At 71.9% G+C, this 56,386-nt stretch carries 53 protein-coding genes (2 of these 53 cut by a window edge); 38 read left to right on the forward strand and 15 right to left on the reverse strand.

Features of this window, described 5'->3' with window-relative positions:
• On the reverse strand, positions 1–617 hold the 5' portion of the coding sequence (locus tag ACZ4O3_RS35565; RefSeq protein WP_384992369.1) for a LacI family DNA-binding transcriptional regulator. 400 nt of this gene lie to the left of the window's left edge; the window shows 617 of its 1,017 coding nt (coding positions 1–617); the start codon lies at positions 615–617; the stop codon falls past the left edge of the window.
• An 88-nt stretch (positions 618–705) separates the two neighbouring features.
• Here ACZ4O3_RS35565 and ACZ4O3_RS35570 point away from each other — a divergent pair, with 88 nt between their 5' ends.
• The 11 genes from ACZ4O3_RS35570 (at position 706) to ACZ4O3_RS35620 (ending at position 12,142) form a co-directional block, all read left to right on the forward strand.
• Positions 706–1,965, forward strand: a complete 1,260-nt coding sequence (locus ACZ4O3_RS35570) for an MFS transporter (RefSeq protein ID WP_467726288.1) — start codon at positions 706–708, stop codon at positions 1,963–1,965.
• Positions 1,966–1,974: 9 nt separating this feature from the next.
• Positions 1,975–3,336, forward strand: coding sequence for a Pup--protein ligase (gene pafA, locus ACZ4O3_RS35575; RefSeq protein WP_030795508.1), 1,362 nt, complete (start codon positions 1,975–1,977; stop codon positions 3,334–3,336).
• A 104-nt stretch (positions 3,337–3,440) separates the two neighbouring features.
• The gene (locus tag ACZ4O3_RS35580; RefSeq protein ID WP_467726290.1) at positions 3,441–4,442 is read left to right on the forward strand and encodes an FKBP-type peptidyl-prolyl cis-trans isomerase; all 1,002 of its coding nucleotides are present in this window, start codon (positions 3,441–3,443) and stop codon (positions 4,440–4,442) included.
• 74 nt (positions 4,443–4,516) lie between these two features.
• A complete protein-coding gene (locus ACZ4O3_RS35585; protein WP_362714611.1) occupies positions 4,517–4,888 on the forward strand; it encodes an FKBP-type peptidyl-prolyl cis-trans isomerase in 372 nt (123 codons plus the stop codon).
• Positions 4,889–5,095: 207 nt separating this feature from the next.
• Entirely contained in the window at positions 5,096–6,073 is a 978-nt protein-coding gene (locus ACZ4O3_RS35590; RefSeq protein ID WP_362714614.1) for a helix-turn-helix transcriptional regulator, read from the forward strand.
• A 19-nt stretch (positions 6,074–6,092) separates the two neighbouring features.
• A complete protein-coding gene (locus ACZ4O3_RS35595) occupies positions 6,093–7,106 on the forward strand; it encodes a helix-turn-helix transcriptional regulator (protein ID WP_384992356.1) in 1,014 nt (337 codons plus the stop codon).
• Between the two features lie 55 nt (positions 7,107–7,161).
• The gene (locus ACZ4O3_RS35600; RefSeq protein ID WP_384992353.1) at positions 7,162–7,464 is read left to right on the forward strand and encodes a hypothetical protein; all 303 of its coding nucleotides are present in this window, start codon (positions 7,162–7,164) and stop codon (positions 7,462–7,464) included.
• Positions 7,465–7,474: 10 nt separating this feature from the next.
• Entirely contained in the window at positions 7,475–7,669 is a 195-nt protein-coding gene (locus ACZ4O3_RS35605) for a hypothetical protein (RefSeq protein ID WP_362730518.1), read from the forward strand.
• A 260-nt stretch (positions 7,670–7,929) separates the two neighbouring features.
• Entirely contained in the window at positions 7,930–8,214 is a 285-nt protein-coding gene (tatA, locus tag ACZ4O3_RS35610) for a Sec-independent protein translocase subunit TatA (RefSeq protein WP_360489568.1), read from the forward strand.
• 47 nt (positions 8,215–8,261) lie between these two features.
• Positions 8,262–9,206, forward strand: coding sequence for a twin-arginine translocase subunit TatC (gene tatC, locus ACZ4O3_RS35615; RefSeq protein WP_362730515.1), 945 nt, complete (start codon positions 8,262–8,264; stop codon positions 9,204–9,206).
• A gap of 83 nt (positions 9,207–9,289) precedes the next feature.
• Complete coding sequence (locus ACZ4O3_RS35620) at positions 9,290–12,142, forward strand: DEAD/DEAH box helicase (RefSeq protein WP_362724863.1); 2,853 nt, start codon at positions 9,290–9,292, stop codon at positions 12,140–12,142.
• 68 nt (positions 12,143–12,210) lie between these two features.
• On the opposite strand, the gene atzF is transcribed toward ACZ4O3_RS35620, so the two are convergent.
• From atzF to ACZ4O3_RS35640, 4 genes are read right to left on the reverse strand one after another with little or no spacing between them, the layout of a single operon-like run.
• Positions 12,211–13,866, reverse strand: coding sequence for an allophanate hydrolase (atzF, locus tag ACZ4O3_RS35625; RefSeq protein WP_362724858.1), 1,656 nt, complete (start codon positions 13,864–13,866; stop codon positions 12,211–12,213).
• Between the two features lie 19 nt (positions 13,867–13,885).
• Entirely contained in the window at positions 13,886–17,398 is a 3,513-nt protein-coding gene (locus ACZ4O3_RS35630) for a 5-oxoprolinase/urea amidolyase family protein (RefSeq protein ID WP_467726294.1), read from the reverse strand.
• Positions 17,395–17,997: an urea amidolyase associated protein UAAP2 gene (locus tag ACZ4O3_RS35635; protein ID WP_362729926.1), complete on the reverse strand. Its 603-nt coding sequence runs from the start codon at positions 17,995–17,997 to the stop codon at positions 17,395–17,397. The genes ACZ4O3_RS35630 and ACZ4O3_RS35635 overlap by 4 nt, the downstream gene beginning before the upstream one ends.
• A complete protein-coding gene (locus ACZ4O3_RS35640; protein ID WP_362729929.1) occupies positions 17,994–18,818 on the reverse strand; it encodes an urea amidolyase associated protein UAAP1 in 825 nt (274 codons plus the stop codon). Before ACZ4O3_RS35640 ends, ACZ4O3_RS35635 begins: the two co-directional genes overlap by 4 nt.
• Before the next feature lie 197 nt (positions 18,819–19,015).
• Between ACZ4O3_RS35640 and ACZ4O3_RS35645 the strand changes: the two genes are divergently transcribed.
• From ACZ4O3_RS35645 to ACZ4O3_RS35670, 6 genes are all read left to right on the forward strand, one after another.
• Positions 19,016–19,642: a TetR/AcrR family transcriptional regulator gene (locus tag ACZ4O3_RS35645; protein ID WP_467726296.1), complete on the forward strand. Its 627-nt coding sequence runs from the start codon at positions 19,016–19,018 to the stop codon at positions 19,640–19,642.
• 323 nt (positions 19,643–19,965) lie between these two features.
• Positions 19,966–21,582 carry a sensor histidine kinase gene (locus tag ACZ4O3_RS35650; protein ID WP_362719259.1) on the forward strand — a complete coding sequence of 539 codons (1,617 nt, stop codon included), beginning with the start codon at positions 19,966–19,968 and terminating at the stop codon, positions 21,580–21,582.
• Complete coding sequence (locus ACZ4O3_RS35655) at positions 21,582–21,989, forward strand: roadblock/LC7 domain-containing protein (protein WP_351320402.1); 408 nt, start codon at positions 21,582–21,584, stop codon at positions 21,987–21,989. The genes ACZ4O3_RS35650 and ACZ4O3_RS35655 overlap by 1 nt, the downstream gene beginning before the upstream one ends.
• The gene (locus ACZ4O3_RS35660) at positions 21,986–22,417 is read left to right on the forward strand and encodes a DUF742 domain-containing protein (protein WP_362719263.1); all 432 of its coding nucleotides are present in this window, start codon (positions 21,986–21,988) and stop codon (positions 22,415–22,417) included. The genes ACZ4O3_RS35655 and ACZ4O3_RS35660 overlap by 4 nt, the downstream gene beginning before the upstream one ends.
• A complete protein-coding gene (locus tag ACZ4O3_RS35665) occupies positions 22,398–23,018 on the forward strand; it encodes a GTP-binding protein (RefSeq protein WP_362719265.1) in 621 nt (206 codons plus the stop codon). Before ACZ4O3_RS35660 ends, ACZ4O3_RS35665 begins: the two co-directional genes overlap by 20 nt.
• Before the next feature lie 23 nt (positions 23,019–23,041).
• Positions 23,042–24,520 carry a cytochrome P450 gene (locus ACZ4O3_RS35670; RefSeq protein ID WP_467726298.1) on the forward strand — a complete coding sequence of 493 codons (1,479 nt, stop codon included), beginning with the start codon at positions 23,042–23,044 and terminating at the stop codon, positions 24,518–24,520.
• Here the strand turns inward: ACZ4O3_RS35670 and ACZ4O3_RS35675 are convergent.
• Positions 24,517–25,473 carry an RluA family pseudouridine synthase gene (locus ACZ4O3_RS35675; protein WP_362719271.1) on the reverse strand — a complete coding sequence of 319 codons (957 nt, stop codon included), beginning with the start codon at positions 25,471–25,473 and terminating at the stop codon, positions 24,517–24,519. The genes ACZ4O3_RS35670 and ACZ4O3_RS35675 overlap by 4 nt on opposite strands.
• Positions 25,474–25,551: 78 nt before the next feature.
• The gene (locus ACZ4O3_RS35680) at positions 25,552–27,081 is read right to left on the reverse strand and encodes an amino acid permease (RefSeq protein ID WP_467726299.1); all 1,530 of its coding nucleotides are present in this window, start codon (positions 27,079–27,081) and stop codon (positions 25,552–25,554) included.
• 211 nt (positions 27,082–27,292) lie between these two features.
• Between ACZ4O3_RS35680 and ACZ4O3_RS35685 the strand changes: the two genes are divergently transcribed.
• From ACZ4O3_RS35685 to ACZ4O3_RS35695, 3 genes are all read left to right on the forward strand, one after another.
• Complete coding sequence (locus ACZ4O3_RS35685; protein WP_362719277.1) at positions 27,293–27,925, forward strand: PadR family transcriptional regulator; 633 nt, start codon at positions 27,293–27,295, stop codon at positions 27,923–27,925.
• 168 nt (positions 27,926–28,093) lie between these two features.
• A complete protein-coding gene (locus ACZ4O3_RS35690; RefSeq protein WP_362719279.1) occupies positions 28,094–29,101 on the forward strand; it encodes an ATP-binding cassette domain-containing protein in 1,008 nt (335 codons plus the stop codon).
• Positions 29,098–29,874 (forward strand): ABC transporter permease, encoded by a 777-nt coding sequence (locus ACZ4O3_RS35695; RefSeq protein WP_362719282.1) that lies wholly within the window; start codon positions 29,098–29,100, stop codon positions 29,872–29,874. Before ACZ4O3_RS35690 ends, ACZ4O3_RS35695 begins: the two co-directional genes overlap by 4 nt.
• Before the next feature lie 47 nt (positions 29,875–29,921).
• On the opposite strand, the gene ACZ4O3_RS35700 is transcribed toward ACZ4O3_RS35695, so the two are convergent.
• Together ACZ4O3_RS35700 and ACZ4O3_RS35705 are read right to left on the reverse strand one after the other, a co-directional pair.
• Positions 29,922–30,770: a siderophore-interacting protein gene (locus ACZ4O3_RS35700; protein WP_467726301.1), complete on the reverse strand. Its 849-nt coding sequence runs from the start codon at positions 30,768–30,770 to the stop codon at positions 29,922–29,924.
• Between the two features lie 115 nt (positions 30,771–30,885).
• Positions 30,886–31,815 (reverse strand): 5'-3' exonuclease, encoded by a 930-nt coding sequence (locus ACZ4O3_RS35705; protein ID WP_467726355.1) that lies wholly within the window; start codon positions 31,813–31,815, stop codon positions 30,886–30,888.
• A gap of 218 nt (positions 31,816–32,033) precedes the next feature.
• On the opposite strand from ACZ4O3_RS35705, the gene ACZ4O3_RS35710 reads away from it, so the two are divergent.
• The 5 genes from ACZ4O3_RS35710 to ACZ4O3_RS35730 all read left to right on the forward strand — a co-directional run bounded on the left by ACZ4O3_RS35710 (position 32,034) and on the right by ACZ4O3_RS35730 (position 37,410).
• Positions 32,034–33,107 (forward strand): quaternary amine ABC transporter ATP-binding protein, encoded by a 1,074-nt coding sequence (locus ACZ4O3_RS35710; RefSeq protein WP_467726303.1) that lies wholly within the window; start codon positions 32,034–32,036, stop codon positions 33,105–33,107.
• Entirely contained in the window at positions 33,100–34,887 is a 1,788-nt protein-coding gene (locus ACZ4O3_RS35715) for an ABC transporter permease/substrate binding protein (protein ID WP_467726305.1), read from the forward strand. The genes ACZ4O3_RS35710 and ACZ4O3_RS35715 overlap by 8 nt, the downstream gene beginning before the upstream one ends.
• A 110-nt stretch (positions 34,888–34,997) precedes the next feature.
• Positions 34,998–36,017, forward strand: coding sequence for a hypothetical protein (locus ACZ4O3_RS35720; RefSeq protein WP_467726307.1), 1,020 nt, complete (start codon positions 34,998–35,000; stop codon positions 36,015–36,017).
• A gap of 107 nt (positions 36,018–36,124) precedes the next feature.
• The gene (locus ACZ4O3_RS35725; RefSeq protein WP_362721681.1) at positions 36,125–36,694 is read left to right on the forward strand and encodes a helix-turn-helix domain-containing protein; all 570 of its coding nucleotides are present in this window, start codon (positions 36,125–36,127) and stop codon (positions 36,692–36,694) included.
• Positions 36,694–37,410 (forward strand): helical backbone metal receptor, encoded by a 717-nt coding sequence (locus ACZ4O3_RS35730; RefSeq protein ID WP_362721675.1) that lies wholly within the window; start codon positions 36,694–36,696, stop codon positions 37,408–37,410. Before ACZ4O3_RS35725 ends, ACZ4O3_RS35730 begins: the two co-directional genes overlap by 1 nt.
• Here ACZ4O3_RS35730 and ACZ4O3_RS35735 read toward each other — a convergent pair.
• Positions 37,322–38,440 (reverse strand): TDT family transporter, encoded by a 1,119-nt coding sequence (locus ACZ4O3_RS35735; protein ID WP_467726309.1) that lies wholly within the window; start codon positions 38,438–38,440, stop codon positions 37,322–37,324. The genes ACZ4O3_RS35730 and ACZ4O3_RS35735 overlap by 89 nt on opposite strands.
• Before the next feature lie 71 nt (positions 38,441–38,511).
• On the opposite strand from ACZ4O3_RS35735, the gene ACZ4O3_RS35740 reads away from it, so the two are divergent.
• Entirely contained in the window at positions 38,512–39,441 is a 930-nt protein-coding gene (locus ACZ4O3_RS35740; RefSeq protein WP_467726310.1) for a LysR family transcriptional regulator, read from the forward strand.
• Between the two features lie 22 nt (positions 39,442–39,463).
• Here ACZ4O3_RS35740 and ACZ4O3_RS35745 read toward each other — a convergent pair whose 3' ends face one another.
• Positions 39,464–40,150: a gamma-glutamyl-gamma-aminobutyrate hydrolase family protein gene (locus tag ACZ4O3_RS35745; protein ID WP_467726312.1), complete on the reverse strand. Its 687-nt coding sequence runs from the start codon at positions 40,148–40,150 to the stop codon at positions 39,464–39,466.
• Positions 40,151–40,241: 91 nt separating this feature from the next.
• Complete coding sequence (locus ACZ4O3_RS35750) at positions 40,242–40,976, reverse strand: FadR/GntR family transcriptional regulator (protein ID WP_467726313.1); 735 nt, start codon at positions 40,974–40,976, stop codon at positions 40,242–40,244.
• Between the two features lie 95 nt (positions 40,977–41,071).
• Between ACZ4O3_RS35750 and ACZ4O3_RS35755 the strand changes: the two genes are divergently transcribed.
• From ACZ4O3_RS35755 to ACZ4O3_RS35770, 4 genes are read left to right on the forward strand one after another with little or no spacing between them, the layout of a single operon-like run.
• Complete coding sequence (locus ACZ4O3_RS35755) at positions 41,072–42,430, forward strand: glutamine synthetase family protein (RefSeq protein WP_362724503.1); 1,359 nt, start codon at positions 41,072–41,074, stop codon at positions 42,428–42,430.
• Positions 42,431–42,438: 8 nt separating this feature from the next.
• On the forward strand, positions 42,439–43,818 hold the full coding sequence (locus tag ACZ4O3_RS35760; protein WP_362724506.1) for an aldehyde dehydrogenase family protein: 1,380 nt from the start codon (positions 42,439–42,441) through the stop codon (positions 43,816–43,818).
• Entirely contained in the window at positions 43,815–44,606 is a 792-nt protein-coding gene (locus ACZ4O3_RS35765; RefSeq protein ID WP_467726315.1) for a 3-oxoacyl-ACP reductase, read from the forward strand. The genes ACZ4O3_RS35760 and ACZ4O3_RS35765 overlap by 4 nt, the downstream gene beginning before the upstream one ends.
• Before the next feature lie 39 nt (positions 44,607–44,645).
• The gene (locus tag ACZ4O3_RS35770; RefSeq protein ID WP_467726357.1) at positions 44,646–45,461 is read left to right on the forward strand and encodes a DUF2510 domain-containing protein; all 816 of its coding nucleotides are present in this window, start codon (positions 44,646–44,648) and stop codon (positions 45,459–45,461) included.
• Here the strand turns inward: ACZ4O3_RS35770 and ACZ4O3_RS35775 are convergent.
• Positions 45,458–46,660, reverse strand: a complete 1,203-nt coding sequence (locus ACZ4O3_RS35775; RefSeq protein WP_362724511.1) for an amino acid deaminase/aldolase — start codon at positions 46,658–46,660, stop codon at positions 45,458–45,460. The genes ACZ4O3_RS35770 and ACZ4O3_RS35775 overlap by 4 nt on opposite strands.
• 884 nt (positions 46,661–47,544) lie before the next feature.
• Between ACZ4O3_RS35775 and ACZ4O3_RS35780 the strand changes: the two genes are divergently transcribed.
• Both ACZ4O3_RS35780 and mycP read left to right on the forward strand, forming a co-directional pair.
• Complete coding sequence (locus tag ACZ4O3_RS35780) at positions 47,545–48,825, forward strand: hypothetical protein (protein ID WP_467726317.1); 1,281 nt, start codon at positions 47,545–47,547, stop codon at positions 48,823–48,825.
• On the forward strand, positions 48,822–49,985 hold the full coding sequence (mycP, locus tag ACZ4O3_RS35785; protein ID WP_467726319.1) for a type VII secretion-associated serine protease mycosin: 1,164 nt from the start codon (positions 48,822–48,824) through the stop codon (positions 49,983–49,985). Before ACZ4O3_RS35780 ends, mycP begins: the two co-directional genes overlap by 4 nt.
• 17 nt (positions 49,986–50,002) lie before the next feature.
• Here the strand turns inward: mycP and ACZ4O3_RS35790 are convergent, their stop codons facing one another.
• On the reverse strand, positions 50,003–51,004 hold the full coding sequence (locus tag ACZ4O3_RS35790) for a serine hydrolase (RefSeq protein ID WP_467726321.1): 1,002 nt from the start codon (positions 51,002–51,004) through the stop codon (positions 50,003–50,005).
• Positions 51,005–51,154: 150 nt separating this feature from the next.
• On the opposite strand from ACZ4O3_RS35790, the gene ACZ4O3_RS35795 reads away from it, so the two are divergent.
• Positions 51,155–51,886 carry an SseB family protein gene (locus ACZ4O3_RS35795; protein WP_467726323.1) on the forward strand — a complete coding sequence of 244 codons (732 nt, stop codon included), beginning with the start codon at positions 51,155–51,157 and terminating at the stop codon, positions 51,884–51,886.
• Positions 51,887–51,889: 3 nt separating this feature from the next.
• On the opposite strand, the gene ACZ4O3_RS35800 is transcribed toward ACZ4O3_RS35795, so the two are convergent.
• Entirely contained in the window at positions 51,890–52,264 is a 375-nt protein-coding gene (locus ACZ4O3_RS35800) for a DUF1844 domain-containing protein (protein WP_362717827.1), read from the reverse strand.
• A 401-nt stretch (positions 52,265–52,665) separates the two neighbouring features.
• On the opposite strand from ACZ4O3_RS35800, the gene infC reads away from it, so the two are divergent.
• The 5 genes from infC to ACZ4O3_RS35825 all read left to right on the forward strand — a co-directional run.
• Positions 52,666–53,322, forward strand: coding sequence for a translation initiation factor IF-3 (infC, locus tag ACZ4O3_RS35805; RefSeq protein ID WP_362717850.1), 657 nt, complete (start codon positions 52,666–52,668; stop codon positions 53,320–53,322).
• A gap of 136 nt (positions 53,323–53,458) precedes the next feature.
• Positions 53,459–53,653: a 50S ribosomal protein L35 gene (rpmI, locus tag ACZ4O3_RS35810; protein ID WP_351320349.1), complete on the forward strand. Its 195-nt coding sequence runs from the start codon at positions 53,459–53,461 to the stop codon at positions 53,651–53,653.
• Between the two features lie 98 nt (positions 53,654–53,751).
• Positions 53,752–54,135, forward strand: a complete 384-nt coding sequence (gene rplT, locus ACZ4O3_RS35815; RefSeq protein ID WP_018549117.1) for a 50S ribosomal protein L20 — start codon at positions 53,752–53,754, stop codon at positions 54,133–54,135.
• Between the two features lie 202 nt (positions 54,136–54,337).
• Positions 54,338–55,192: a TrmH family RNA methyltransferase gene (locus ACZ4O3_RS35820; protein ID WP_362717831.1), complete on the forward strand. Its 855-nt coding sequence runs from the start codon at positions 54,338–54,340 to the stop codon at positions 55,190–55,192.
• A 53-nt stretch (positions 55,193–55,245) separates the two neighbouring features.
• Positions 55,246–56,386, forward strand: partial view of a sensor histidine kinase gene (locus tag ACZ4O3_RS35825; RefSeq protein ID WP_362717833.1) — the 5' portion only. Its footprint extends 5 nt past the window's final position; only the first 1,141 of its 1,146 coding nucleotides appear in the window; its start codon is at positions 55,246–55,248; its stop codon lies beyond the right edge, outside the window.

The raw sequence follows: 56,386 nt of genomic DNA on the forward strand, positions 1-56,386 counted from the left end.
GCGTCCAGTTCGCGGGCGCGCACCTCGAAGGTCCAGGAGGCGATGCCGGCGGCCAGATGGAGGAAGCGGCGGTGGCCGAGGCCCAGCAGGTGCTCGGCCACCTGGCGTACGCCGTCCGCGATGTCCAGGTTGACGGTGGCGGCTCCGAGGCTGCCGTCCGGATCGCTGTCGAGCATCACCAGGGGGAGCTGGTCGCCGCGGATGGCGGTGAGGGCGTCGGCGGCCATCGAGGAGGCGATGACTCCGTCGAGGGCGGCCTGGGAGGAGGCGAAGGGGTCGGGGGCGGGACCGATGCCCTCGGGGGAGGGGTAGAGCACCACGCCGAAGCCGTGGTCGGCGGCGACCCGGGCGGCGCCCGTGTAGACGCCCGCGAAGAACTCGGTGGTGAGCGCCGGGACGACGAGCAGGACGGTGCGGGTGCTGCCGAGCCGGAGGTTGCGGGCGGCGAGGTTGGGGCGGTAGCCGAGGTCGCGCGCGGCTTCCCGGACCCGTTCGGCGGTGGCCTCGGAGACCCGGCCGCGCCATTTGTCGCCGAGGACGAGTGACACGGCGGCCTGCGAGACGCCGGCGGCCTGGGCGACGTCGCGGCTCGTCGGGCGCGTGCTGCTGCGTGCCACCGGGTGCGGGCTCCTTCGTCTGGACGTGTGAACTGCGCACATGGTACGTATGGAACCCGAGGTTATACGTAAAACTTGGAGGCGGACCATGGCCACGGGGTACCTGGAGATCCTCAGGGCGCGGCACGCGGTCCGCCTGCTGACGGGCACCTTGGTGGGGCGGCTGCCGAACGCCACCGCCGCGCTCGCGATCGTGCTGTTCGTGCGGGCGGAGGGCGGCACGTACAGCCTGGCGGGGGCGCTCGCGGCGGTGTACGGGGTCGCCAACGCGGTGGGCCAGCCGGTGCTGGGCCGGTGGGTGGACGTGCACGGGCAGCCGCGGGTGCAGCTGCCCGCGGCCCTGGCGTCGGCCCTCGCCATGGCCGGCTTCGCCTTCGCCGGCACCGATCCGCTGCCGCTCGCCTACGCGTGCGTGGCGGCGGCGGGACTGTGCACACCGCCCCTGGAGGGCGGCCTGCGCGCGCTGTGGCCGAGTGTGCTCGGCGAGGAGGACCAGGTGCACACGGCCTACGCCATGGACGCGGTGGCCCAGGAAGTCATGTTCACGGTGGGGCCGTTGCTGGTGACGCTGTGCGTGTCGCTGTGGTCCGCGCAGGTGGCCCTGCTGGTGGTGAACGCGGTGGGCGTGCTCGGAGCGCTCTCCGTGGTCCTCTCGCCGCCCTCGCGCGCGTGGCGTTCGGCGCCGCGCGAGGCGCACTGGCTGGGGGCGCTGCGGTCGTCCGGGCTGCTGGCCCTGCTCGGCGCGTTCCTGTTCGTCGGGATCGCGCTGGGTTCCATCACGGTGGCGTCGGTGCCGTACGCGGACGAGCACGGCGGTGACGCGGTGTACGGCTGGATGATGGCGGGGCTGGGCCTCGGCGCGCTGCTCGGCGGCACGGTGTACGGCGCGCGCCGGTGGCAGGGGGAGCCGGCGGTGCGACTGCGGGTGCTGGTCGCGCTTCTGGCGGTGTGTTACCTGCCGCTGATGGTGATGCCGGAAGCGGTGGCCATGGTGTTGCTCACCGTGGTCGCGGGGGTGTTCCTGGCACCGGCGATCGCATGTGCGTTCGTGCTGGTGGACCGGCACGCGCCGCGAGGGACGGTCACCGAGGCCTTCTCCTGGCTTGTGACGACGTTCACAGTAGGGGCGTCGGTGGGAACGGGCCTGGCGGGCCCGGTCGTCGAGGCGGGCGGTGCGCTGTGGGGCTTCGCGGTGCCGGCCGTGGCAGGGGGCGTGTCATTGCTGGTCCTGATGGCCACCGGGCGGGTCCTCGCAGCTCCCGGCGGGGGCGCGGTGGTTGCGGCTTCATCGGAAAATGATCCAAATCGTGCTGCCGAACCCCGTTTCAGCTCAGGGGATCGGGCGTAATGTTCAGTCATGGACCGCCGCATTTTCGGGCTGGAGAACGAGTACGGCGTCACGTGCACGTTCAGGGGACAGCGCCGCCTGTCGCCTGACGAGGTGGCGCGGTACCTCTTCCGCCGTGTCGTGTCATGGGGCCGTAGCAGCAATGTCTTTCTTCGAAACGGCGCCCGGCTCTATCTCGACGTGGGATCACATCCGGAATACGCGACACCCGAATGTGACAACGTGACCGAACTGGTCACCCACGACAAGGCCGGCGAGCGCATTCTCGAAGGACTGTTGGTGGACGCCGAACGACGCCTGCACGAGGAAGGAATCGCGGGCGACGTCTACCTCTTCAAGAACAACACCGACTCGGCGGGCAACTCCTACGGTTGCCACGAGAACTATCTGGTGGCGCGGCACGGGGAGTTCTCCCGGCTCGCGGACATCCTCATTCCGTTCCTGGTGACCCGGCAGCTGCTGTGCGGCGCCGGCAAGGTGCTGCAGACGCCGCGCGGTGCGGTGTACTGCGTCAGCCAGCGGGCGGAGCACATCTGGGAGGGCGTCTCCTCCGCGACGACCCGCTCCCGGCCGATCATCAACACCCGGGACGAGCCGCACGCGGACGCGGAGCGCTACCGCCGGCTGCACGTCATCGTGGGCGACTCGAACATGTCCGAGACGACCATGCTGCTCAAGGTCGGGGCCACCGACCTGGTGCTGCGCATGATCGAGGCGGGCACGGTGATGCGCGACCTGACCCTGGAGAACCCGATCCGGGCGATCCGCGAGGTCAGCCACGACATCACGGGGCGGCGCAAGGTGCGCCTGGCCAGCGGCCGTGAGGCCTCCGCCCTGGAGGTGCAGCGGGAGTACTACGAGAAGGCCGTGGACTTCGTCGAGCGCCGCGGTATCCGTACCGGCACGGTCGACCAGGTCCTGGAGCTGTGGGGCCGCACCCTGGACGCGATCGAGGCCGAGGACCTGGACCGGATCGGCACCGAGATCGACTGGGTGATGAAGTACAAGCTCATCGAGCGGTACCGGGCCAAGCACAACATGACCATGTCTCATCCGCGGGTGGCGCAGATAGACCTCGCTTATCACGACATTCACCGTCGCCGGGGTCTGTATTACCTGCTGGAGAGGAAGGGCCAAGCCACTCGGATCTGCAATGACTTGAAGATCTTCGAGGGCAAGTCGGTGCCGCCGCAGACGACTCGGGCGCGTCTGCGCGGTGACTTCATCCGGCGGGCTCAGGAGCAGCGCCGGGACTTCACGGTCGACTGGGTGCATCTGAAGCTCAATGACCAGGCTCAGCGGACGGTGTTGTGCAAGGACCCGTTCCGTTCGGTCGACGACCGGGTGGAGAAGCTCATCGCCGGTATGTGAGCGAACGCCACACGGGCGCCGTACGTTTACCGTACGGCGCCCGTGTCACGTCGTAGAGTTGCGCGCACGCATCCGCAAGATCGACCGATTATGAGGCTGTTCCCGTGCGCCGACGCTCTCTTCTCCTTGCCGCCGTACCCGCAGGACTGGTCACGATCGCCGCGTGCGGCGACGACAAGTCCGCTTCCAGCAAGGCCAGCGCGGCACCGTCGGGTTCCGCCTCCTCGGTGCCGCCGCCGAAGATCGTAGAGGGGCCGCTGCCGGCGATCACGGCGGGTACGAAGTTCGACGAGAAGCCGACGGTCGCCAAGGGGTCCGGGGACCCGTCCAAGGACATGGCGGTCAAGACGGTGATCGCGGGCAGCGGCAAGGCGGTCGCCGAGAACGACTTCATCCAGGCCAACTACCTCGGGCAGATCTGGTCCACGGCGAAGGTCTTCGACCAGTCCTATGACCGTACGCCGCTGCTCATGCAGCTCGCCCAGGGCAGCATCATCGACGGCTGGCGGTACGGGCTGGCCGGGAAGAAGGTCGGCAGCCGGGTGCTGATGGCCGTGCCGCCGACCTGGGGCTACGGCACGGCGGGCAACTCGCAGGCGGGTATCAAGGGCACCGACACGCTGGTGTTCGTGGTGGACGTGCTGAACTCGTTCAACTCCAAGAGCTCCAGCACCGGCAAGGAGGTCGCGCAGAGCGACACGGCGCTGCCCAAGGTCGGCACCAACACCGACGGGAAGGCTCCGTCGATCGACATTCCCAAGACCGACCCGCCGAAGACGCTGGTGTCGAACTACGTCCTGGAGGGCGACGGCGCGGCGGTGACGTCCGCGCAGACGGTCCTGTGCCAGTTCAAGGGCGAGGTCTGGGACAGCGGGAAGGCCTTCGAGCAGACGTACGACAGCGGGCGGCTGGCCCAGTTCGCGGTCGCGCAGATGCAGGAGGTCGTCAAGGGGCTGGCGCAGGGCATCACCGGGAAGAAGGTGGGCAGCCGGCTGCTGATCGTCGTACCGCCGGACCTGGCCTATGGGAACAACCCGCCGAGCGGTGGTGTCGTGAAGAAGGGGTCGACGCTGGTCTTCTCGGTGGACATCCTGGCCGCGATGTAGTCGTGCGGGCGAGAGCCGGGCGGGGATGAAAGACTGTCCGGGTTCCGTGTCGTACACAAGCAGGAGCGAGAGACGTGAGCATCGACAAGCCCGAGATCGACTTCCCGGAGGGCGCGCCCCCGGCCGACCTGGAGATCAAGGACCTCTGGGAGGGCGACGGCGAGGTCGCCAAGGCCGGCCAGACCGTCACCGTGCACTACGTGGGTGTCGCGTTCAGCACGGGCGAGGAGTTCGACGCCAGCTGGAACCGGGGCGCGCCGTTCCGCTTCCCGCTGGGCGGCGGCCGTGTCATCAAGGGCTGGGACCAGGGTGTGGAGGGCATGAAGGTCGGCGGCCGCCGCCAGCTGACCATCCCGGCCCACCTCGCCTACGGGGACCAGAGCCCGACCCCGGCGATCCAGCCCGGCGAGACGCTGATCTTCGTCGTGGACCTGCTCGGGGTCTGATCCCCGCGCCAGGTCGGCGCCGCCCCGGCGCTGATCGTTCCCGGCCGGAGTCCGGCTGGACGAGGGCCCGTGCCGTGTGCGCGGGCCCTTGCTGTTTGTCGGGTCCTGTCCGTTTCGGCCCTCATTGTTGGTACTGGCTTTTGCCGTGACACTCCGGAGCGGTACGGTCATCGGTCAGGAGCACCATAGGGAAGGCGAAGGGCGTCGATGGCCATTGCCAAGGCCGAGCGGCTGATGAACCTGGCGCTGTGTCTGCTGGGGACGAGGCGGCCGCTCAGCAAGCGTGAGCTGCGGGACTCCATCGAGGCATACGTCGAGGCTTCCGGGCCGGGGAAGGGCGCGTCGGGCAGTGACGACTCCTTCAACCGGATGTTCGAGCGGGACAAGGACGATCTGCGCGAGCTGGGACTGGTGATCGAGACCGTCGAGAACCTCGACGGCGAGGTCGGCTATCTCGCCCGCCGTGACAGCAACCGCCTGCCGCCGATCACGCTGGACGCCGAGGAGGCGGCCGCCCTCGGGCTGGCCGCCAAGGTCTGGCAGCAGGCCCGCCTCGCCGGCGCGGCCAGCGGGGCCCTGCAGAAGCTGCGCGCCGCCGGGCTGCCGGAGGACGTCGACCCGTACGAGGCGCACAGCGCCCTGGAACCGCGCATCCCGGTGCACGAGGCCGCCTTCGAGCCGCTGATGCTGGCCTGCCGCGACCGCCGCCCGGTCCTCTTCGACTACCGCAAGGCCACCGCCGCCCGCCCCGAGCCCCGCCATGTGGAGCCGTGGGCCCTGGAGTGCTGGCGCGGCCACTGGTACCTGGCGGGCTGGGACCGGGACCGGGGAGCCGAGCGGGTCTTCCGGCTGTCCCGGATCACCGGCCGGGTCCGTTCCCGGGGCGCCCGTTTCACCGCGCCCGTCCCCGACGTGGTCACCGTCCGCGAGACGGTGGCGAGCTGGGCCGGTGAGATCGCCGACCGGTCTGCGCTGATCCGGCTGCGCTCCGGCGCCGGCTACCCCCTTCGGGCGAAGGCCACGGCGGTGCGGGAACTCGGCGACGGCTGGGACGAGTTGGAGATTCCGTACGGGCACGGACTGGACGCCTGGCTGGTGGAGTTCGGGCCGGACGTGGTGGTACTGGAGCCGGCCGAGCTGCGTGCGGACGTGCTGGACCGGCTGCGTGCCGTGGCCAAGGGCTGAGGGGGAGCGGAGCAAGACAGTGGCAGGCAAACCGGTCAGGCCCGTGAACGCCATCGACCAGACCCGGCGGATGCTCTCCCTGGTGACCTATCTGCGTGAGCGCCCCGGCGCCCGGATCGCGGACGTGGCCCGTGCCTTCGGCATCACCGAGGACGAGCTGGTCTCCGACCTGGACGTGCTGCCCATGTGCGGCACCAGCTTCCGGGGCGGCGATCTGCTGGACATCGACACCGACGGCGAGCGCATCTGGTGGCACAACGCCGCCGCGCTCGGCGAGGAGGCGGCCGAGCCGCTGCGGCTGGCCGCCGACGAGGCGACCGCGCTGCTGGTGGCCGCCCGCGCGGTGGCCACCCTGCCCGGCCTGCGCGAGGGCGACCGGCAGGCGCTGCTGCGCGCCACCGCCAAGGTGGAGACCGCGGCCGGCGAGGCGGGCGACGCCAGCGCCCGCCTGTCGGTGACCTTCGAGTCCGAGGGCGGGGTCTTCGCCGACGTCGACCGGGCGATCGCCGAGCGCCGCCGGCTGTGGATCCGCTACTACTCGCCGGCCCGCGACGAGCTCACCGAGCGTGAGATCGACCCGATCCGCCTGGTCAGCGTCGGCCACACCTACGTGGAGGCCTGGTGCCGCCGCTCCGAGGCCCGGCGCACCTTCCGCCTCGACCGCGTCGCCGAGATCAAGATCCTCGACGAGCCGTCCGCGCCCCCCGAGATCGAGCTGCGCGACCTGTCCGAGGCCCTGGTACAGCCTGCCGCCGAGGATCCCGAGGTGGTCGTCGAGGTCGGCCCGGCCGGCCGCTGGGTCGCCGAGTACTACCCGCACGACAGCGCGGATGAGCTTCCCGACGGGGGTCTGCGTATCACTCTGCGCACGCCCGATCCGGCCTCGCTGCGACGGCTGGCACTCAGGCTCGGCGGCGACGGCCGGATCGTGTCACCGCCCGAGCTGGCCGACAGCGCCCGGCGGGCCGCCCGCGAGGCCCTGGAGGCGTACGACGGCCTCCTTCCGCACGGCGATGCGGAAGGGCATGAGTGAGCCGGACCGGCTGGGGTGCTCCGGGGCGAATGATCGAGAAGGAGGGGCGAGGGATTTGAACGAGTCTTCCGGTTCCGGTGTCGCAGAGGCGAGGGACGTGACGGTCGCCGCCGCGTTCGCCGGGATGAGAAGAGTGGTCCCCGTGATGTTCAGAGCCGGCTGCCCGGACTGCCGGGGGAGTTTCGAGCTCGCCGCCAGCTCCCTGCGCCTGGCCATCGGGGCCACCAGCAAGACCACGTTCTACTCCTTCACCTGCCCCGACTGCGACATCCTGGTCCGCAAGCCCGCGGGCGAGCGGATCGTCGAGCTGCTCACCGGCGGCGGGGTCAGGACCCTGCGGCTGCACCCCACCGTCTAGGCTCAGCCGCATGTTCTGGCCGATGTTCGCGGTAGCCGTGGGTTTCCTGGGTCTCGTCGTGCTCGGCGTGCTCGCCGTCCGGGTTTTCCTGGAGGCGCGGCGCCTGGGCGCGCAGGTCACGGATTCCGCACGGCGCATCAACCGGGCCGCCGAGGACCTGGAGCGGGCGGCGGCCGGTGCCGCCCGCGCTGTGGACACCCTCTGAGACCTGGTGTGCAACCGGTGTGAGTACTGCGCCATAAGCGGTTTGCGTCACTTCGCCCTGTCACGGCGGCCACCCCGGCAGGTACGCTGGCGCTCGCGGGGCGGAGAACGAGGCCCGTACCGCGGACCGGGCGTACGCACGGGGATTGCCTGTCGTTTACCCCTGAGCGTTACGATCGCTGTCAGCGCGATTACTCGGACACATGTCTGACTGATCGGACAGCACCCCACCCAGCCGCCTCGGTGAGAAGGTAAAGACTTATGTTCGGAAGGCTCGGCGCTCCCGAGATCATTCTCATCCTTGTCGTCGTCATCCTGCTGTTCGGCGCGAAGAAGCTTCCGGACATGGCCCGCTCGCTCGGCAAGTCCGCGCGCATCCTCAAGAGCGAGGCCAAGGCGATGAAGGAAGAGGGCAACACCACCTCCTCCGCCCAGGCGCCCGCCTCCGGCGAGCAGGCCCAGGCCCAGCGCACCATCCAGGCGGCCCCCGGCGACGTGACCAGCTCCCGCCCGGTCAACGAGCCGTCGGACACCACCCAGCGCTGACGCAAGGCCGGTGACCCCCGGCCTGCCGCACGAGATGAGGACGTGGGTTGCCCAAGTCTGCCCGCAAACAGGAGAAGGATCCCGAGGGGCGGATGCCTCTCGGAGATCACCTTCGTGAGCTCCGCAACCGGCTCGCGAAGGCCATGCTGGCCATCGTCATCGTGACGGTGGTCGCCGCCTTCTTCTACAACGACATCATCAACTTCCTCACCAAGCCGGTCCTCGACTCGGTCGGCTGTGAGCAGGCGTTCGGGGAACTGGCCAGGTCCAAGGCCGACTCCCATCCCTGCGCGCAGATCACGATCAACGGTCTCCTCGCGCCCTTCACGCTGGCCCTCCAGGTCTCGCTGATGGCGGGTGTGGTCTTCGCCTCCCCGGTCTGGCTGTACCAGCTGTGGGCCTTCGTCGCGCCGGGTCTACACCGGAACGAGAAGAAGTACGCCTACGCGTTCGTCGCCACCGGCGTCCCGCTCTTCTTCGGCGGCGCGTTCTTCGCGTACAAGGTCCTGCCGACCACCGCGAAGGTGCTCCTCCAGTTCACCCCGCACAGCGTGAGCAACCTGCTGCCGCTCGACGACCTGCTCCAGCTGGTCACCCGCATGGTGATCGTCTTCGGCCTCTCCTTCGAGCTGCCGCTGCTGCTGGTCATGCTCAACCTGACCGGCATCGTCACCGGCAAGCGGATGCTCGGCTGGTGGCGGGCGATGATCCTCGGGATCACGGTCTTCGCCGCCGTGGCCACCCCGAGCACCGACCCGCTCTCCATGCTGGCGCTCGCCGGGCCGATCTGGGTGCTGTACTTCGGCGCGGTCCTCTTCTCGCTGCTGAATGACCGGCGCAGGCGCCGCCGCGACGCCGAGGGCCCCGGCGACGACGAGGCCTCCGACCTCGACCTGACGCCCGACGACATCGGCGAGATCGAGACCGTCTCCGCCAGCCGCGCGCTGCCCGACGCCCCGGAGCGGGTCAACGGCTACGACGACGTGACCTGACCGGGTCCGTACCGGACGTCCAGAGGTGCCCGCGCTCACGGCGCGGGCACCTCTTCGTCGTCCGTCGTCCCATGTTCCGGATAATGATCGTCCTGTTGTCAGTGGGGACCGGTACGCTCGAAAGCACGATGACAGAGGACCTCTCACCGGCCGAGCGGTATGCGGCGGCCCGCAGGCGGGCCGCCGAGCAGGCCACCGCGCTCGCGTCTTTCCGCGAGATGTACGAATTCGGCCTCGACCCCTTCCAGATCGAGGCCTGCCAGGCACTCGAAGCCGGGAAGGGCGTTCTGGTGGCCGCCCCCACCGGCTCGGGCAAGACGATCGTCGGCGAGTTCGCCGTCCACCTCGCCCTGGAGCAGGGCAAGAAGTGCTTCTACACGACACCCATCAAGGCGCTGTCGAACCAGAAGTACGCCGACCTGTGCCGCCGCTACGGCGCCGACAAGGTAGGCCTGCTCACCGGCGACAACAGCGTCAACTCCGACGCCCCCGTGGTCGTGATGACCACCGAGGTGCTGCGGAACATGCTGTACGCGGGCTCCCAGACCCTGCTCGGCCTCGGCTACGTGGTCATGGACGAGGTGCACTACCTCTCCGACCGCTTCCGGGGCGCCGTCTGGGAAGAGGTGATCATCCACCTGCCGGAGTCCGTGACCCTGGTCTCCCTGTCGGCGACCGTGTCCAACGCCGAGGAGTTCGGCGACTGGCTCGACACCGTCCGCGGCGACACCGAGGTCATCGTCTCCGAACACCGGCCTGTCCCGCTGTTCCAGCACGTGCTCGCCGGGCGCCGGATGTACGACCTGTTCGAGGAGGGGGAGGGCCAGAAGAAGGCCGTCAACCCCGACCTCACCCGGCTGGCCCGGATGGAGGCGAGCAGACCCTCCTACCAGGACCGCAGGCGTGGGCGCGCCATGCGGGAGGCCGACCGGGAGCGGGAGCGCCGGCAGCGGTCCAGGGTGTGGACACCGGGGCGCCCCGAGGTCATCGAACGGCTCGACTCCGAGGGCCTGCTGCCGGCCATCACCTTCATCTTCAGCCGCGCCGCGTGCGAGGCGGCCGTCCAGCAGTGCCTGTACGCCGGTCTCCGGCTCAACGACGACGAGGCGCGCGAACAGGTGCGCGCGCTCGTCGAGGAGCGGACCTCGTCGATCCCGCACGAGGACCTGCACGTCCTCGGCTACTACGAATGGCTGGAGGGTCTGGAGCGCGGTATCGCCGCCCACCACGCGGGCATGCTCCCGACCTTCAAGGAAGTCGTCGAGGAACTCTTCGTCCGCGGCCTGGTCAAGGCCGTGTTCGCGACCGAGACCCTCGCGCTCGGCATCAACATGCCCGCCCGCTCGGTGGTGCTGGAGAAGCTCGTCAAGTGGAACGGCGAGCAGCACGCCGACATCACCCCCGGCGAGTACACCCAGCTGACCGGCCGTGCGGGCCGCCGCGGCATCGACATCGAGGGCCATGCCGTGGTGCTGTGGCAGCGGGGATTCAGCCCCGAGCACCTCGCGGGGCTCGCCGGTACCCGCACCTATCCGCTGCGCTCCAGCTTCAAGCCGTCGTACAACATGGCGGTCAACCTGGTCGAGCAGTTCGGCCGGCACCGGTCGCGAGAGCTTCTGGAGACCTCGTTCGCGCAGTTCCAGGCCGACAAGTCGGTCGTCGGGATCTCCCGGCAGGTGCAGCGCAACGAGGAAGGACTCGAGGGCTACAAGGAGTCCATGACCTGCCACCTCGGCGACTTCGAGGAGTACGCGCGGCTGCGGCGCGAGCTGAAGGACCGGGAGACCGAACTCGTCCGCCAGGGCGCGGTCGAACGCCGGGCCGAGGCGGCGGTCGCGCTGGAGAAGCTCAAGCCGGGCGACGTCATCCACGTGCCGACGGGCAAGTACGCCGGTCTCGCGCTGGTCCTCGACCCCGGCCTGCCCGCCGGACGCTCCAACGGCCACCGGGGCTTCGAGCACCACGACGGGCCGCGCCCGCTGGTACTGACCGCGGAACGCCAGGTCAAGCGGCTGGCGGCAATGGACTTCCCGGTGCCCGTCGAGGCGTTGGAGCGGATGCGGATCCCCAAGTCCTTCAACCCCCGCTCCCCGCAGTCCCGTCGGGACCTCGCGTCCGCGCTGCGCACCAAGGCCGGTCACATTCCGCCGGAGCGGGCCCGCAAGAAGCGCTCGCAGGCCGCGGACGACCGGGAGATCGCACGGCTGCGGACCGCGATCCGGGCGCATCCCTGCCACGGCTGCAACGACCGGGAGGACCACGCCCGGTGGGCCGAGCGGTACCACCGGCTGATGCGGGACACCTCGCAGCTGGAGCGGCGGATCGAGGGTCGGACCAACACCATCGCCCGCACCTTCGACCGGATCGTGGCACTGCTGACCGAGCTGGACTACCTGCGCGGCGACGAGGTCACCGAGCACGGGAAGCGACTGGCCCGGCTGTACGGCGAACTCGACCTGCTCGCCAGCGAATGCCTGCGGGCCGGTGTCTGGGAGGGGCTCAGTCCCGCCGAACTCGCCGCGTGCGTCTCGGCGCTGGTCTACGAGGCACGGGTCGGGGACGACGCGATGGCCCCCAAGCTGCCCTCCGGGAAGGCGAAGGCCGCGCTCGGCGAGATGGTGCGGATCTGGGGCCGTCTGGACGCGCTGGAGGAGGAGTTCCGGATCAACCAGGCCGAGGGCGTCGGTCAGCGGGAACCGGACCTCGGCTTCGCCTGGGCCGCGTACATGTGGGCTTCGGGGACCGGGCTGGACGAGGTGCTGCGGGAGGCGGAGATGCCGGCCGGGGACTTCGTGCGGTGGTGCAAGCAGGTCATCGACGTGCTCGGGCAGATCGCGGCGGCGGCTCCGGTGGCGGGGTCGGGTGTTTCGAAGACCGCGCGCAAGGCGGTTGACCTGGTGCTCCGGGGGGTTGTGGCCTATTCGTCGGTGGGGTGACCTGTCCTGGCGCGGGTGCGCTGTCGCTGGTCGCGCAGTTCCCCGCGCCCCCGAGCGGGTGGGTCGCCTCACCTGGCGTTCAAGTAGTGGCGCCAGCTCCCGTGGCGAGTGATGTCCTCGGCGTCGGCCAGCGCGCTCGGTTCACAGAGGAAGCCGGGCACCTTCGTACCATCCGTCAGCTCCAGCTTGCCCAGGGCCATGGGGCGGGGGAGCCCGGCCAGGAGACGTCCCAGGCCTTCGGACGGCAGGCGCCACACCTCCGCTTCGATCTCGGCTCCGCCCTCGCCCACGTACACCAGACCCGGCTTGGGCGGTGTCGTCGGCAGCGCGTACAGACGGTACGCCGGTGCCGTCGTCGTCGTGCGGTCCAGGACCGCGCCCAGTGACAGGAGCTGGGGGTTCAGCGGCTGGCCGGTCAGGTGGGCGCCCACCACCGCCAGGCTCACCCCCGGCTCCAGCGCGCGGGCGACGGTGGCCAGGCGGTCGTCCGTGAAGGCCGGACCGATCAGCATCACGCCGAACGGCAGACCGTTCACCTCGCCCGCCGGTACCGCCACCGCCGCCAGGTCGAAGAGGTTCGTGGAGTTGGTGAAGCGGCCCAGGCGGGCGTTGGCGCCCAGCGGGTCGGCCGCCACCTCGGCCAGGGTGGGGTGGCCCGGAGCGGTCGGGAGCAGCAGGGCGTCCGCGTCGGACAGCTCGGCCAGCGCGCGGGTCCGCAGGGCGGACAGCCGGTCCTGATCGGTGAAGAGCCGGTGGGCCGGGATGTCGCGGGCCCGGGTGACGATGCCGCTCACCGTGGGGTCCAGGCCGTGGCCGCCGGAGGCGAGCAGTTCGTCGATGAAGGGGCCCACCGCCGTGTAGCGCTCCGCGACGAAGGCGCCCTCGTAGAGCATCGCCGCCGCCTCGGTGAAGGGGGTCAGGTCGAGCGGGCGGAGTACGGCGCCCGAGGCGGCGAGACGGTCGACCGCTTCCTCGTACGCCGTCGCCCAGCCCTCGTCCATCTCGCCGAGCTGGGCGGGTGGCGGGACCGCGATCCGCCAGGGCCCCGGGAGCCGCTGGGGCAGGGGCGGGAGCGCCCGGTCCGGCGGGGCCGCCAGATACGACAGCGCCTGCTCGGCCTCCGGCAGGGTGCGCGCGAACACCGTCACGCAGTCCAGGGAGGCACAGGCCGGGACCACCCCGGTGGTGGGGAGCAGGCCACGGGTCGGTTTGAGGCCGACGATGCCGTTGAGGGCGGCCGGGACCCGGCCCGAACCGGCCGTGTCCGTGCCGAGCGCGAAGTCGACGATCCCGAGGGCCACCGCCACCGCCGAGCCCGAGCTGGAGCCGCCGCTGATCCGGGTCGGGTCGATCGCGTTGCGGACCGCGCCGTAGGGGGAGCGGGTGCCGACCAGGCCCGTGGCGAACTGGTCGAGATTGGTCGTGCCGAGGACGAGGGCGCCGGCCGCGCGCAGCCGGGCCACCACCGGGGCGTCGGCCTCCGGCTCGTAGGCGTACGCCGGGCAGCCGGCCGTGGTCGGCAGTCCCCGCACGTCGATGTTGCCCTTGGCGGCGAACAGGCGGCCGGCGAGCGGGAGGCGTTCACCGGCGGCCACCCGCTCGTCGATCGCCCGGGCCTCCGCCTCGGTCTCCTCCCGTGGGCGCAGATCGATCCAGATCTCGGGGCGGTCGACCGCGTCGATGCGCGCGTAGGCGGCACGGATCCGGGAGACGGTGCTGGACATGCTCGGTCGCTCCTGTCGGTCAGTTCGGGGTCGGGGCCAGGACGAGCAGTGCCGTCCCCGCCTCCACCTGGTCGCCCGGCTTCGCCAGGATCTCCGTCACCACGCCGGCCATCGGCGCGTGCACCCGTGACTCCATCTTCATGGCCTCCAGGGCGAGGAGGGCCTGGCCGGTGGTCACCTCGTCGCCGGCCGCCACGTTCAGCTGCCACACGGAGGCCGCGAACTCGGCTTCTATCAGGCGGCCGCCCGGCGGTACGGACACCTCGGCCGGCGTGTTGGACGCCGGTGCCGTCGCCGCCTGGGCCCTCGCGAACTCGCCCGCCGCCTCCCAGGCGTCGCGCTCCGCGGCGAAGGCCCGCTGCTGGCGTGCCCTGAAGTCCGCGATGGCGTCGCCGTGTTCGGAGAGGAACCCCTGGTAGGACGCCAGGGAGAACGTCCCCTCCTCGATGCGCGGCACGAACCTGCCGGAGACGATGTCGGCCCGCAGGTCCAGCAGTTCGTCCGGGGACACCGGGTACCACCTGATCCGGTCGAAGAAGCGCAGCAGCCACGGCGAGCCGGGCCGGAACGCGCCGCGCTGCTGCCAGCCCGACCACACCTGGGTCGTACGCCCCACGAACTGGTAGCCGCCCGGGCCTTCCATGCCGTAGACGCACAGATAGGCGCCGCCGATACCGACGGAGTTCTCGGCGGTCCAGGTGCGGGCCGGGTTGTACTTCGTGGTGACCAGGCGGTGGCGCGGGTCCAGCGGGGTGGCGACCGGGGCGCCCAGGTACACGTCGCCGAGGCCGAGGACCAGGTACTCCGCGTCGAAGACCGTGCGGTGGACGTCGTCGACCGAGTCCAGGCCGTTGATACGGCGGATGAACTCGATGTTCCACGGGCACCAGGGGGCGTCGTCGCGGACGCCCGCCATATAGCGGGCGATCGCCTCGCGGGTCGCCGGGTCGTCCCAGGACAGGGGGAGATGGACCGTACGGGAGGGCACCACCAGTTCATCGGTGGGCGGCAGCCCCAGGACGATCTCCCGTACCGAGGACAGGAGTTCGGTCTGGGTGAGCAGACCGGGGTCGGTCCGGACCTGGAGTGAGCGGATCCCCGGGGTGAGGTCCGTGACCCCGGGCAGGTCCGCCGCCGTCACCGCCTCCATCAGCGCGTGGACGCGCATCCGCAGGGCCAGGTCCAGCTGCATCGGGCCGAACTCGACCAGCAGGTTGTCGTCGCCGCTGCGCCGGTAGGTCACGTCCCCGTCGCGGGCCAGGACGCCGCCGTCGACGATCGCGGGGCGGGGCGCGCCGGTCACGTCGGCCGGGGTGAAGCGGACCGTGTCGCCGGGCCGGAGCTGGCCCAGTTTCCAGCGTTCGCCGCTCAGGACGGTCGCCGGGCACACGAACCCGCCGAGGGAGGGGCCGTCGGGGCCGAGCAGGACGGGCATGTCGCCGGTGTAGTCGACGGCACCGACCGAGTACGGGGTGTCGTGGATGTTGGACGGGTGCAGGCCCGCCTCGCCGCCGTCTGCGCGGGCCCAGCGCGGTTTGGGGCCGACCAGCCGCACCCCGGTGCGCGCCGAGTTGAAGTGCACCTTCCACTCGGCGGCGTAGAAGTCCCGGATGTCGTCCTCGGTGAAGAACTCCGGGGCGGCATGGGGGCCTTCGACGGCGGCCAGCTGCCAGACGGACGTGAAGCGCGGGCGTTCGGCGACCGGCTCGCCGTCCGTCACCGCTCCGCCGTGCAGGACGTCACCCGTGCGCAGGGCGCGGCCGCCGTGGCCGCCGAACCGGCCCAGCGTGAAGGTGCTCGCGCTGCCCAGGAAGGCAGGCACGTCCAGGCCGCCGCCCGCGAACAGGACGTAGGTGCGCAGCCCGTGTGCGGAGGGGGCACCGACCTCCAGGAGCCCGCCGGCCGGTACCGTCACCGGTTCCCACTGCGCGACCGGGGCGCCGTCCAGGGTCACCGGGGCCGGGGCGCCGGTCACGCAGACGGTCGTCGGGTGGGTGAAGCGCAGGGACGGGCCCTGGAGGGTGCATTCGAGGCCGGGGGCGCCCTCCAGGTTGCCCAGCGCGCGATTGCCGAGCCGGAAGGAGCGGTCGTCCATCGGGCCGCACGGGGGTACCCCGACCTGCCAGTAGCCGGTGCGGCCCGGCCAGTCCTGGACCGTGGTGAGCGTACCGGCGGTGACGACCTCGATCCGGGGGGTCGGGTCGGTGACCGTGGCGAGGGTCGCCGTCGAGTGGGCGGCGGCCCGGAAGGCCGGGTCGGCGAGAGCGGCGCGCACCAGACCCAGGTTGGTCTCGATGCCGTCGACCCGGGTGCCGGCCAGCGCCTCGTCGAGGGAGCGCAGGGCCCGGTCGCGGTCGGGACCGTGGGCGATCACCTTCGCGAGCATCGGGTCGTACGACGTGGTCACCTCGGTGCCGGTCTCCACCCAGCCGTCGACGCGCACCCCCGGCGGGAACTCCACCCGGGTCAGCAGGCCGGCGCCGGGCCGGTGGTCGCGGGAGGGGTCCTCGGCGTAGACGCGGGCCTCGACGGCGTGGCCGCGTGGCTCGCCCGGGTCCCGGACGACGCCGGACTCGCCCCGCGCCAGGCGCAGCATCCAGGCGACCAGGTCGACGCCGTAGATCTCCTCGGTGACCGGATGTTCCACCTGGAGCCGGGTGTTGACCTCCAGGAAGTAGGCCTCCTCGCGGGTCGCGTCGTACACGAACTCGACCGTGCCCGCGGAACGGTAGTCCACGGCCGCGCACAGGTCGCGTGCGGAGGAGGCGAGTCGCGCGCGCACGTGCGGCGGCAGGCCGGGTGCCGGGGCCTCCTCGACCACCTTCTGGTTACGGCGCTGGAGGGAGCAGTCCCGGTCGCCGAAGGTGACCACCCGGCCCGCGCCGTCGCCGAAGACCTGCACCTCGACATGGTGGGCGTGCTCGACCAGGCGTTCCAGGAACACCCCGGCGGAGGAGAAGGAAGCGGCGGCCACGCGCTGCACCCGGTCCCAGGCGTCGGTCAGTTCGGCCGTGGATCGACATGCCGACATACCGATACCGCCACCGCCGCCGGTGGCCTTGAGCATCACGGGATAACCGAGGACGGACGCCTCGCGCAGGGCCTCGGGAAGGTCCCGGAGGAGTCCGGTCCCCGGGGCCAGGGGCACGCCGGCCGCCCGCGCCGCCGCCCGTGCCGTGTGCTTGGCGCCGAACAGCTCCAACTGCTCCGGGGTCGGACCGACGAAGACGATGCCGGCGGCCTCGCAGCGCCGGGCGAAACCGGCGTCCTCGGACAGGAAGCCGTACCCGGGGTGGATCGCGCCCGCGCCGGTGTCCTTGGCGGCCTTCAGCACCAGGTCGGCGTCGAGGTAGGACTCCTTCGCCGGGGCCGGGCCGAGCCGTACCGCCTCGTCGGCGAGGCGGACGTGGGGAGCGGAGCGGTCGGGGTCGGAGTAGACGGCGACCGTGCGCAGCCCCAGTGCGCGGGCGGTGCGGATGACCCGGACGGCTATCTCGCCCCGGTTGGCGACCAGCAGGGTGTCGAAACTCATCCGGCGTCCCCGATCGTCATCTCCACCGCGGTCGGTTCGAAGCCGTTGCACGGGTTGTTGATCTGCGGGCAGTTGGAGACCAGGACGAGGACGTCCCGTTCGGCGCGCAGGGTCAGTTTCAGGCCCGGGGCCGAGAGGCCGTCGACGATGCCGAGGGTGCCGTCCGGTTCGACCGGCACGTTCATGTACCAGTTGATGTTGGAGACCAGGTCGCGCTTGCCGAGGCCGTGCTTGGCGCCCTCCGCCAGGAAGTTGTCCACGCAGGCGTGCTGCGACCAGGTGTGGTGGCCGTAGCGCAGGGTGTTGGACTCCTTGGAACAGGCGCCGCCGACCGTGTCGTGCCGGCCGACCTCGTCGGCGGTCACGGTCATCAGCGGGGTGTGCTCGTTGGAGAGCAGCACGCTGCCCGTGGTGAGGAAGAGGGAGCCCTGCGCGTGCACGGTGTCGGGGGCGCTGTAGCGGACCGCCGTGTCGTGGGCGTCGTAGACGAGGAAGTCGACGGCCTGGTTGCCGTGCAGGTCGGTGATGGTCAGGGTCTGCCCGGCGCGGATGACGGCGGACCAGGCGGCGCGGGCCGGGACGACGGTCGCGGTGGTCATGCGAGCCCCCTCGCGGCGAGGAATCCGGCGGTGTTCAGGAAGGCGCGGCGGCCCTCCGGGGTGGCGTCCCAGAGGGGATCGCCGGGTGTGGTGGGCGCGGCGCGCCAGGCCAGGACCTCCAGGGCGGTGCAGACGTAGTCGGGCCGCGGATCGGCCGGGTGCGGCACGTTCGCGATCAGGACGGTCAGGTCCTGTTCGGCGCGGAGCGTGACGCTGCCGCCGGGGCCGGCCGAGCCGGTGAAGTGCAGCGTGCCGTCGTCGCGCACCTCCACGCCCTGGAAGAACGACAGGGACGGCGGCAGGTCGCGCGGTTCCAGTCCGTTCTTCGCCGCCGCCAGCTTGAACAGTTCGCGCCCGGCGGGGGAGGGCGACTGCGGGGTGCCGTCGCCGTACCGCGTGGTGTTGCGGACCAGGGTGGAGGTGCCGCACAGCGCGTCGTGCCGGCCGGAGGTGTCGGTGACCACGGAGGCCAGGACCCGGCCCTGGTCGGAGAGGAGCAGCACCCCCTCGCCGAGGTAGGCGTTCCACTGGACCTTGACCGTGTCGGCGACGTTCAGCCGCTCCCAGGGACGGTCGGCGGCGTACAGCAGGAGGTGTGCGCAGGCGTCGCCGTGCGGATCGGTCAGGCGCAGTTCGGTGCCCCGGGCCAGGACGCGATGCGTGTAGTTGCCGCCCGCCACCGTCTCCGCCCACACCAGGTGGCCCGCCTCGCAGGGCGGGTCCGGCCAGTCGGCGGCCGGTACGACCGGCATGGCATCGGCGCGGGTGCCCTCCTGGGCGCGGGCATGTGCCCGCGCTCCGTACGTGGTCGCTGTCGCCATCGCTGACCTCCGGCTCCGTCGGCTCGGGTGGGACTGGGGGGAGATTTCTGTCGCTCGACAGAAATTAGAGGCGGGCAGGGTCGGGGGCGTTGCCGTGGCGTTCCGGCCCGGTTACCGGGGGCTCACCGGGGGAGCGGGGTCCGGCCGCGGCGCCTCGCGGTGATCGCCGGGCGGTGCCGTGTGCGAGGATCGAACGCATGGGGACGAGCAGTGGCCGCCGGGTCGGCCGGCCGCGGGCCGCGCAGCGGCCGGACAGCGGTCTGGACCCGCGGGCGGAACTGCTCGTGGCCGCGGCCGAGTTGTTCACCACCCGCGGCTACGCGGCCACCACCACCCGGGCGGTCGCCGAGCGGGCGGGCATGCGGCAGGCGTCGATGTACCACTACGTCTCCGGCAAGGAGGAACTCCTCGCCGAGCTGCTGGAGTCCACGGTCACGCCGTCGCTGGAGTGCGCCCGTGAGCTGCTCGCGGACGACGTGACCCCGGCCGAGGAGCGGCTGCGGGCGCTGTGCCGGGCCGACGTGGAGCTGCTGTGCGCCGGGCCGTACAACCTGGGCGCGCTCTACCTGCTGCCCGAAGTGCACACCGAGCGGTTCGCCGGGTTCCGCGCCGTGCGGTCCGAACTCAAGGACGCCTACCGGCAGTTGATCGCCGCGACGGCGGCCGGCGGGGGGCTCGCCAAGGGGGAGCTGGAGCTGCGGACGGATCTCGTCTTCGGGCTGATCGAGGGCGTCATCCTGATCCACCGCTCCGAGCCGGAGCGTCCCGTCGGCGAGTTCGCCCGCGCCACGGCCGAGGCCGCGCTGCGGATCGCGGGGGTCTGAACCGGGCGGCGGTTCGGGTCCGGAGAGCAGTTTCACCCGTCACGGTGAGTCACCTTCGCACGTCCGTGTGCCGTCACGCAACGCGTGTGAACGCATGCCGTACGTGCAAAACGACCGAGGGTACTCCAGTCGTTCGGGCGATTTCAGGTGCTCGCCGAATATGACACGGCGTTGATCCGGTCGGACTAAGCTCGCCCGCGGCGCACCGAGTTGAGATGAATTCGTGCGCCTGTTCCCAATCATACGGAAGATCCTGGCTGCTCCATGAACCTTCCCCCCGCGAACTCCCCCGACACCCAGCCGATCCGTCTCAGAAGGCATACATGGTGAGTGTGCAATCGCCTCCCAATGGCCGTGAACTTTCCCTGGCGCGGGTGCTGTTGCTGCCCGCCGTACTGATGGCCGCGGCGACCGCCGCCGCCGTCCTCCTGGTGGCGGAGCCCGCCCGGACCGCCGTCGGCGTGTGCGGGGCCGTCGGCATGCTGCTGGTGCTCGCGACGGCGGCCGAAGCGGTGCGCCGCGGCCGCAGGCTTCAGGACGCGAAGGCCGAGCACGACCGTCACCGTGCGTATCTGGAACAGCGCCTCACCACGAACGACGAGGAGATCGACCGCCTCGGCAAGGAGGTGTTCCCGACCGCGCTCTACCGGCTGAAGGCCGGCGAGCCCCCCAAAGAGGTGATCCGCCAGGTCTTCGACCTCGACCCCCGGCTGCGCCACGTCCCCGAGGCGCAGCGCCGGCTGATCCGCACCATGCTGGACATCGTCGACGAGGAAGACCTCCAGCGCGACTCCCTGGAGCGCTCGTTCGTCAGCGTCGCCCGGCGCGTCCAGGCCATCGTCCACCAGCAGGCACACGAACTGCGGGAGATGGAGGAGGACCACGGCCGCAACCCCGAGGTCTTCGACGACCTGCTGCGCATCGACCACGGCACCGCGCTGATCGGACGCCTCGCCGACTCGGTCTCCGTGCTCGGCGGCGGCCGCCCGGGCCGTCAGTGGCCCAACCCCGTCGCCCTCTACAGCGTGCTGCGCGGCGCGATGTCCCGGATCCTGGAGTACCGGCGCATCGAGCTGCACTCCATCTGCCAGGTCAACATCAAGGGCACCTCGGTCGAACCGCTCATCCACGCGGCCGCCGAGCTCCTCGACAACGCCACCCGCTACTCGCCGCCCTCCACCAAGGTGCACGTCACCGCCGTCGAGGTGCAGTCCGGCGTGTGCATCGAGATCGAGGACGCCGGCGTCAGCCTCAACGAGGAGGCCCGCGGCCGCATCGAGGGCATGCTGGAGAAGGCCAAGCAGGGCAAGGACATCCAGGTCCTCGGCGAGAACCCGCGCCTGGGCCTGTCGGTCGTGGGCCGGCTGTGCACGACGTACGACATGGACGTCTCGCTGCGCGCCTCGGCGTACGGCGGGGTCCGCGCCGTCCTCATCGTGCCCAGCGACATGATGACCACCGACCCGGCCCCCGGCATCGCGCACGGCATCGGCGCCACCGGCATCCCGAAGCCCGAACTCGGCGCGCTCGAAGGCCCCAAACGGCCCCCCAAGAAGCGCCGGCCCACCAGCCCCCGCATCCCGGCCGGGATCTCCATGGAGGACGACGTCCCCGAGGTGACCGAGTGGACCGCGGGCGGCCTGCCGCAGCGGCGCAGCCGGATGAAGACACCGCTCAGCCAGCGGTACGCCGAACAGGCCGCCATCGAGCGCGCCGAGCGCGAGGGCACCCCGACCGTCTGGTCGCAGCACAAGGAGCCCGAGCCGGAACCGGCGCCCGAGCGTCCCGCGCCCGGCCTGTGGGTCGATGCCTTCTGGGAGGGCCTCAAGAAGAACAACCCGGGTGTCCACCCCACCGACTTCACCCGGAACCCCACCAAGTACCAGCACCTCATCAACGATCCGGCCGGCCCCGACGCCGGCGACGAGGGGGACCTCTAGTGATCCAGCAGCGAGGCAACTTCGACTGGATGCTCAAGCAGCTCGCCGACGGGGTACCGGGCGTCGAGATGATCGTCGTCCTCTCCGCCGACGGACTGCGCATCGCCCGGCACGGCGGCGACCCCGACGCCGCCGACCGGCTCGCCGCGGCCTGCGCGGGCGTGCAGAGCCTGGCCACCGCCGTCGCCCAGGAACTCCCCATCAGCAACGGCGACATGAACCTCGTCCTGATCGAGATCGACCGGGGCTACTTCTACCTCATGTCCGCCGGCGCCAACGCCTACCTTGCGGTGCTCGCCGACGTGACCTGCGAACCCGGCCGGATGAGCGAGATGATGCGCGACCTCGTGGTCCGCATCGGCACCCATCTCACCAGTCCGCCCCGGCGGAACGGTCAGACCGTATGACTCCTCCGCAACGCAAACGGCGCCAGCCCAGGGCGGCACACCAGCCGCCGCCCATGCCGCCCGCCGCCGAAAACGGCCGCGAGGAGAACGCCGAGGAGGGCGACACCAAGAACCCCGAGCGGCTCTACGTCATCAGCGGAGCCGACGGCGCACGGGCCGAGCTCGACCTGGTCACCTTAATCGTGGCGCGCGCCGACCCACCGCCCTCGGTCACGCCGGAGCAGGCGGTGATGCTCAGGCTCTGTCTCGCCCCGCTGTCGGTGGCCGAGCTCTCCGCCTACCTCAATCTGCCGTTCAGCGCGATGACGGCACTGATCACCGAGCTGATCACGGCCGAACTGGTGCAGGCGCGCGCCCCGATCGTCCGGCAGGCGCTTCCCGACCGTTCCCTTCTCGAAGCGGTGATGCATGGACTTCAAAAGCTCTGAGACGATCCCCGGCCCCCGCACCGAGGACCAGCTGCCGCACACCGCCCAGGCCGCGGTGAAGATCGTGATCGTGGGCGGCTTCGGAGTCGGCAAGACCACCATGGTCGGTTCCGTCAGCGAGATCAGACCGCTGACCACCGAGGAGACCATGACCCAGGCCGGCATCGGGGTCGACGACAACTACGGCTCCGACTCGAAGACCGCCACCACCGTCGCCATGGACTTCGGCCGCATCAGCATCACCGACCAGTTGGTCCTGTACCTCTTCGGCACCCCCGGCCAGGAGCGGTTCTGGTTCCTGTGGAACGGCCTGTTCGAGGGCGCCCTCGGCGCGGTCGTGCTCATCGACACCCGCCGTCTGGAAGTCAGCTTCGACGTCATGGGACGCCTGGAGGAACGCGGGGTGCCGTTCGTCGTCGCCGTCAACTCCTTCCCGGACGCACCCCGTTACCCCGTCGAGGAACTGCGCACCGCGCTGGACCTGCCCCCCGAGATCCCCATCGTGGAGTGCGACGCCCGCCGCCGGGCCTCCAGCCGGGACGTCCTGATGACCCTGGTGCGCTTCCTGCACTCGCTCGCCATGTCCGGCGCGCTCACCTGACCCCCCCTTTCGGAGCGATCACTGTGACGCCTGAATCCCCCTTCCCGGCCGGCACCGGCACCGACCCGGTCCCGCCCCCCGGCTGCCCGGTGCACGACCGCGGACCCGGCGGCCTGCAACGGCTCTACGGCGCCGACGCCGACCACCTGGGCGAGCTGTACGAGAAGCTGCGCACCGAACACGGCGCCGTGGCCCCCGTACTGCTCCATGACGACGTGCCGATCTGGGTGGTCCTCGGACTCACCGAGAACCTCCAGATGGTCCGCACCCCCGCCGTGTACACCCGCGACAGCCGCATCTGGACCCCGCTGCGGGAGGGCCTGGTCAAGCCCGACCACCCGCTCATGCCGCACATCGCCTGGCAGCCGATCTGCTCGCACGCCGAGGGCGACGAGCACATGCGGCTGCGCGCGGCCGTCATGGGCGCCATGACCACCATCGACCACCGCAGCATCCGCCGCCTCATCGGCCGCTACACCCAGCTGCTGGTCAACGAGTTCTGCGAGAGAGGCCGAGCGGAACTGGTCTCCCAGTACTCCGAGCACCTGCCGATGGCGGTCATGTGCGAACTGCTCGGCATGCCCGAGGAGTACAACGACCGGATCGTGGAGGCCACCCGGGACGCGCTCAAGGGCACCGAGACCGCGATCGCCAGCAACGAGTACGTCATGGGCTGCCTGACCCGGCTCACCGCCCGCCGCCGGGCCCGCCCCGAGGACGACTTCGCCAGCCATCTCGTCGGCCACCCCGCCAGGCTCAACGACGACGAGGTCGCCCAGCACCTGCGGGTCGTCCTCTACGCCGCCTACGAGACCACCGCCAACCTCCTCGCCAACGCGCTGCGCATGGTGCTCACCGAACCCGGCTTCCGTGCCCAGCTCAACGGCGGCCAGATGACGGTGCCGGAGGCGATCGAGCAGTCCCTGTGGGACGAGCCGCCGTTCAGCACGGTCTTCGCCTACTTCGCCAAGCAGGACACCGAACTCGGCGGCCAGCGCATCCGTAAGGGCGACGGGCTGCTGTACGCGCCCGCGCCGGGCAACGTCGACCCACGGGTCCGCCCCGACCTGAGCGCCAACATGCAGGGCAACCGCTCCCACCTCGCCTTCGGCGGCGGCCCGCACGAGTGCCCCGGTCAGGACATCGGCCGTGCCATCGCCGATGTGGGCGTCGACCAGCTGCTGACCCGTCTCTCCGACATCCAGCTCGACTGCGACGAGGAGGAACTGCGCTGGCGTGCGTCGATCGCGTCCCGGCATCTGGTGGAACTGCCGGTGCGCTTCGACCCGAAGCCCAAGCAGGACGTGACCCTCATGCCGAGCCCCGCGCTGGTCCCGCCGCAGCGCACCGACTGGCAGGCCGGCAGCACCCGTCCGGCAGCACCCGCACCGGTTCCCGAGCCCCAGCCCGTGGCACCCCCGCCGGCCGTGGCCCCGGCCCCGGAGCCCGCCAGGCCCATGGGTATCTGGCCCCGGCTGCGCCGCTGGTGGCTCGGCCGCTAGCAGCCGAGCCCACCTGCCCAGTCCTGGTACGACTCCCAGGCCCGCAGCGTCCGCCCACTGCGCAGCCGGTGCTCGGTCCCCGTGACCGGATCGGTGAACTCCAGCCTCCGCGCGATCAGTTGCAGCGGCCGCCGGAAGTCACCGGCCGGCACGGGGCCGGTCACGACCGGATACAGCGGATCGCCGAGGATCGGCACACCCAGCGCGCTCATGTGGACGCGTAGCTGATGGGTCTGCCCGGTGCGCGGAGTGAGCCGGTACCGGCCCAGGTCTCCTCTGCGTTCGACCAGTTCGACGAGGGTCTCCGCGTTGGGCTCCCCCTCGATCTCGCGAGCCGCCAGCACCCCGCGCTCCTTGAGGATCCGGCTGCGCACGGTCCGGGGAACGGCGAGCGAGGGGTCGTACGGCGCGATCGCCTCGTACTCCTTGCGTACCCGCCGCTCGCTGAACAGCGTCTGGTACGCCCCCCGTTCCTCGGGCCGTACGGTGAAGAGGACGAGTCCGGCCGTGAGCCGGTCCAGCCGGTGCGCGGCCCCGAGCGCGGCGATCCCCAGCTCCTGCCGCAGCCGGGCCAGGACGGTCTCGGTGACGTGACTGCCGCGCGGGGTGGTGGCGAGGAAGTGCGGTTTGTCGGCGACGACGAGGTGATCGTCACGGTGGACGACTTCGAGCGGGAAGGGGACGGGGACCTCGGGGGGCAGGTCGCGGTGGAACCAGAGCCAGAGGCCGGGGGTGTAGGGGGTCCGGGCTGCGACGGGGTGTCCGTCGGCGCCCACGACGAGCCCTGACGCCAGCATGTCCTCCACTGCTCCGGGCGCGGCTCCGGAGAGCCGGGCGACCAGGTATGCGCCGACGGTCTCCCACTCCTCGGCGAAGGGCAACCGCACCCGAACGGGGTCCACCCCTTGGCGCTGGGGGAGGGGAGAGGGCGGAACGCGGGTCTTACGTCTCATTGCAGCCAAGGGTAAGTGCGAAGCCGCTTCGTCAGGGGCGCGGGGAACTGCGCGGCCAGCCCCCACGCACCCGACCGGCTACGCCACAGCCTCCGGCACAGCCGCCGCACTTCGGGACTCCGCCCGGGTGAGCCTCCAAACGCCGCCCACCACCACCGTCCCGACCAGGAACAACACCGTGAACCACCGGAAGTACCAGTGACCCCCGCTGGGGTCGTACACGGCCCCCCGAGGCCACGCCAGATTCACGGCCATCACCAGCCCGTACAGCAGCCCGACCGCGTTCACCGGCACTCCCCACCGCCCCAGCGAGAACAGCGGCGCCCCGGTCTCGTCCGCCCCCTCGACCCGGAACTCCCCGCGCAGCCGCCGCACCAGCAGTGGCCCGGTCACCATCGCGTACGCGAGGTACAGCATCACGATGCACGTGGTCCCGATCGCGAGGAACGCGTCCGGGGACGCGAAGTCGAGCAGCAGCAGTACGGCGGCCAGCACCCCCACCACCACGGCCGGCGCCCCCGGCATCCCGGTGCGCGGATCGACCCGTGCCAGCCGTTCGGCGAACGGCAGCTGCCCGTCCCGCGCCATGGAGAACAGCATCCGGGACGCCGCGGTCTGGATGGCCAGCGTCGCCACCGCGATGGCCACCACCACGTCGGCCAGCAGCACCCGGCCCACCCCGTCGCCGAGGCTGCTGGTGAGGACGTAGCTGAGCCCGTCGACGCCCAGGCGTCCGTCGGTCAGGCTGGGCGCGGCCAGCAGGCCGCCCAGGACGACCAGCCCGCCCAGCAGCCCCGCCGCCCCCAGCGCGGTGAGGATCGTGCGCGGCGCGGTCCGCCGCGGCTGGTGCGTCTCCTCGCTCATCTCGCCCGCGCTGTCGAAGCCGATCATCACGTACGCGGCCGTGAACGAACCGACCAGCAGGGCGCCCAGCAGGCCTCCCTCGGCGCCTGTCCCGGTGTGGAAGGTGATGCCGGGGGAGCGCTCGGAGTGGGTGAGGAGCAGGACGATGATCAGGACCGCGCCGATGATCTCGGCGGTCACCCCGACCCGGTTGATCACGGACATCACGCGGTTGTCCATGACGTTCACCAGGGTGGTCAGGACCAGCAGGACGACGCCCAGGACAGCCGCGTTGGCGGCGCCGTCGGCCGAGGCCGGCGCGGGGTCCGTGCCGATGAGCTGGAAGCCGGACCAGAGCGCGGGGAGCACCATCTGCAGGGCCAGCGCGGCCGCCGCGACCACCACGATCTGTCCGATGACCATGATCCAGCCGGCGAACCAGCCGAAGGACGGGTTCGACAGGCGGGAGGACCACTGGTAGATCGCGCCGGAGATCGGATAGCGGGCGGCGAGTTCGGCGAAGCAGGCGGCCACCAGCAACTGGCCGACCAGCACGGCCGGCCAGGCCCAGAAGAAGACCGGGCCGCCGAACGCGTAGCCGAAGGCGAAGAACTGGAAGACGGTCGTCAGTACGGAGATGAAGGAGAACCCGGCGGCGAAGGAGGCGTACCGGCCGAGGCTGCGGTGCAGCTCCTGGCGGTAGCCGAACTCCTCCAGGGTGCGGTCGTCGGACTCCTTCAGGGAGCGGTCGTCGATGGTCGTCACGGCGGTACCTGCCTGTCAGGGCGGATTTCCTGTCGGGCGACAGAAATTAGGGACGCGCTGTTTCGAAGGCGTCACACCGGCGTGTCCGGGGCGGGCCCAAGTCCTCACGCCCTTGCGGAGTCCCGCCGAACGCGATACATCGTGTGTATTGACGTGTGCTCCAGGGACGCGATATGTTCGGCCACGGATATTCGGAAACGAGGTGGTCGGCATGGCGGTGAAGCGGCGCAAGCTCAGCAACCCACTGGCGCTCGTCGTGCTGACGACCCTCTGGCAGAAGCCGATGCATCCGTACGAGATCGCCCAGACCATGCGCCGTCAGGGCAAGGACACCAGCACCCGGATCAACTACGGCTCGCTCTACACGGTCATGCAGAACCTGGAGAAGCACGGCTTCGTCGAGGTGGCCGACGTGGAGCGGCAGGGCAACCGCCCGGAGCGCACGGTCTACGGCATCACCGACGCCGGGCGCGAGGAGGCGGTCCACTGGCTGTCCGACCTGCTGGCCGTCCCGGTCAAGGAGTACCCGATCTTCGAGACGGCGCTCTCCCTGATGGGCGCCCTGCCGCCGGACGAGGTCGAGCGCCTGCTGGAGGAGCGGCTCAGCACCCTGGAGGTCGAGGTCACCGGCGGACGGGCCGTGCTGGAGAAGCTGCACGAGACACTGCCCCGGCTGTTCGTGGTCGAGGTCGAGTACCACCTGCACATGCTGGAGGCGCAGGCCGCATGGGTCCGCGGCTTCGTGCGGGAGATGCAGGACGGTTCGCTGCCAGGCGTCGAGAGCTGGCGCCGGTTCCATGAGACCGGCGAGTTCCCGCCGGAGTTCACGGAGGCCGGCCAGTAACAGAACCAGACCCCGGCAGAGCTGTTGCAGCAGCTCCGCCAGGGTCTCGAACCCCGAGCTGAACCCGCCGTGAGGCAGATCCGGGCGATCGAGGTGCGGCACACCCAGGATAGCCCGGCGCTCCTTCGGCGGATCAGCTGTCATCCGCTGACTCAGGAGAGCCCTGTCATGAACACCCGTGCGCCCGCAGTGCAGGCGCGCCAGCTGATCAAGACCTACCCCGGTGACGTCACCGCGCTGAACGGCATGGACGTCACCGTGGAGCCCGGTACCGTCTTCGGGCTCCTCGGGCCCAACGGTGCGGGCAAGTCCACCACCGTCAAGATCCTCACCACGCTGGCCCGCCCCGACTCCGGCACCGCCGCCGTGGCCGGCCACGACGTGCTGCGCCATCCGGACCGGGTGCGCCGGGCGATCGGAGTGGTCGCCCAGAACTCCGGCGCCGACCCGGTCGCCACCGGGCGCGAGAACCTCCAGCTCCAGGGCAGGCTCTACGGTCTGCGCGGCACCGCCCTGAACCGCCGGGTGGACGAGCTGCTGGCCCGCTTCACCCTCACCGACGCCGCAGGCCGCCCGGTCAAGGGCTACTCCGGCGGTATGCGGCGCCGCCTCGACGTGGCCCTCGGCCTGGTCCACCGCCCCGAGGTGCTCTTCCTCGACGAGCCCACCACCGGCCTGGACCCCGAGGCCCGCACCGCGATGTGGGACGAGATCGGCCGGCTGGCCGGCGAGGAGGGGCTGACCATCCTGCTCACCACCCATTACCTGGAGGAGGCCGACCGGCTCGCCGAGCGGATCGCCATCGTCGACCGGGGCCGGACCGTGGTCGAGGGAACTCCCGACTCCCTCAAGGGCGAACTGCGCGGCGACGCCGTCCACGTGGAGCTGCGCGAGGCGCCCGGGGAAGCGGGCCGCACCCTGCTCAAAGGGGCGCTCGCCGGGCTGCCGGGCGTGCACGAGACGCTGTTCGACGGCCGGCGGATCAGCGCCCGCGCCGACGACGGGGCCGCCGCGATGCCGGCTCTGCTGGCCGCGCTGGAGCGGGCCGGGGTGACGGTGACGGCCGCGACCGTCGCCCGCCCCTCCCTCGACGACGTCTACCTGCGGTACGCGGGCCGTCGTTACGCGGAGGCCGACGCCGCCGACTCCCTCGCCCTGGCCGGAGGCGCCCGATGAGCAACGCCCTGTCCCAGACCTGGTACATGACCCAGCGTCAGCTGCTGGTGTTCGCCCGGCAGCCCGCGTTCGCCGTCATCACCCTGGTCCAGCCGGTGATCTGGCTGTTCCTGTTCGGCAGTCTCTTCAGGAAGGTCGTCGAGCTGGGCGGCTTCGGCACCACCAGCTACCTGGACTACCTGGTGCCGGGGGTGGTCGCGATGAGCGCCCTCAGCTCCAACATGTGGGCGGGCATGGGCACCCTGGAGGAGATCCAGCGCGGCACCCTGAACCGTTTCCTGACCACCCCGGTCAGCCGGGCCGCGCTGATGAACGGCAACGTGGTGAACAACGGGCTGGTCACCGCCGGCCAGTCGCTGATTATCGTGCTGCTCGGCCTGCTGGGCGGTGCCGGCTACCCGGGCGGGCCCGGGGGCATCGCGGTCCTGGTGGTGGCCTCCGTCCTGCTCGGCACCGTCTTCGGCGCCCTGTCCAACGCGCTCGGCATGCTGGTGCGGGAGCGGGAGTCGATCATCGGGATCAACACCTTCCTGCTGCTGCCGCTGACGTTCCTGTCCAGCGCCTTCATGGCGCCGTCCCAGATGCCCGGCTGGATGCGGCACGTAGCCGACTTCAACCCGCTCGACTGGGCGATGGTGGCCGGGCGTTCGGCGATGTCGGCGGATCCCGACTGGGGTGCGGTGCTGGGCCGCGGCGGCGCGCTGCTGGCGCTGGCGGTCGTGGCCGTGTGGCTGTCGATCAGGACGTTCAGGTCGTACCAGCGCTCGGTGTGACCCGCGCGGGAGCGGCGGCACCCGCGGGTGGCGCCGCCCCCGCCGCCTCAGGCGGCGGCCGCTCCGCCGCCCTCCTGCTCCGCCTCGATACGGGCGTTCCAGTCGCGCTTGGAGGCCTGCCAGCCGTCCTCGTTGTGGCCGAGGCGCCAGTAGCCGGAGACCGACAGGTCCTCGCGCGGGATCTGGCGCTCGACGCGCAGCAGGGACCGCAGGTCCTTCACGAAGCTCGCCTCGCCGTGGACGAACGCGTGCAGCCGGCCCTCCGGGAACTCCAGCCCCCGCACGGCCTCGACCAGGGCCTCGCCGACGGGTCGCGCGCCCCGGTGCAGCCAGACCACCTCCACATCGGAGTCGATCTTCTGCTCCTCCTCGGGGCCGGAGATCTCGACGAAGGCGAAGGCCTTCGCCTCGGCGGGCAGGGACTCCAGGGAGCGGGCGATCGCGGGCAGCGCGCTCTCGTCGCCGGCGAGCAGATGCCAGTCGGCGTCCACCGCCGGGGCGTAGGCACCGCCGGGGCCCATGAAACGTACGGTCTCGCCGGGCTGGACGCGGCAGGCCCAGGGCCCCGCCAGGCCCTCGTCGCCGTGTACGACGAAGTCCAGGCTCAGTTCGCGGCGCTCGGCGTCCCAGGAGCGCACCGTGTAGGTCCGGGTCACCGGCCAGTGCTCGCGGGGGAACTCGGCGCGGATCCGCTCCACGTCGAAGGGCTCCGGATATGTGACGCCCGCCGGCCCGAAGAGAAGTTTCACGTAATGATCGGTGCAGGTGTCCGCGGCGAAACCGGCCAGTCCGTCACCGCCGAGAACGACGCGCTGCATGTGCGGGGTCAGCCGCTCGGTGCGCACCACCTGGGCGGAATGGGCCTTACGCGGCTTGCGTCCTGGACGCTCTGCCATGACCGACCTCCATGCTCCATTGCTTAGGTTTGCCTAAGTTAGCATCTCCTTCGTAGTTGACACCTCCTGCATGAACACTTGATGAGCGTGTTTTGCCAGAACAATTCTCCGCCACTCACCCGCCGAGTGTCAGCAGCAGCCGGTGCAGCGAACCGCCCAGCCCCCAGCGCGCCGACAGCTCGTCCAGCCGGGCGGGATCGCGCGGAGCCTTCGGCAGGGCGGTGTCGACGTCCGGCAGCGGCACGTCCCCGGCGACCCGGACCACCGTCGGCGCTACGGCGACATACGGCCTGGCCTCGTCCAGTCGCCTGCGCTGCGACGGCGTGAGCCTCGCCTTCGGGTCGTCGACGGCGGCCATGATCCCGGTCAGGTCACCGAACTCGGCGAGCAGCTTGGCGGCCGTCTTCTCGCCGATCCCCTGTACCCCCGGCAGGCCGTCGCTCGGGTCCCCGCGCAGCAGCGCCAGATCCGCGTACCCGCCCCCGTCCACCCCGTACTTCTCGCGCAGCCACGCCTCGTCCGTCATCTGCAGCGTGCCGACGCCCTTGAGCGGATACAGCACCCGCACCCCGCGCCCGTCGTCCACCAGCTGGTACAGGTCGCGGTCGCCGGTGACGATGTCGACCGGGCCGTCGGCGCGCGCGGTGAACGTGCCGATCACGTCGTCCGCCTCGTAGCCGGCGACGCCGACCCTTGCGATGCCGAGCGCGTCCAGCACCTCCTCGATGACCGGAACCTGCGGCGAGAGGGTGTCCGGCACCTCCTCCTGGTCCGGCCCCGTCGCACGTTCCTCGGCGACCCGGTGGGCTTTGTAGGAGGGGATGAGATCCACCCGCCACTGCGGCCGCCAGTCGGCGTCCATGCAGGCCACCAGCCGGTCCGGACGGTGGTCCTTGACCAGCCGGTCGATGAAGTCCAGCAGCCCGCGCACGGCGTTCACCGGTGTGCCGTCCGGCGCCCGTACCGAGTCGGGGACGCCGAAGTAGGCGCGGAAGTACAGCGAGGCCGTGTCGAGGAGCATCAGTCGTGCGGTCACGCCTCGCATCATGCCGTACGGCACCGACAGCGACGGGGCGCTCGGTCGCCGTCGGGCAGGGCCGGTCACGGAGAGCTCCGTGCCGGGCGGGACCTGTGGAGACCTGGTGACCTGGCCCACTTGTGCGTTTGACCTGCGTGGACCAGGGCAGGGGCGGCTTCTGTCCCATGCCCCCGAGGCGCCGGGCCCTGTGTTTCCAGGGTCTGGCGCCCCCGAGAGAGGTTCGCGTGTCACCCAGGCTAGAGACCGAGCACCTGTACAAAGTCTTCGGCAGACGACCGGACGACGCCGTGGAACGGCTCCGCCAGGGAGCCGGCCGGGAGGAGCTGCGCGCCGACGGCACCACCGCCGCCGTGATCGACGCCTCCTTCCGGGTCGACCCGGGCGAGACGTTCGTCGTCATGGGCCTGTCCGGCTCCGGCAAGTCCACCCTGCTGCGCATGCTCAACGGCCTGCTGGAACCGACCGCGGGACAGGTCCGCTTCGACGGCCAGGACCTCACCGCGCTCACCGACCGCGAACTGCGCGAACTGCGCTCGAAGAAGATCAGCATGGTCTTCCAGCACTTCGCGCTCTTCCCGCACCGCAGCGTCCGCGACAACGCCGCCTACGGCCTGGCCGTGCAGGGCGTGCCCCGCGCCGAGCGCGTCCGCCGCGCCGACGAGGCGCTCGCCCTGTGCGGACTGGCCGGCTGGGAGGACTCCTGGCCCGACGAACTGTCCGGCGGCATGCAGCAGCGGGTCGGCCTGGCCCGGGCCCTGGCCACCGACGCCGACCTGCTCCTCATGGACGAGTCGTTCAGCGCCCTGGACCCGCTGATCCGCCGCGACATGCAGGACCAGCTGCTGGAACTGCAGAAGTCCCTCAAGAAGACGATCGTCTTCATCACCCACGACCTCAACGAGGCCATGCGCCTGGGCGACCGCATCGCCGTGATGCGCGACGGCCGTATCGTCCAGACCGGCACCGCGGAGGACATCCTGCTGCGCCCCGCCGACGACTACGTCGCCTCCTTCACCCAGGACGTCGACCGCTCGCGGGTGCTGACGGCCGGCGCCGTGATGAACACCGACGTGGCCGGCGACGAGGCGGACTGCGACTGCGCCACCGCGGTCCCGGACACCCCGTTCACCGAACTGTGCGCGCTCAGCGCCCGGTTGTCCCACCCGGTCGCCGTCCTGGACCCGGACAACGCCGTCGTGGGCGTCGTACCGCAGGAGCGTCTGGTCGGTTTTCTCGCGGAGGACACGGGCGAACCCGTCCACTGCGACGGTGGGAAGAAGGTGACCGCCCGTGCCTAGGCTGCATCTCGGCGACTGGGTCGACTCCGGCGTGAACTGGCTGGTCGCGCACATGTCCTGGCTCTTCGACGCGATCCGCGCGGTCGTCGAGGGCATGTACGACGGCATCGACGGCGTCCTCACCGCGCCCGCACCCCTGCTGCTGGCCGGCATCCTCGCGGTCCTGGCGTGGTGGCTGCGCGGACTGACCGCGGGCGTGCTGGCCTTCGCCGGATTCGCGCTCGTGGACTCCCTGGACCTGTGGGACCGCGCGATGTCCACCCTGGCGCTGGTCCTGGTCGCCACGGTGATCGCCCTGGTCATCTCGGTACCGCTGGGTATCTGGGCGGCCCGTTCCCGGGCGGTCAGCGCGGCCGTACGCCCCGTCCTGGACCTCCTCCAGACCATGCCGTCGATGGTCCTGCTCATCCCGGCCATCCTCTTCTTCGGCCTGGGCACCGCCGCCGGCGTGATCGCCACCCTGATCTTCGCGCTGGCGCCCGGCGTCCGCATGACCGAGCTGGGCATCCGCCAGGTGGACGCCGAACTGGTCGAGGCGGCCGAGGCGTTCGGCACCACACCCCGCGACACCCTGCTGCGCGTCCAGCTGCCGCTCGCGCTGCCGACCATCATGGCCGGCGTCAACCAGGTCATCATGCTGGGCCTGTCGATGGTCGTCATCGCCGGCATGGTCGGCACCGGGGGCCTCGGCGGCGCCGTCAACGAGGCCATCGGCCAGCTCGACATCGGCTTCGGCTTCGAGGCGGGCGTCGGCATCGTCGTCCTCGCCATCTACCTCGACCGGATGACCGGCGCGCTCGGCACGCAGCTGTCCCCGCTCGGCCGCCGTGCCGCCGCCAAGGTCCGCCCCACCCCCTGGACCTACCGTCCGCGCCCGGCCGTCGCCGTCGTCGGTGTGGTCGTCCTCGCCCTGGTCGCCGGCGGCCTCGGCATCTTCGGCTCCTCGTCCGGCACCGCCCAGGCCTCCGCCACGGACATCGGGCGGGGCAAGGAGATCAAGATCGGCTACATCCCCTGGGACGAGGGCATCGCCTCCACCTTCCTGTGGAAGGAGCTGCTGGAGGAACGCGGCTTCAAGGTCACCACCACCCAGTACGCGGCCGGTCCCCTCTACACCGGTCTCGCCACCGGCCAGCTCGACTTCGAGACCGACTCCTGGCTGCCCGTCACGCACGCCGAGTACTGGAAGAAGTACGGCAAGCAGCTCGACGACCTCGGCAGCTGGTACGGCCCCACCTCCCTGGAGCTGTCCGTCCCTTCGTATGTGAAGGACGTGAACTCCCTCGCGGACCTGAAGAACCACTCCTCGGAGTTCGGCGGGAAGATCGTCGGCATCGAGCCCAGCGCCGGCATGATGGGGCTGCTCAGGTCCAAGGTCCTCAAGGAATACGGCCTCGACGGCAGTTACCAGGTCGTCGACGGCTCCACGCCCGCCATGCTCGCCGAGCTCAAGCGGGCCTACGCCAAGCACCAGCCGATCCTGGTCACCCTGTGGTCCCCGCACTGGGCCTACAGCGACTACTACCTCAGGAAGCTGAAGGACCCCCAGGGCGCCTGGGGCTCCGGTGACGGGGTGCACACCCTGTCCCGCAAGGGCTTCGCCGGGGACAACCCCGAGGTCGGCAAGTGGCTCAAGGACTTCTCCATGACGGAGAAGCAGCTCACCGGTCTGGAGGCCGCGATCCAGAAGGCCGGACAGGGCAAGGAACAGGACGCGGTCCGGGCCTGGTTGAAGAGCAGCCCCGGGCTCGTCGACAAGTGGGCGCCGATCCGCAAGTGAGCGGGACGGGCCGCCCGAGCGGCGAAGCCCGCCTCCCGCGGCCCGCCACGGGCGGGGCCGGGGGCCCCACTCTCTGAGGCCCCCGTCCCGCCCGTTCCTGCGAGCAGCCCGTGACGCGCCGGCTTCTGCCCCTCCTGCTGCTGACGGCCGCCGTGGCCGTGCCGCAGCTCTCCGAGGCGGGCCCGGACCCGGCCTCGGCCGCCACCGCTTGGTTCGACGTGCTCGCCGGGGACGTGACCCGGGCGGACGGCGCGGTCTACGACGCCCGGGACGACACCGGCCGCACCACGGACACCGCCGAGATCACCCCGGTACCCGAGGCGTACGGCGGCGGCTGCCTCGCCGTCTGCCACACCGCCCTCGCCGACGGCCGCTTCCACACGGCGGTCGCCACCTCCACCGGCCTGCGCACCTGGACCCGCCGTCATGACTTCGGCCCCGGCACCAGTCAGCCTTCCCTGTACGCCGACGGCACCGCCGGACGGGTCCTCGCCTACGAAAAGGATCCGGCCAACCACATAGCGCTACGGCATTACCCAAGCCTTGCCGCCCTGCCGGCGGGAGCGGCCGACCACGCGTTCGACGCTGCCCGCACCCTGTCGCGTCGCGCCGAGGGCACCCCGGACATCACAGCGGTCCACGGCGACTCCGTGGAACCGACCGGCCACTACCGCGCCGGCTGCGACATCGACCGTCAACTCCACGCCACTCTGCGGGACTTCACCGTCTGGTGGGCCCGCGCAGATCAGTGCCTCGACCTGGCCCTGGTGGCCTGGGGCACCGCCGGGAACATCGGGGACCGCTCACGCATTGAACTTCTCGGGCGTCCCCTCGTCCTGGCCGAGGGCCGGCGCCTGCGCGACGACTTCGGCAGCCGGCCGGTCTACGCCTACGACCCCGTCCAGGGGCCGGGCCGACCGGCTCCGGCTGCGCACCCCCGGCGGCAGCGGCTCCTTCGCCAGTCCGTCGGCCACGCTGCTCACCGACCCCGACGGCCCTCCGGCCCTCCTGGTCAGCGTCTTCATCCCGAAGGAGGAGTCCGCGCCCGGCGAGTCCGGCGAGCTCGTCCACTGGCGCGAACCGTGAGGGTCGCGCTCACCCGACGTGACGGGGATGTGACGCCCGCCTGAAACGGTTTGCCGAACATGCGTAGGGTGCAGAGAACCCAGCAGAAGGGGCCCGCGGCGAGCGGGGCACCCGCTGGACGGAACGACGAGCGAAGGAGGGAGCCGGAGCGATGGGCGACCACAAAGACCAGCAGCCCGTGCGGGTGGGCGCGGCAGTCCGGCGGCGTCGCCGCGCGCTGGAGCTCACCCTCGCCGTCGTGGCCGAGCGCAGCGGCCTGTCGGTGCCCTTCCTGAGCCAGATCGAGAACGACCGGGCCCGGCCCAGCCGCACCTCGCTGGAGAAGGTCGCCGACGCCCTGCGCACCACGGCCGTCGAACTCCTCGCCGCCGCCGACCCGGCGTGCAGCGTGGACGTCGTACGCGCCGACGCCACCGAACCGGACTTCGCGCCCAGGGTGCGTTCGCTGGTGCGCGGCCACCATCAGCTGCATGCCTCGGAGTTCACCGGCGACCACGACGCCGGCCGCGAATTCCAGCACCGCAACGACGAGTTGATGTACGTCGCCGACGGCGCGGTGGAGATCGAGGCGGAGGGCCGTGCCTACCGGCTCGGCCGTGGCGACACCCTCTACCTCACCGGCGGTGTCCGCCACCGGTGGCGGGCGACGGTGCCGGACACCAGGGTGATCGTGGTGGCCGTGGCCGAACACATCGAGGCGGTCCAGGACCGCCCCCGCTGATGCGCGTGGTCTCCCTGGTCCCCTCGCTCACCGAGGCGGTCGCGGAAACACTCCCCGAGGTCCTGGTCGGCGCCACCGACTGGTGCACCCATCCGGCCGACCTCGACGTCACCCGTGTCGGCGGCACCAAGAACCCCCGGCTCGACCGGATCCTCGCGCTCGCTCCCGACCTGGTGGTCGCCAACGAGGAGGAGAACCGCGCCCCCGACCTCGACGCCCTGCGGACGGCCGGGGTGGAGGTGCTGGTCACGGAGGTACGGGAGGTGCCGCAGGCCTTTTGCGAGCTGGCCCGGCTGCTGGCCGCGTGCGGGGCGGGCACCCGCCCGCGATGGCTGGACGAGGCCGAGGAGGCCTGGTCGGCTCCGGTGCCCGAGCCTCGTACGACGGCGGTCGTCCCGGTCTGGCGGCGGCCGTGGATGGTCCTCGGCCGGGACACCTTCGCGGGCGACGTCCTCGAGCGGCTGGGGGTCGGCAATCTGTACGCCGCCCACCCCGAGCGGTATCCCCGCGCGCCCCTCGGAGAACTGAACGACGCGCGGCCCGGCCTGGTCGTCCTCCCGGACGAGCCCTACCGCTTCACCGCAGCCGACGGCCCGGAGGCTTTCCCCGGGCTGCCGTGCGCCCTGGTCAGCGGACGGCACCTGACGTGGTACGGACCGTCACTGGCCGAGGCGCGGCGGGTGCTGGACGAGGCGCTGCGAGCAGTTCGCCGCTGAGCAGTCCGCGTACGGTGCCGGCGGCGGCCGCCAGCCAGCCCGCGACCAGGAGGGCGTACAGCCCCGCCGCCAGCCAGTCGTACGCCGCCAGCCCGGTGTGCCGTCCCAGCGCGGCCGCGCCCGTGACACACGTCCCCACCGGGAAGGTGAACGCCCACCATGTCATGGTGAACCGCATGCCCTGCCGCCGTGCCCGCACCACGTGCGCGGCCGCCAGCGCCAGCCACAGCAGCGCGAACCCCATGACCGGAACGCCGTAGAGGACGGCGAGGAGACCGAAACCGCCGGCGTAGGGGGCCGGTACCACCCCGGGGGCGAGGTCGGCGAAGGCGCCGGCCGCGGTCGTGGACTGCCCGAGCGGCCCCAGCACCAGGAAGACCGTGGGGGTGAGCGCGAGTGGCAGCGGACCGCCGGCGACCAGCCGGGCGAAGACGAGCGTCAGCATCAGCACGGTGGCCAGCAGACTCAGTCCGAAGAGCGCGAAGCAGCCGTAGAGCAGGGTCGCGCGCGGCTGCCCGGGCGGCAGATGCGGGATCAGCTTCGGCCCGAGCGCGGCCGACACCATGGGCGCGACCAGCGGCAGCAGCCACACCGGGGTGGCCTGCCCCGGCTCGACCCGATGCCGAACGGCCAGCAGGTACGGCACGGCGACGGCGGCCACGAGCCCCACGGCCGTACCGGCGACGAAGAGCCCGGTGTCCAGCGCCACGGCGGCGCTCTCGCCGATCCAGTCCTGCCCGAGGGTGAGCGCACCGGCGCCGACCGCGAGCAGGGCCATGGAGAGGCAGCCGTAGAAGGGGACGACCGCCGGATCGCGGAGGTGGGCGAGGGCCTGGTCGCGGTGGTGGGTCCAGTGCAGGGCGCGGGCGGCCAGCAGGACCAGGAGCTGCAGCAGGGACAGCGCCCAGACGCCGGCGAAGAGCTCGCGCGAACCGCCCCCGGCGAGCGCTGCGCCGCCGAGGGCGAGGGCGGCGGTGCCCATGACGGAGGCGTACCAGTGGGGGCCGAGATTCCGGACTGCGGTGACCATGGGACCAACGGTGCCGCCGCTTCCCGCCGCCTGCCAGGGAGCACCCTTCTATGGGGGCATAAGCTGGTCTTATGAGCGAGACGGGCGGGACGGGGGACCGGGCGGCGGGTGGCACGCTGGCGCACCGCGTGCCGGATCTCGGCGCGCTGGAGCTGCTGCTCGCGGTGGCGCGGCTGGGCAGCCTCGGGGCGGCGGCGCGGGAGGTCGGCATCACCCAGCCGGCCGCCAGCAGCCGGATCCGCTCGATGGAACGTCAGCTGGGCGTGGCCCTGGTCGACCGCTCGCCACGCGGCTCGCGGCTCACCGACGCGGGGGCGCTGGTGACCGACTGGGCGCGGCGGGTGGTGGAGGCGGCGGAGGCCTTCGACGCGGGGGCGCAGGCACTGCGGGACCGGCGGGACTCGCGCCTGCGGGTGGCGGCGAGCATGACCATCGCCGAGTACCTGCTCCCCGGCTGGCTGCTCGCGCTGCGCGCCCAGCGCCCCGACACGGCGGTCTCCCTGCTCGCCGGAAACTCCGCGGCGGTGGCCGAGCGGCTGCTCGCGGACGAGGCGGACCTGGGCTTCGTGGAGGGGCTGACCGTTCCGCAGGGCCTGGACTCGACGGTGATAGGCCACGACCGGCTGATCGTGGTGACGGCCCCCGCGCATCCGTGGGCCCGCCGCCGGCGCCCGCTGGCGGCCGGGGAGCTGGCGGCGACCCCCCTGATCCTGCGTGAACGCGGCTCCGGAACGCGCCAGGTACTCGACGCGGCGCTGGGCGGCCTGGCCCGTCCGCTGATCGAGCTGTCGTCGACGACGGCGGTCAAGGCGTCGGCGGTCGGCGGCGCGGGCCCGGCGGTGCTGAGCGAACTGGCGTTGGGCGAGGAACTGGCGATGCGCCGGCTGGTGAGCATCCCCGTGGAGGGCATCGCGCTACGGCGCGACCTGCGGGCGGTCTGGCCGACGGGCCACCGCCCCACCGGCCCGGCCCGCGAACTCCTCACCCTGACCCGGGGCTGACGCCGACTTCCCGCCGGGACGTTCAGGACGCGGCGGTGATCAGTGCCCGCATCACCCGCAGGTCCTCGCCCATCTCGGGATGCCACTGGACGCCGAGGACCCACGTGTGGCCGGCGGGGAGTTCGATCGCCTCGACCGTGCCGTCGTCGGCGTGGGCCGAGGGCAGCAGGCCGGTGCCGAGGCGGTCCACCGCCTGGTGGTGGAAGGTGGGGACGGCGGTCTCCTCCGGGACGGTGTCGGCGTACCGGGTTCCCGGGACCGGCTTCACACCGTGGCGCCCGAAGACGCCGGGCACCTCGGCATGGCCGTCGATGTGCTGGACGAGCGTGCCGCCGAGGGCGACGTTCAGGAGCTGCATGCCCCGGCAGATCCCGAGCAGCGGCGTGCCCGCCGCCAGTGCCGCGTCGATCAGGGCCAGCTCCCAGGCGTCCCGGGCGCGGGCGGGAGGGCCGGTGCGCGGGCCGGGCTCGGCGCCGTAGCGGACCGGCTCCACGTCCGGGCCGCCCGCGACGACCAGGCCGTCCAGGCGGGCCACCGCCGCCGCCGCGTGCCGCGGGTCGTCCGGCGGCAGCAGCGCGGCCAGGCCGCCCGCCCGCTGGACCAGGCGCGGGTAGCCGGCCGGCAGCAGGGCCGCCTCCAGCTCCCAGACACCCCAGCGCGCTGAGGCCTCCAGATAGGTGCTCACGCCGATCAGCGGCCGTTGGGCCATGGGCCCTCCCCAGGTCGTGAAGGTGAGCGCGTACAAAGGTACGCGCGCGTACCTTTGTACGCGCACACCTTTATGCCACGCCGGTCGGCCCTCACGCCAGAAAGCCCCGCAGCAGCGCCGCCGTCCCCGCGCAGTGCTCGCGCATCATCTCCCGGGCGCCGTCCGCGTCCCCGTCCAGGACCGCCTCCACCAGGGCGACGTGCTGGCGCTGCGAATGCTCCAGATTGCGGACCAGGAGCGGGATGCAGTCGAGGAGGTCGTTGACGGTCGCCCGGACCGCCGCGTACTGGGCGGTCAGGGAGGGTGAGCCGCACAGTTCGGCGATCGTGAGGTGGAGCAGGGTGTCCAGGCGCCGGTAGTCCGGCAGCGGCGCCTCGTGGGTGCGGGCCAGGGCCTCGCGGAGGCGGTCCGCCTGCTCGTCCGGCAGCCCGTGCGCCGCGCAGAGCCCGGCCGCGCCCACTTCCAGGACCTCGCGGAAGCGCAGCACGTCCTCGATGTCGACCTCGGCGATCCGGCGCCGCAGCTCGTCCTCGCCGCCCGCGTCGGCGCGCGGCAGCACGAACGTGCCGCCGTACCGCCCCCGCCGGGACTCCACCAGACCCTGGTCCTGGAGCACCTTCAGCACCTCGCGCAGCGTCACCCGGCTGATCCCCAGCCGCTCCGCCAGCTCCCGCTCGGCCGGCAGCCGCTCGCCGCCCGGAACCAGACCCAGCCGGACGACCTGGAGGATCTGCTCCAGTGCCTCCTCGAATCCGTTTCCCGCCCGTACCGGCCGCAGTACCGGCGTCAACGGGTCGTCGAGGGCGCCGTCCGCATCCAGCGACATATGGCCGTACCCCCTTCCCAAGCAATGGTTCTCACCAATACCTTAGAACTCCCGGCCCGGCCGCAGCAGCGCGATGAAGCCCAAGGAGTCCTCCCGTGGCAGACCGCACACCCCCGCTCAGCGTCGAGGAACTGCACACCCTCGTCGCGAGCGGTGAGATCGACACTGTCGTCCTGGCCTTCCCCGACATGCAAGGGCGGTTGCAGGGGAAGCGGTTCGCCGCCCGCTTCTTCCTGGACGAGGTGCTGCGCCACGGCACCGAGGGCTGCAACTACCTGCTCGCCGTCGACACCGAGATGAACACGGTCGAGGGCTACGCCATGTCCTCCTGGGACCGCGGCTACGGCGACTTCGCCATGCACCCCGACCTCGCCACCCTCCGCCGGGTGCCCTGGAACGCGGGCACCGCCCTGCTCATCGCCGACCTCGCCTGGAACGACGGATCCCCGGTCGTCGCCGCGCCCCGGCAGATCCTCCGCCGCCAGCTGGAGCGCCTCGCCGGACTCGGCTACACCGCGCAGGTCGGTACGGAGCTGGAGTTCATCGTGTTCAAGGACACCTACGAGGCCGCCTGGGACGCCAACTACCGCGGGCTGACCCCGGCCAACCAGTACAACATCGACTACTCGGTGCTGGGCACCGGACGGATCGAGCCACTGCTGCGCCGGATCCGGAACGACATGGCGGGTGCCGGGCTGACCGTCGAGTCCGCCAAGGGCGAGTGCAACCCGGGCCAGCACGAGATCGCCTTCCGCTACGACGAGGCCCTGGTCACCTGCGACCAGCACGCGATCTACAAGACCGGCGCCAAGGAGATCGCCGCCCAGGAGGGCGTCTCCCTCACCTTCATGGCCAAGTACAACGAGCGGGAGGGCAACTCCTGCCACATCCACCTGTCGTTGACGGACGCGGACGGGGCGGGCGTCTTCGCCGCCGAGGACGGCATGTCCGAGGTCATGCGGCACTTCCTCGCCGGACAGCTGGCCGCCCTGCGTGACTTCTCGCTCCTGTACGCGCCCAACATCAACAGCTACAAGCGGTTCCAGCCGGGATCCTTCGCCCCGACCGCGGTCGCCTGGGGCCACGACAACCGCACCTGCGCGCTCAGGGTCGTCGGCCACGGCCGCTCGCTGCGCTTCGAGAACCGGCTGCCCGGCGGCGACGTCAACCCGCACCTGGCCGTCGCCGGCCTGGTCGCGGCCGGCCTGTACGGCGTCGAGCAGAAGCTCGAACTTCCCGAGCCCTGCCCCGGCAACGCCTACACCGCCGACTTCGCACACGTCCCGACGACGCTCCGGGAGGCCGCCGAGCTCTGGGAGAACAGCCCCGTCGCCCAGGCCGCCTTCGGCGACGAGGTCGTCGCGCACTACCTCAACATGGCCCGCGTCGAGCTGGCCGCCTACGACGCCGCGGTGACCGACTGGGAGCTGCGCCGCTCCTTCGAACGCATGTGAGGCACCACTTGTCGCAACAGTACGAACTCGACGTCCTCGACCCGGCCACGGAGGAGGTGATCGCGACCGTCCCGGGAGCTGGGGAACAGGACGTGGACACCGCCGTACGGCGGGCCGCCGAGGCCCAGCGGCGGTGGGCCGCGCTCGCGCCAGGCGAACGGGCCCGCCTGTTGCGCCGGTTCGCCGTCGTCGTCGACGAACACCGCGAAGAGCTCGCCCAGCTGGAGGTGAGGCAGGCCGGCCACACCGTCGGCAACGCCCGCTGGGAGGCCGGCAACGTCCGGGACCTGCTCGACTACGCGGCCGGCGGCGTGGAGCGGCTGACCGGGCGCCAGATCCCGGTCCCCGGCGGCCTCGACCTCACCCTCCTCGAGCCCCTCGGGGTGGTCGGCGTGATCGCCCCCTGGAACTTCCCCATGCCGATCGCGGCCTGGGGCACCGCCCCCGCCCTCGCGGCCGGCAACGCGGTGCTCCTCAAGCCCGCCGAGACCACCCCCCTCACCGCGCTCCGCCTCGCTGAACTCGCCCTGGCCGCGGGCCTGCCCGAGCACCTCTTCCAGGTCCTGCCCGGCCGCGGGGACATCGCCGGTGAGGCCCTGGTCCGCCACCCCGGCGTCGCCAAGATCGTGTTCACCGGTTCCACCCGGGTCGGCAAGCGCATCATGGCGCTCTGCGCCGACCAGGTGAAGCGCGTGACCCTCGAACTCGGCGGCAAGAGCCCCAACATCGTGTTCGCCGACGCCGACATCGAGGCCGCCGCGGCCGCCGCCCCCATGTCCTTCCTCGACAACTGCGGGCAGGACTGCTGCGCCCGCACCCGCATCCTCGTCCAACGGTCCGTCCACGACCGGTTCCTGGAACTCCTCGCCCCCGCGATCAGGTCCGTCACCGTCGGCGACCCGGCCGACGAGAAGACCGACATGGGCCCGCTGATCTCCAGGTCCCAGCTGGACCGCGTCCGTTCCTACGTCGACTCCGGGGCGCCCGGCATCCGGGGCGAGGCTCCCGAGGGCCCCGGCTTCTGGTTCCCGCCGACCGTCCTCACCGACGTCGACCCCCGCGCGCGCGTGGCCGTCGAGGAGGTCTTCGGCCCGGTCGCCGCCGTCATCCCCTTCGACGACGAGGCCGACGCGATCCGCCTCGCCAACGACACCGACTACGGCCTCTCCGGCTCCCTGTGGACCCGGGACGTCGGCCGCGCACTGCGCGTCTCGCAGGCCGTCAAGGCCGGCAACCTGTCCGTCAACTCCCACTCCAGCGTCCGCTACTGGACCCCCTTCGGCGGCTACAAGCAGTCGGGGATCGGCCGGGAACTCGGCCCGGACGCGCTCACCGCCTTCACCGAGACCAAGAACGTCTTCATCAGCACGGAGGGCCCCGCACAGTGACCGCTGAGACCCCTGAGACCGTCTGCCGCCGACTCGTCGGCCGTACCGCCGTCATCACCGGAGCCGGCAGCGGCATCGGTCTCGCCACCGCCCGGCGGCTCGCCTCCGAGGGCGCGCACGTCGTCTGCGGCGACGTCGACGACACCCGCGGCAAGGCCGCCGCCGAGGAGGTCGGCGGGATCTTCGTGAAGGTCGACGTCACCGACGCCGAACAGGTCGAAGCGCTCTTCAGGACGGCCTTCGACACCTACGGCAGCGTCGACATCGCCTTCAACAACGCCGGCATCTCGCCGCCCGACGACGACTCCATCCTGGAGACCGGCCTGGAGGCCTGGAAGCGCGTCCAGGAGGTCAACCTCACCTCCGTGTACCTGTGCTGCAAGGCGGCCATCCCGTACATGCGGCGTCAGGGCAGGGGCTCCATCATCAACACCGCGTCCTTCGTGGCCCGGATGGGCGCGGCGACCTCACAGATCTCGTACACCGCGTCCAAGGGCGGAGTTCTGGCCATGTCCCGCGAACTGGGCGTCCAGTTCGCCCGGGAGGGCATCCGGGTCAACGCGCTGTGCCCGGGACCGGTCAACACCCCGCTCCTGCAGGAGCTGTTCGCCAAGGACCCCGAGCGGGCCGCCCGCCGCCTGGTGCACATCCCGCTCGGCAGGTTCGCCGAGGCCGAGGAGATCGCCGCCGCCGTCGCCTTCCTGGCCAGCGACGACTCCTCGTTCGTCAACGCCAGCGACTTCCTGGTGGACGGCGGGATCTCCGGGGCGTACGTCACACCCCTGTAGGAGCCGCCCCGACTCCCGCCCTACAGTGCGGGAGTGAGCATGACGCCGCCCGGCTGGCACCGCGACCCACAGGCTCCGCACCTGGAGCGCTGGTGGGACGGCCGGGCCTGGACCGAGCACCGGCGCACCCCGTCCGGCCTCCCCGCGCCGCCAACCCCGGCGGCCGGGGCGTCCGGACGCGCCGGGGCGGTCGCGCTGATATCGGCCGGGGCCGTGCTGGTGACGGCGATCGCCGGCGGCACCACCGTGCTCAGGACCGACGAGCTGCGCGCCGGCACCGACGCCACGATCAACACCGCCCCCACCGGCCCGCCGTCCCCGTCCCTGGTCGTCGACCGGCTCAACGGCATCTCCCTGCCGGTCCCGAGCGGCTGGACCAGCGCCTCCCGCCTCGCCCAGGACGACATCGTGATGACCACCCACGGCACCTACGAATGCCCCGCCGGCACCGGCCGGTGCCGCCACGGTGAGGTGTCGAGCCGTACGGCGGGCAGCGCCGACGGCGGCTCCGCGCGCACCGCCGCCGAACGGGACGTACCGGATGCGGCCGAGACGGCCTACGGCCACGGCCCGGGCGGCCGGCGGCCCTTCGGGGGCATCCGGTCCCACCAGGTCGTCAGGGCCGGGCGGGTCGCGGTCGCCGGCGGCGACGGATACCTGGTGCGCTGGCGGGTGCGGACCGCCGAGGGACCCGGCGGCTATGTCCAGGCCCTCGCCTTCCCCTCCCACTCCGGCATCCCCGCCCCGGTCGTCGTCCGGTTCGTCTTCGACGCCGGCCCGGACGGACCGCCGCTGTCCGACATGGACGCGATCACCAGCGGAATCCGCCCGGTGGACGGGAACCCGGAGGGTTAGAGGAAGGTGTGACCCTCACCCCGGTACGTCGGCACGGCCGCCGTCACCCGGTCGCCCTCGACGAGGTGCAACTCGGCGAACCGCTCGCACAGTTCGCCGGCCTTGGCGTGCCGGAACCACACCTTGTCGCCGATCAGCAGATCGTCCGCCGCGGAGCCGAGCAGCGGGGTCTGCACCTCGCCGGGCCCCTCCTGCGGGTCGTACGACAGCCCCTGCGGGAGGTACGGCACCGGCAGCCGGTCCGGGCCCGCGGCACCGGAGGCGGGGTAGCCGCCGCCGAGCACGGTGACGACCCCGACACCGGGCCGCCGGACCACCGGCATGGCGAACAGGGCGGCCGGACGGCCGGTGAAGGACGTGTAGTTGTCGAAGAGCCGGGGCACGTACAGACCCGACCCGGCCGCTATCTCGGTGACCGCGTCCTCCGCCGCCGTGGTCTGCACACTGCCCGTACCGCCGCCGTTGACGAACTCCAGGTCCGGTGCCACCGCCCGGACCGCCCGCACCACCGCGGCGCGCCGCTCGGCCAGTTCGCGGCGGGCGGTGGCCTGCATCAGCCGGACCGCGCGGGAGCGCAGCGGCCGGCCGGCGACACTGTCCCCGACCCCGGCGATGTGCCCCTCGTACGCCATGATCCCGACCAGCCGGAAACCCGGCCGCCGGGCCACGGTCCGCGCCAGGTCGGCGAGCTGGGCGGGGGAGTACAGCGGCGAACGCCGGGCCCCGACCCGCACCCGACCGCCGAACAGCTTCAGGGAGGTGTCCAACTCCAGGCAGACCCGGACCACTTCGCTCCCGCCGTCCCGGGCGGCGTCGATCAGATCGAGGTGCGCCGGGTCGTCGATCATCACCGTCACGGCGGCGGCCAGCTTCGGATCGGCGGCCAGCTCGGCGAACCGGGCCCGGTCGGCGGACGGATAGGCCAGCAGGACGTCCTCGAACCCCGAGCGTGCGAGCCACAGCGACTCCGCGAGCGTGAAGGACATGATCCCGGCGAAGCCGTCCTTCGCGAGGACCCGTTCCAGCAGATGCCGGCAGCGTACGGACTTGCTCGCGACCCGTACCGGCTTGCCGCCGGCCCGGCGCACGAGATCGTCCGCGTTGGCGTCGAAGGCCTCCAGATCGACGATCGCGAGAGGGGCGTCGAGATGGGCGGTGGCCCGGTCGTAACGGGCCCGGTCGGCGGCGCGCGCAGTCATGAACGAAGCCTGCCAGACTGGATTACCGCAGGGTAGGGGGACGATACGGGCAGATGCCCCGCGGTCGCGGACTGGTTCCCGCTCGCCCTCGGACAACCCGTAGAGTGACGCGCACGTACGGCGGAACGACCCCGGCCGCCCGACCCGCGCCGGGATGCGGATCCGCGCGGACGGGTATGCGTGCCCGGGGGAACTCTCCGCGCCGGGGAGCACGCCTTACCGTACGCGGAGTCGGCCCGGGCAGGAGGAAACGGGGGCGCATGAGCACGGAAGCGCGGCACGCCCCGATCCCGCGACGCCCTTCGCCCGGCCCCGCGCCCACCGACGGGACGGCCGGCCAGGGTGAAGCACCGGGCGCCGCCGACCCGGCGGGCCGGACCGGCGGGCCGGGATTCTTCGAGCGGCCGAACCGGGTGAACCGCTCGCACCGGTCCGACGTATCCACTGACGACGCCGACACCACCGGGCAGGACCAGCCGCCGGGACCGTCCGGTGGGCAGCCGAACGGTGAGGACCGGACAAATCGGGGCGGTGCGGTGGCGCAGGGCGAAGAAGGTGCGGGGGACCGGGCGGCCACCCGCGCGATGCCCGCCGAACGCATCACCCGCCCTCGCTACCCCGACCTCCGTCCCCCGCAGGGCCTGCCCACCACGCCCCCGCCCCCCGCCTCGGCCCGCTTCCCGGACGCCCCGCCCGTTCCGCCCCGCCGCGAGGACCGCCGGAGCGAATCGTCCACGCCTCCCGGCCGGGACGGCGGCGGCACACCGTCCGGGGCCGCCGGGCGGGGGAGCGGCCTGAGTGTGCCGCCTGCGTCGGCGGACGGGGCGGACCGACGGACCGAGCCGTCGGTGTCGCCAGGCGGGACTCGCCGGGACGGGCGGCCGGTGTCTTCCGGGAGGGAGACCGGCAGCGGCGTGCAGACCCGGCCGCCGTACCGGCTGGAATCGGCGGCCGGGCGTCCCGAGCCCGCTTCGGAGCCGGCCGCCTCGCCGCGCCCCGTCCCGGCCACCGAGGAAACGGACCCGGCCGGAGATTTCGGCCGGGTGCCCGGTCCCGGGCGCCCCGAGCGGCCGCGCGGTGACTTCCCGGCCTCCTTCGGTACGCCCGAGCCGGGCACCGCGTGGAGCCCGCACCTGCGGACCTTCCCGGTGCCGACGGCTCCGCCGCGCCCCGCGACGCCCCCGCAGACCACTCCACCGCCGCCCACCGCCCCGCCACTCCCGCCCCGCCCCACCACACCCCCGTCCCCCGGCGACACCACCGCCTCGCCGCACGGTCCCGCTCCGGTGCCGGACCCCGCGATGTCCTGGACCGCCGCCGCGGGAACTCCCGGCAGGAACCGGCCCGTTGTGACGTTCGGTGAGCCCGAGGGGTACGACGGCCGCGGCCTTGGGCGATCGTTGGTCAGCCGGGTCGCGCCCCGAACGGCCGCGGCCGCCGCCTGCATGGTGCTCGGGCTCGGACTCATCGGCGGCGCGGTGACCGGAAGCTGGCTCGTCGACGACGGCGGTGACGTGGCAGCCGCCGGCAGCTTCAGCTCGGCCGCCGGCCTGTGGCACAACGTGCCCGTCGACGAACTCTTCCCGCCCACCGTGCAGGGCACCGGCGCGGGCCCCGGCGGAGCCGACCGCAGCTGGACCCGGATCGCCGTCGCCCCGGCCACCGGCTGCGCCGACGCCTTCGACCCCCTGCTGCGCAAGGCGCTCGCCCCCGTCGGCTGTCAGCGGCTGATCCGGGCCACCTACACGGACGCCACCCAGAGCTATGTGACGACCGTGGGGCTGCTGTTCACCAAGGCCGAACCGGCCGGGATGACCGCCCTGGCCAAGCGGTTCGCGAACGAGCGCCTGGACCGCCGTACCGACCTGATGCCCCTCCCGTACGCCGCGAAGGGCACTGCCGCCGAGCGCTTCGGCCCGCACCAGCGCGCCTCCTGGACGATCTCCGTGCTCACCGACGCCCCGGTCGTCGCCTACGCCGTCTCCGGCTGGGCCGACGGCCGTAGCGTCGACACCCCGCAGTCCGCCGCCGACGCGGAGGCGTCCGGCGCCACCACGGCCGCGGCCCAGGCGGGCCTCGGCAACGAGGCCCAGGGCCTGGCCGACCGCATCGAACGGCGACTGCGGCAGCACACCGCAGGCTCGGCAACGGAGAAGCCCTCATGAACCGCCGCGCGACCGGAGCCGCGCTGAGCCTGCTGCTCGCCGGCTCGCTCACCCTCCTGCCGTCCACGACCGCCTACGCCGACGGCATCCGCGCCCAGCAGTGGGGCCTGTCCGCCCTGCACCTCGACGAGGCCTGGCGGACCACCAAGGGCAGGGGCGTCACCGTCGCCGTCCTGGACACCGGCGTCGAGGCCGACCACCCCGACCTGGCCGGCAACGTCCTCGCCGCCAAGGACATGATCGGCTTCGGTGCCCGTCAGGGCGACCGCACCTGGGCCCGGCACGGCACCGCGATGGCCGGCATCATCGCCGGTCACGGCCACGGGCCAGGCGACGGCGACGGCGTGATGGGGGTGGCCCCGGAAGCCAGGATCCTGCCCGTACGGGTCATCCTCGAGGACGGCGACAGTGCCCGCGGCAAGGCCCGCTCCACCCGTGGCAACGCCCTCGCCGAGGGCATCCGCTGGGCCGCCGACCACGGCGCCGACGTCATCAACCTCTCCCTCGGCGACGACTCCGACTCCGCGCATCCCGAGGCCAGCGAGGACGAGGCCGTCCAGTACGCGCTGAAGAAGGACGTCGTGGTCGTGGCCTCGGCGGGCAACGGCGGCGACAAGGGCGACCACATCTCCTACCCGGCCGCCTACCCGGGCGTCATCGCCGCCACCGCGGTGGACAAGTTCGGCACCAGGGCCGCCTTCTCCACCCGCCGCTGGTACGCCACGGTCAGCGCACCCGGCGTCGACATCGTCATCGCCGACCCGGACCACAAGTACTACGAGGGCTGGGGCACGAGCGCGGCCTCGGCCTTCGTCTCCGGCGCGGTGGCCCTGATCAAGGCCGCCCGTCCCGGTCTCACCCCGGCCCAGATCAAGAAACTCCTGGAGGACACGGCCCGCGACGCCCCGTCCGGCGGCCGTGACGACTCCCGGGGCTTCGGCATGATCGACCCGGCGGCGGCGATCAAGGAGGCGGCCCGGCTGAGGACACGGAACCTGTCGGCGGCGTCGTACGGCAAGAAGTACTTCGGCCCGGGCCCGGACGCCGAGAAGACGGCGGCGAGCGCGACGGACTGGGCGGCCCCCCTCGCGGGCGGCGCGGGCGGCGTCCTGCTCGTGGCGGCCGTGGTCCTGTGGCGCAACCGCCGCCGGAGCACCTGACCCGCCGGTTCTCCCGGCTACCGCGAAGCCGAGGCCGACGCGGTCGGGCCCGCCGACGTGAAGGAGCACACCGCCGCCTTCGCCGCCGCCTCCACCAGCGCGATGCCCTCGGCCTGGCTCACCGTCCCGTTGGACAGCACCGCGACCAGGTAGCCGGTCTTGCCCACCGTCACCCGGCCGATGCTGTTGACGTCCCACAGCCCGGTCGAACTCCGCGCCAGCCACCCGTTCTTGAGCGCGAAGTCCGAACCGTCGGCGACGGCTGAGACCCCCCACCGCTGGTCGGGCTCGACCGTCTTCATCAGAGTCTGGAGATACGACCGCGAGGCCTCGCTCAGCTTCGAGTCGTCCCCGAACACCTGCTGGAGCAGGATCAGCTGGTCCGCCGCCGTGGTCTGGGTCAGCCCCCACAGCGCCCCCTCGCCGCCCGCCGTCCCCGTCAGGCCGAAGCGCCTGTTCGCCGCGTCCAGCCCCGCCGCCCTGCCGACGGCGTCCCACAGCTCCGACGCGGACGTGTTGTCGCTGTTCTCGATCATCTTCGTGGCGTACACCTTCTCCGACGCCGTCAGATGCCGCCCGGCGTCCTGCGCCTGGAGCAGCAAGGCCGCCAGGATGTCCACCTTGACGATGCTCGCCGTGTCGAACGCGGCGTCGCCGTAGACCGCGCTGTCGCCGGAGTCCGGATCGAGGACGGCCACCGACACCTTCGCCCCGGAGGGCACGGTCACCGTCCTCATCGCCGTGTTCAGCAGCGCGTCCCGGTCCACGGCCGGCTCCGTCACGGGTTCCACCGATGCCTCCCCGCTCGCCGGGGCCGGGGAAGGGGAGGAGGGCGCCGGCGACCCAGCCGAGGATACGGTGCCGCCGTCGCCGGCGTGCGCCTTCACGTACACCGTTCCCGCCGCGGTGGCGCCGACGACGGCGACCGTGGCGAGGCCGACGTAGAGAAGGGCCCGGCACCGGGGCCGGGCACGGCGGCCTCCCCGCCGGGATCCTGGGGTGGCTCTGGGGGACTCCATGCCCGCGATGCTCGGGGCGGGGACTGTGCGATCCGTTTGCCGGACGTTAGAAGGAGGTCAGGGACTTCTGAGAATTCGGTGAAAGCCGTGTCGGGCCGGTTTCGGGGGCCGCACAACCGCAGCAGCATCCCCCCGATAGGGTCGGGGACCGTGGCGAACAAGAACATTCCCGACTCCGGCTACTCCGCCGACGACGGCTCCGCAGACCCCCGGCTGGCCGCCGCGCTGGCCGCCTGGGCCGGGGACCGCACAGCGGTGGGACCCGTCCTGGCGGCCCTGAAGGGCGCCCGGCTGCTCGTCCCGGTGGTCGCCGTCCTCGGCGAGGCCGAGGAGGACGGGAACGGGCTGCGCCGCGAGAAGACGAGCGACATGGCCGTCCCCACCCTCAGGGCCGGCGCCCGTACCGCCCTGCCCGCCTTCACCTCCACCGAGTCCCTGGCCCGCTGGGACCCGGCGGCGCGGCCCGTCGCCGTACCCCTGCACCAGGCGCTCCAGGCCGCCGCGCACGAGAAGGCGGACACGGTGGTGCTGGACCTGGCGGGTCCGGTGCCGTTCGAGCTGACCGGACCGGTGCTGCTCGCGCTCGCGGAGGGGCGCACGACGGCCGATCCGCTCGCCGACCCGGCCGTGATCGAGGCCGTCCGCACGGTGGTGGCCGCCCAGCCCGCCGTGCGCCGGGCCCACCTCGGGCCGGGCCGGACCGACGGCACCCTCGCCCTGGTCCTCGATCCGGCCGCGCCGCCCGCCGAGACCGCCCAGGCCGTAGCCGAGCGGCTGGCCGCCGACGAGACACTGCGGGCCCGCCTGGTACGCGGCCTCGACCTGGCGCTGCTGCCGGCCGAGGCCACGCCGCCCGGCGAGCCCTTGTACGTAAGAAGCTGACCGCTAGCCGTAGATCGGCCCGGTGTACTTCTCGCCCGGGCCCTGCCCCGGCTCGTCGGGGACGATCGAGGCCTCGCGGAAGGCCAGCTGGAGCGACTTCAGGCCGTCCCGCAGCGGCGCCGCGTGGAAGGAGCTGATCTCGGTCGCGGACGCGTCGAGCAGACCGGCGAGGGCGGTGACCAGCTTGCGGGCCTCGTCCAGGTCCTTGTACTTGTCGCCCTCCTCGGTAAGGCCGAGCTTCACCGCTGCGGCGCTCATCAGGTTGACGGCGACCGTCACGATCACCTCGACCGCGGGGACCTCGGCGATGTCGCGGGTCATCTCGTCGAAGTCGGGCTGACCGGCGTCACCGGCGCCGGGAAGGGGCGTTTCACTCATGACGCACACGATAGGCGCAGCGGGAGCGGGGTCCCGACCTGCCCCCAGGACGTCCGGATTGGTCCTCTCCCGGCTTAGCTGCTAACCTTGTGTGACGACCGGCCGAACAGGAATGCCTCACGGCTCACCGACCCGGCCCACAAGTGGAGGCTTCGAACTCCCACCTGACCGCCCTGCCGGGCGGCGGGTCACCGGTCAGACGGTCGCTTCGCCGTTCACGGCGACGGCGTTCCGTCCGATAGTGCGCCCCGCGATCCCCGCGGCGGTGCTCCGGTAGTTCGAGGAGCCCTGCCTGTGATCGTCCGGGGCATTTTTTGTGCTTCGGTGCGGTTAGGTCTTACGAAAAGACACGTTACGCGGCTGTCCGCCAGACCGTCGCGTGGTGCTACCGAGGAGGATCCATCAGCACCGAGCCCCGCATCAACGACCGGATTCGCGTTCCCGAGGTGCGACTTGTCGGTCCCAGTGGCGAGCAGGTGGGCATCGTCCCGCTGGCGAAGGCACTGGAGCTTGCGCAGGAGTACGACCTCGACCTGGTCGAGGTCGCGGCGAGCGCCCGCCCGCCGGTCTGCAAGCTCATGGACTACGGCAAGTTCAAGTACGAGTCGGCCATGAAGGCCCGTGAGGCGCGCAAGAACCAGGCGCACACGGTCATCAAGGAAATGAAGCTCCGGCCGAAGATCGACCCGCACGACTATGACACCAAGAAGGGTCACGTCGTACGGTTCCTCAAGCAGGGCGACAAGGTCAAGATCACGATCATGTTCCGTGGTCGCGAGCAGTCCCGGCCCGAACTGGGCTACCGACTGCTGCAGCGGCTCGCGGAGGACGTCCAGGACCTCGGTTTCGTGGAGTCGAACCCGAAGCAGGACGGCCGGAACATGATCATGGTTCTCGGTCCGCACAAGAAGAAGACCGAGGCGATGGCCGAGGCCCGGCAGGCGCAGGAAGCCCGCAAGGCCGAGGCGAAGGCCAACCCCGGCAAGTCGCAGAACGCTGCCGAGCTGGAGGCCGAGGTCGAGGCCGAGGCGCCCGCCGAGGAGCCTGCCGAGGCGTGATCCCCGGGGCAACCGCCCCAGGTCAGCACCCAGGGGCGCAAGCCTCAGGATGTAACCGATACAAGAGCGACGTTCCACCCGTGCCCGGTTTCGCGACCGGGCACCGGAACGCCATCGACGAGGAGATAACGGCGCTATGCCGAAGAACAAGACGCACAGCGGTGCCAGCAAGCGCTTCAAGGTGACCGGCTCCGGCAAGGTCCTGCGTGAGCGCGCCGGCAAGCGCCACCTGCTCGAGCACAAGTCGTCCCGCGTGACGCGTCGCCTCACCGGCACCGCCGAGATGGCCCCGGGCGACACCGCGAAGATCAAGAAGCTTCTCGGCAAGTGACACGCGGGCGCCGGCCGGCGCCCTGAAGTCAGTACCGGGACCCAGTCGTTTCCGGGCCGCGTGAGTCCAACCGCGGCCCCGCTACAAGGAGTTAACAAGTGGCACGCGTCAAGCGGGCAGTCAACGCCCACAAGAAGCGCCGGGCGATCCTCGAGGCGGCCTCCGGCTACCGCGGTCAGCGTTCGCGCCTGTACCGCAAGGCCAAGGAGCAGGTCACCCACTCGCTGGTCTACAACTACAACGACCGCAAGAAGCGCAAGGGCGACTTCCGCCAGCTGTGGATCCAGCGCATCAACGCCGCTGCCCGCGCCAACGGCATCACGTACAACCGCTTCATCCAGGGTCTGAAGGCCGCGAACGTCGAGGTCGACCGCAAGATCCTGGCCGAGCTGGCCGTCAACGACGCCGGCGCGTTCGCCGCGCTCGTCGAGGTCGCGCAGAAGGCGCTGCCGGCGGACGTCAACGCGCCGAAGGCCGCGTGACGCTGGCGCCGGCCTTGGCCGACGTGACATGAGGACCCGCAGGCCTTCGGGCTTGCGGGTCCTGTTGTCGGGGTCCGCGACCGTGTGTTCGGAGCGGGCCGGTGGGGGCTGGTCGCGCCCACGCGGCGGCAGCCGCAGATCAAGTACAGCCCCGCGCCCCTACGGGGGCGCCTCTCGACGCGCTTCTTCGAAAGTGACCCTCATGCCCAGCCCCGAGCTGATCTCCCCCCGTTCCGCACGTGTCGCCGCCGCCCGGCGGCTGGAGAAGCGGAACTTCCGGGGGAAGGACCGGCTGTTCCTCGCCGAGGGGCCGCAGGCCGTCCGGGAGGCGGCCGGGCATCGCGTCGGCGATCTGCCGACGCTCGTCGAGCTGTTCGCGACCGTCGAGGCCGCGGAGCGGTACGCCGACATCGTCGGGGCGGCCCGGGACGTCGACGCCCGGATCCACCTCGCCTCCGAAGAGGTCATCGCCGACATCTCCACCACCGTCACCCCGCAGGGGCTGGTCGGTGTCTGCCGGTTCCTGGACACCCCGTTCGAGGACGTCCTGGCCGCCCGCCCGAAGCTCGTCGCGGTCCTCGCCAACGTCCGCGACCCCGGCAACGCCGGGACGGTGCTGCGGTGCGCCGACGCGGCCGGTGCCGAGGCCGTCGTACTGACCGACGCCTCCGTCGACCTGTACAACCCCAAGGCCGTGCGCGCCTCCGTCGGGTCGCACTTCCACCTGCCCGTCGCCGTCGGCGTGCCCGTCGAGCAGGCCGTCGCCGGACTGAAGGGCCTCGGTGTGCGGATCCTCGCCGCCGACGGCGCCGGCACCGACGACCTCGACGACGAACTCGACAAGGGCACCATGGGCGGCCCCACGGCCTGGGTGTTCGGGAACGAGGCCTGGGGCCTCCCGGAGGAGACCCGCGCGCTGGCGGACGCGGTCGTGCGCGTCCCGATCCACGGGAAGGCCGAAAGCCTGAACCTCGCCACCGCCGCCGCCGTATGTCTCTACGCAACGGCCCGTGCACAGCGCGGCTCCGGAGGGTGCCGTTCCGTCACCGACAGCTAGTAGGGTGACCAGCTCGGGGGCCTGCTGCGCCGTCTGAGAGGTGGAGTACGGGGATGACTGTCGGCACCAGCAACGCGCCGGGCGGCCGCGGCACCGGGCGCGTACCGGCACCCCGGCAGGGCGACCTCACCGGGCTCGGCATCGATCCCGACCAGCTGCCCGACGGCCTGGTGGTCGCCGACGAGCACGGCGTCGTCGTCTGCTTCAACGCCGCCGCCGCCCGGATCACCGCCACCGCCCCCGCCGACGCCCTCGGACAGCGGCTGGAGAAGGCCCTGCCCTTAGAGGACCTGGAGGGCAGGCGCTGGTGGCAGCTCACCGACCCCTACGGCGGCCTCGCCATCCGCTCCGGCCAGCCGGAGCGGAACCTGCTGCTGCCCGGCGGCCGGGAGGTGCTGGTCTCCGCCGGCTACGTGCGCGCCATGCCGACCGGGCCCGTCCGCCGTGTCGTCGTCTCGCTGCGGGACACCGAGGCCCGCCGCCGTACCGAACGCAGCCACGCCGAGCTGATCGCCACCGTCGCCCACGAGCTGCGCTCCCCGCTGACCTCCGTCAAGGGGTTCACCGCCACCCTGCTCGCCAAGTGGGAACGGTTCACCGACGACCAGAAACGGCTCATGCTGGAGACGGTCGACGCGGACGCCGACCGGGTCACCCGGCTCATCGCCGAACTGCTGGACATCTCCCGGATCGACAGCGGACGCCTGGAACTGCGCAGGCAGCCCGTGGACATCGGCGTGGCCGTCGGACGCCACATCCAGGCGTACGTCGCCGCCGGGCAGCCCGCCGACCGCTTCCTGCTCCGCATCGAGAAGCCGCTGCCCCCCTTGTGGGCCGATCCCGACAAGGTCGACCAGGTCCTCAGCAACCTGATCGAAAATGCCGTGCGCCACGGCGAGGGAACCGTCACCATTGACGTCACGCCGTCGGTGTCCCCCCGTGAAGGGGAAGACCTCGAAAACACCGCCACGTCGGTCACTGTGAGCGACGAGGGCCCCGGCATCCCGGAGGAGTCCATGAACCGCGTCTTCACCCGCTTCTGGCGGGGCAGCAAGCGCGGTGGCACCGGTCTGGGGCTCTACATCGTCAAGGGCATCGTCGAGGCCCACGGCGGTGCCATCACCGTCGGACGCGCCGCGAGCGGCGGCGCCGAGTTCCGGTTTACCCTGCCCGTGAGCACGCCGGCGTATCTCG

This window comes from Streptomyces sp. NPDC026515 (genome assembly GCF_055567595.1).

Coding starts and splice junctions, on each gene's coding strand:
- ACZ4O3_RS35570 (WP_467726288.1), top strand. CDS start 706: ATGGCCACGGGGTACCTGGAGATCCTCAGGGCGCGGCACGCGGTCCGC.
- pafA (WP_030795508.1), top strand. CDS start 1,975: ATGGACCGCCGCATTTTCGGGCTGGAGAACGAGTACGGCGTCACGTGC.
- ACZ4O3_RS35590 (WP_362714614.1), top strand. CDS start 5,096: ATGGCCATTGCCAAGGCCGAGCGGCTGATGAACCTGGCGCTGTGTCTG.
- ACZ4O3_RS35605 (WP_362730518.1), top strand. CDS start 7,475: ATGTTCTGGCCGATGTTCGCGGTAGCCGTGGGTTTCCTGGGTCTCGTC.
- tatA (WP_360489568.1), top strand. CDS start 7,930: ATGTTCGGAAGGCTCGGCGCTCCCGAGATCATTCTCATCCTTGTCGTC.
- ACZ4O3_RS35620 (WP_362724863.1), top strand. CDS start 9,290: ATGATCGTCCTGTTGTCAGTGGGGACCGGTACGCTCGAAAGCACGATG.
- atzF (WP_362724858.1), bottom strand. CDS start 13,866: ATGTCCAGCACCGTCTCCCGGATCCGTGCCGCCTACGCGCGCATCGAC.
- ACZ4O3_RS35630 (WP_467726294.1), bottom strand. CDS start 17,398: ATGAGTTTCGACACCCTGCTGGTCGCCAACCGGGGCGAGATAGCCGTC.
- ACZ4O3_RS35635 (WP_362729926.1), bottom strand. CDS start 17,997: ATGACCACCGCGACCGTCGTCCCGGCCCGCGCCGCCTGGTCCGCCGTC.
- ACZ4O3_RS35640 (WP_362729929.1), bottom strand. CDS start 18,818: ATGGCGACAGCGACCACGTACGGAGCGCGGGCACATGCCCGCGCCCAG.
- ACZ4O3_RS35645 (WP_467726296.1), top strand. CDS start 19,016: ATGGGGACGAGCAGTGGCCGCCGGGTCGGCCGGCCGCGGGCCGCGCAG.
- ACZ4O3_RS35650 (WP_362719259.1), top strand. CDS start 19,966: ATGGTGAGTGTGCAATCGCCTCCCAATGGCCGTGAACTTTCCCTGGCG.
- ACZ4O3_RS35660 (WP_362719263.1), top strand. CDS start 21,986: ATGACTCCTCCGCAACGCAAACGGCGCCAGCCCAGGGCGGCACACCAG.
- ACZ4O3_RS35665 (WP_362719265.1), top strand. CDS start 22,398: ATGGACTTCAAAAGCTCTGAGACGATCCCCGGCCCCCGCACCGAGGAC.
- ACZ4O3_RS35675 (WP_362719271.1), bottom strand. CDS start 25,473: ATGAGACGTAAGACCCGCGTTCCGCCCTCTCCCCTCCCCCAGCGCCAA.
- ACZ4O3_RS35685 (WP_362719277.1), top strand. CDS start 27,293: ATGGCGGTGAAGCGGCGCAAGCTCAGCAACCCACTGGCGCTCGTCGTG.
- ACZ4O3_RS35690 (WP_362719279.1), top strand. CDS start 28,094: ATGAACACCCGTGCGCCCGCAGTGCAGGCGCGCCAGCTGATCAAGACC.
- ACZ4O3_RS35695 (WP_362719282.1), top strand. CDS start 29,098: ATGAGCAACGCCCTGTCCCAGACCTGGTACATGACCCAGCGTCAGCTG.
- ACZ4O3_RS35700 (WP_467726301.1), bottom strand. CDS start 30,770: ATGGCAGAGCGTCCAGGACGCAAGCCGCGTAAGGCCCATTCCGCCCAG.
- ACZ4O3_RS35705 (WP_467726355.1), bottom strand. CDS start 31,815: ATGCGAGGCGTGACCGCACGACTGATGCTCCTCGACACGGCCTCGCTG.
- ACZ4O3_RS35725 (WP_362721681.1), top strand. CDS start 36,125: ATGGGCGACCACAAAGACCAGCAGCCCGTGCGGGTGGGCGCGGCAGTC.
- ACZ4O3_RS35730 (WP_362721675.1), top strand. CDS start 36,694: ATGCGCGTGGTCTCCCTGGTCCCCTCGCTCACCGAGGCGGTCGCGGAA.
- ACZ4O3_RS35735 (WP_467726309.1), bottom strand. CDS start 38,440: ATGGTCACCGCAGTCCGGAATCTCGGCCCCCACTGGTACGCCTCCGTC.
- ACZ4O3_RS35740 (WP_467726310.1), top strand. CDS start 38,512: ATGAGCGAGACGGGCGGGACGGGGGACCGGGCGGCGGGTGGCACGCTG.
- ACZ4O3_RS35745 (WP_467726312.1), bottom strand. CDS start 40,150: ATGGCCCAACGGCCGCTGATCGGCGTGAGCACCTATCTGGAGGCCTCA.
- ACZ4O3_RS35750 (WP_467726313.1), bottom strand. CDS start 40,976: ATGTCGCTGGATGCGGACGGCGCCCTCGACGACCCGTTGACGCCGGTA.
- ACZ4O3_RS35770 (WP_467726357.1), top strand. CDS start 44,646: ATGACGCCGCCCGGCTGGCACCGCGACCCACAGGCTCCGCACCTGGAG.
- ACZ4O3_RS35775 (WP_362724511.1), bottom strand. CDS start 46,660: ATGACTGCGCGCGCCGCCGACCGGGCCCGTTACGACCGGGCCACCGCC.
- mycP (WP_467726319.1), top strand. CDS start 48,822: ATGAACCGCCGCGCGACCGGAGCCGCGCTGAGCCTGCTGCTCGCCGGC.
- ACZ4O3_RS35790 (WP_467726321.1), bottom strand. CDS start 51,004: ATGGAGTCCCCCAGAGCCACCCCAGGATCCCGGCGGGGAGGCCGCCGT.
- ACZ4O3_RS35800 (WP_362717827.1), bottom strand. CDS start 52,264: ATGAGTGAAACGCCCCTTCCCGGCGCCGGTGACGCCGGTCAGCCCGAC.
- rpmI (WP_351320349.1), top strand. CDS start 53,459: ATGCCGAAGAACAAGACGCACAGCGGTGCCAGCAAGCGCTTCAAGGTG.
- ACZ4O3_RS35820 (WP_362717831.1), top strand. CDS start 54,338: ATGCCCAGCCCCGAGCTGATCTCCCCCCGTTCCGCACGTGTCGCCGCC.